The sequence below is a fragment of the Rossellomorea sp. SC111 genome (assembly GCF_024733565.1).
Taxonomy (GTDB): Bacteria; Bacillota; Bacilli; order Bacillales; family Bacillaceae_B; genus Rossellomorea.
This window is the reverse complement of sequence record NZ_JANIOC010000011.1, coordinates 69,005-126,675: the sequence shown is the minus strand read 5'-3', so window position 1 is coordinate 126,675 and position 57,671 is coordinate 69,005. Positions and strand designations below refer to the sequence as shown.

General features: G+C 45.0%; 58 protein-coding genes and 1 riboswitch (2 of these 59 running past the window's edge). Of the genes, 42 read left to right on the top strand and 16 right to left on the bottom strand.

The window, feature by feature from the left end; all coding sequences use genetic code 11:
• The 5 genes from NQ095_RS15535 to NQ095_RS15515 all read left to right on the top strand — a co-directional run.
• Positions 1-106, top strand: partial view of an AraC family transcriptional regulator gene (locus NQ095_RS15535; protein WP_258264368.1) — the 3' portion only. It extends 752 nt beyond the left edge of the window; 106 of the gene's 858 nt are visible here — the last part of the coding sequence; its start codon lies beyond the left edge, outside the window; its stop codon occupies positions 104-106.
• A gap of 234 nt (positions 107-340) precedes the next feature.
• Positions 341-1,207 carry a DMT family transporter gene (locus NQ095_RS15530; RefSeq protein WP_258264440.1) on the top strand — a complete coding sequence of 289 codons (867 nt, stop codon included), beginning with the start codon at positions 341-343 and terminating at the stop codon, positions 1,205-1,207.
• A 111-nt stretch (positions 1,208-1,318) separates the two neighbouring features.
• A complete protein-coding gene (locus NQ095_RS15525; RefSeq protein ID WP_258264367.1) occupies positions 1,319-2,413 on the top strand; it encodes a class A beta-lactamase-related serine hydrolase in 1,095 nt (364 codons plus the stop codon).
• A gap of 41 nt (positions 2,414-2,454) precedes the next feature.
• Entirely contained in the window at positions 2,455-3,033 is a 579-nt protein-coding gene (locus tag NQ095_RS15520; protein WP_258264366.1) for a hypothetical protein, read from the top strand.
• Positions 3,003-3,485 carry a hypothetical protein gene (locus tag NQ095_RS15515; RefSeq protein WP_258264365.1) on the top strand — a complete coding sequence of 161 codons (483 nt, stop codon included), beginning with the start codon at positions 3,003-3,005 and terminating at the stop codon, positions 3,483-3,485. The genes NQ095_RS15520 and NQ095_RS15515 overlap by 31 nt, the downstream gene beginning before the upstream one ends.
• A gap of 23 nt (positions 3,486-3,508) precedes the next feature.
• Here NQ095_RS15515 and NQ095_RS15510 read toward each other — a convergent pair whose 3' ends face one another.
• From NQ095_RS15510 to NQ095_RS15495, 4 genes are all read right to left on the bottom strand, one after another.
• Positions 3,509-4,162: an ABC transporter ATP-binding protein gene (locus NQ095_RS15510; RefSeq protein WP_258264364.1), complete on the bottom strand. Its 654-nt coding sequence runs from the start codon at positions 4,160-4,162 to the stop codon at positions 3,509-3,511.
• Position 4,163: 1 nt separating this feature from the next.
• The gene (locus NQ095_RS15505) at positions 4,164-5,201 is read right to left on the bottom strand and encodes an ABC transporter permease (RefSeq protein ID WP_258264362.1); all 1,038 of its coding nucleotides are present in this window, start codon (positions 5,199-5,201) and stop codon (positions 4,164-4,166) included.
• A gap of 72 nt (positions 5,202-5,273) precedes the next feature.
• On the bottom strand, positions 5,274-6,644 hold the full coding sequence (locus NQ095_RS15500; protein ID WP_258264361.1) for an ATP-binding protein: 1,371 nt from the start codon (positions 6,642-6,644) through the stop codon (positions 5,274-5,276).
• The gene (locus NQ095_RS15495) at positions 6,641-7,315 is read right to left on the bottom strand and encodes a response regulator transcription factor (protein ID WP_258264360.1); all 675 of its coding nucleotides are present in this window, start codon (positions 7,313-7,315) and stop codon (positions 6,641-6,643) included. The genes NQ095_RS15500 and NQ095_RS15495 overlap by 4 nt, the downstream gene beginning before the upstream one ends.
• 187 nt (positions 7,316-7,502) lie before the next feature.
• Here NQ095_RS15495 and NQ095_RS15490 point away from each other — a divergent pair, with 187 nt between their 5' ends.
• The 6 genes from NQ095_RS15490 to NQ095_RS15465 all read left to right on the top strand — a co-directional run bounded on the left by NQ095_RS15490 (position 7,503) and on the right by NQ095_RS15465 (position 12,676).
• A complete protein-coding gene (locus NQ095_RS15490; RefSeq protein WP_258264359.1) occupies positions 7,503-8,177 on the top strand; it encodes a sigma factor-like helix-turn-helix DNA-binding protein in 675 nt (224 codons plus the stop codon).
• A gap of 3 nt (positions 8,178-8,180) precedes the next feature.
• Positions 8,181-8,783: an ATP-dependent Clp endopeptidase proteolytic subunit ClpP gene (gene clpP / locus NQ095_RS15485; protein ID WP_309137651.1), complete on the top strand. Its 603-nt coding sequence runs from the start codon at positions 8,181-8,183 to the stop codon at positions 8,781-8,783.
• Between the two features lie 167 nt (positions 8,784-8,950).
• Complete coding sequence (locus NQ095_RS15480; protein ID WP_258264357.1) at positions 8,951-9,469, top strand: hypothetical protein; 519 nt, start codon at positions 8,951-8,953, stop codon at positions 9,467-9,469.
• Positions 9,470-9,548: 79 nt separating this feature from the next.
• Complete coding sequence (locus NQ095_RS15475) at positions 9,549-10,607, top strand: C45 family autoproteolytic acyltransferase/hydrolase (protein ID WP_258264356.1); 1,059 nt, start codon at positions 9,549-9,551, stop codon at positions 10,605-10,607.
• 214 nt (positions 10,608-10,821) lie between these two features.
• Entirely contained in the window at positions 10,822-11,391 is a 570-nt protein-coding gene (locus NQ095_RS15470) for a helix-turn-helix domain-containing protein (RefSeq protein ID WP_258264353.1), read from the top strand.
• A gap of 37 nt (positions 11,392-11,428) precedes the next feature.
• The gene (locus tag NQ095_RS15465; protein WP_258264352.1) at positions 11,429-12,676 is read left to right on the top strand and encodes an ATP-binding protein; all 1,248 of its coding nucleotides are present in this window, start codon (positions 11,429-11,431) and stop codon (positions 12,674-12,676) included.
• A 46-nt stretch (positions 12,677-12,722) separates the two neighbouring features.
• Here the strand turns inward: NQ095_RS15465 and NQ095_RS15460 are convergent, their stop codons facing one another.
• Positions 12,723-13,397: an NAD(P)H-dependent oxidoreductase gene (locus NQ095_RS15460; RefSeq protein ID WP_258264351.1), complete on the bottom strand. Its 675-nt coding sequence runs from the start codon at positions 13,395-13,397 to the stop codon at positions 12,723-12,725.
• 162 nt (positions 13,398-13,559) lie between these two features.
• Here NQ095_RS15460 and NQ095_RS15455 point away from each other — a divergent pair, with 162 nt between their 5' ends.
• The 8 genes from NQ095_RS15455 (at position 13,560) to NQ095_RS15420 (ending at position 19,111) form a co-directional block, all read left to right on the top strand.
• Positions 13,560-13,850 (top strand): hypothetical protein, encoded by a 291-nt coding sequence (locus NQ095_RS15455; protein ID WP_258264350.1) that lies wholly within the window; start codon positions 13,560-13,562, stop codon positions 13,848-13,850.
• Between the two features lie 37 nt (positions 13,851-13,887).
• Complete coding sequence (locus NQ095_RS15450) at positions 13,888-14,433, top strand: GNAT family N-acetyltransferase (protein ID WP_258264349.1); 546 nt, start codon at positions 13,888-13,890, stop codon at positions 14,431-14,433.
• Positions 14,434-14,656: 223 nt separating this feature from the next.
• Positions 14,657-14,908, top strand: coding sequence for a FeoA family protein (locus NQ095_RS15445; protein ID WP_258264348.1), 252 nt, complete (start codon positions 14,657-14,659; stop codon positions 14,906-14,908).
• A 2-nt stretch (positions 14,909-14,910) separates the two neighbouring features.
• Positions 14,911-15,636 (top strand): FeoB small GTPase domain-containing protein, encoded by a 726-nt coding sequence (locus NQ095_RS15440; RefSeq protein WP_258264347.1) that lies wholly within the window; start codon positions 14,911-14,913, stop codon positions 15,634-15,636.
• Entirely contained in the window at positions 15,623-17,014 is a 1,392-nt protein-coding gene (locus tag NQ095_RS15435; RefSeq protein WP_258264439.1) for a nucleoside recognition domain-containing protein, read from the top strand. Before NQ095_RS15440 ends, NQ095_RS15435 begins: the two co-directional genes overlap by 14 nt.
• Positions 17,015-17,131: 117 nt before the next feature.
• Complete coding sequence (locus NQ095_RS15430) at positions 17,132-17,740, top strand: SAM-dependent methyltransferase (RefSeq protein WP_258264346.1); 609 nt, start codon at positions 17,132-17,134, stop codon at positions 17,738-17,740.
• 75 nt (positions 17,741-17,815) lie between these two features.
• Positions 17,816-18,733: a ketopantoate reductase family protein gene (locus NQ095_RS15425; protein ID WP_258264345.1), complete on the top strand. Its 918-nt coding sequence runs from the start codon at positions 17,816-17,818 to the stop codon at positions 18,731-18,733.
• 216 nt (positions 18,734-18,949) lie between these two features.
• Positions 18,950-19,111, top strand: a complete 162-nt coding sequence (locus NQ095_RS15420; protein WP_258264344.1) for a hypothetical protein — start codon at positions 18,950-18,952, stop codon at positions 19,109-19,111.
• 70 nt (positions 19,112-19,181) lie between these two features.
• Here the strand turns inward: NQ095_RS15420 and NQ095_RS15415 are convergent, their stop codons facing one another.
• The 6 genes from NQ095_RS15415 to NQ095_RS15390 form a co-directional block, all read right to left on the bottom strand.
• The gene (locus tag NQ095_RS15415) at positions 19,182-20,501 is read right to left on the bottom strand and encodes a (Fe-S)-binding protein (protein ID WP_258264343.1); all 1,320 of its coding nucleotides are present in this window, start codon (positions 20,499-20,501) and stop codon (positions 19,182-19,184) included.
• Positions 20,498-21,910, bottom strand: coding sequence for a glycolate oxidase subunit GlcD (glcD, locus tag NQ095_RS15410; RefSeq protein ID WP_258264342.1), 1,413 nt, complete (start codon positions 21,908-21,910; stop codon positions 20,498-20,500). Before glcD ends, NQ095_RS15415 begins: the two co-directional genes overlap by 4 nt.
• Positions 21,911-22,011: 101 nt before the next feature.
• On the bottom strand, positions 22,012-23,178 hold the full coding sequence (gene anmK, locus NQ095_RS15405) for an anhydro-N-acetylmuramic acid kinase AnmK (RefSeq protein ID WP_258264341.1): 1,167 nt from the start codon (positions 23,176-23,178) through the stop codon (positions 22,012-22,014).
• Positions 23,171-24,085 carry a BadF/BadG/BcrA/BcrD ATPase family protein gene (locus tag NQ095_RS15400; RefSeq protein WP_258264340.1) on the bottom strand — a complete coding sequence of 305 codons (915 nt, stop codon included), beginning with the start codon at positions 24,083-24,085 and terminating at the stop codon, positions 23,171-23,173. The genes anmK and NQ095_RS15400 overlap by 8 nt, the downstream gene beginning before the upstream one ends.
• A gap of 3 nt (positions 24,086-24,088) precedes the next feature.
• Entirely contained in the window at positions 24,089-25,186 is a 1,098-nt protein-coding gene (locus NQ095_RS15395) for a DUF871 domain-containing protein (RefSeq protein ID WP_258264438.1), read from the bottom strand.
• A gap of 12 nt (positions 25,187-25,198) precedes the next feature.
• Positions 25,199-25,537, bottom strand: a complete 339-nt coding sequence (locus tag NQ095_RS15390; protein ID WP_258264339.1) for a PTS lactose/cellobiose transporter subunit IIA — start codon at positions 25,535-25,537, stop codon at positions 25,199-25,201.
• A gap of 160 nt (positions 25,538-25,697) precedes the next feature.
• On the opposite strand from NQ095_RS15390, the gene NQ095_RS15385 reads away from it, so the two are divergent.
• The 7 genes from NQ095_RS15385 to NQ095_RS15355 all read left to right on the top strand — a co-directional run bounded on the left by NQ095_RS15385 (position 25,698) and on the right by NQ095_RS15355 (position 31,908).
• Entirely contained in the window at positions 25,698-26,564 is an 867-nt protein-coding gene (locus tag NQ095_RS15385) for a MurR/RpiR family transcriptional regulator (protein ID WP_079531143.1), read from the top strand.
• Between the two features lie 2 nt (positions 26,565-26,566).
• Entirely contained in the window at positions 26,567-26,872 is a 306-nt protein-coding gene (locus tag NQ095_RS15380; RefSeq protein ID WP_258264338.1) for a PTS sugar transporter subunit IIB, read from the top strand.
• A gap of 27 nt (positions 26,873-26,899) precedes the next feature.
• Entirely contained in the window at positions 26,900-28,180 is a 1,281-nt protein-coding gene (locus NQ095_RS15375) for a PTS sugar transporter subunit IIC (RefSeq protein ID WP_258264337.1), read from the top strand.
• A 109-nt stretch (positions 28,181-28,289) separates the two neighbouring features.
• The gene (locus NQ095_RS15370; protein WP_258264336.1) at positions 28,290-28,580 is read left to right on the top strand and encodes a hypothetical protein; all 291 of its coding nucleotides are present in this window, start codon (positions 28,290-28,292) and stop codon (positions 28,578-28,580) included.
• Between the two features lie 15 nt (positions 28,581-28,595).
• Positions 28,596-29,927 (top strand): 6-phospho-beta-glucosidase, encoded by a 1,332-nt coding sequence (locus NQ095_RS15365; RefSeq protein ID WP_258264335.1) that lies wholly within the window; start codon positions 28,596-28,598, stop codon positions 29,925-29,927.
• Between the two features lie 463 nt (positions 29,928-30,390).
• A complete protein-coding gene (locus NQ095_RS15360) occupies positions 30,391-31,338 on the top strand; it encodes a DMT family transporter (RefSeq protein WP_375162849.1) in 948 nt (315 codons plus the stop codon).
• Between the two features lie 18 nt (positions 31,339-31,356).
• On the top strand, positions 31,357-31,908 hold the full coding sequence (locus NQ095_RS15355; RefSeq protein WP_258264334.1) for a cysteine dioxygenase: 552 nt from the start codon (positions 31,357-31,359) through the stop codon (positions 31,906-31,908).
• 43 nt (positions 31,909-31,951) lie between these two features.
• Here NQ095_RS15355 and NQ095_RS15350 read toward each other — a convergent pair whose 3' ends face one another.
• Complete coding sequence (locus NQ095_RS15350) at positions 31,952-33,502, bottom strand: glycoside hydrolase family 10-like protein (protein ID WP_258264333.1); 1,551 nt, start codon at positions 33,500-33,502, stop codon at positions 31,952-31,954.
• Between the two features lie 279 nt (positions 33,503-33,781).
• Between NQ095_RS15350 and mnmH the strand changes: the two genes are divergently transcribed.
• The 7 genes from mnmH (at position 33,782) to NQ095_RS15315 (ending at position 46,863) form a co-directional block, all read left to right on the top strand.
• The gene (mnmH, locus tag NQ095_RS15345) at positions 33,782-34,822 is read left to right on the top strand and encodes a tRNA 2-selenouridine(34) synthase MnmH (protein WP_258264332.1); all 1,041 of its coding nucleotides are present in this window, start codon (positions 33,782-33,784) and stop codon (positions 34,820-34,822) included.
• Positions 34,823-35,268: 446 nt separating this feature from the next.
• Positions 35,269-39,867: a glutamate synthase large subunit gene (gene gltB, locus NQ095_RS15340; protein WP_258264331.1), complete on the top strand. Its 4,599-nt coding sequence runs from the start codon at positions 35,269-35,271 to the stop codon at positions 39,865-39,867.
• Positions 39,868-39,884: 17 nt separating this feature from the next.
• Positions 39,885-41,372 carry a glutamate synthase subunit beta gene (locus NQ095_RS15335; RefSeq protein ID WP_258264436.1) on the top strand — a complete coding sequence of 496 codons (1,488 nt, stop codon included), beginning with the start codon at positions 39,885-39,887 and terminating at the stop codon, positions 41,370-41,372.
• A gap of 222 nt (positions 41,373-41,594) precedes the next feature.
• A complete protein-coding gene (gene nagE / locus NQ095_RS15330) occupies positions 41,595-43,034 on the top strand; it encodes an N-acetylglucosamine-specific PTS transporter subunit IIBC (protein WP_258264330.1) in 1,440 nt (479 codons plus the stop codon).
• Positions 43,035-43,124: 90 nt separating this feature from the next.
• Positions 43,125-43,841 carry a DUF2161 domain-containing phosphodiesterase gene (locus NQ095_RS15325; RefSeq protein WP_258264329.1) on the top strand — a complete coding sequence of 239 codons (717 nt, stop codon included), beginning with the start codon at positions 43,125-43,127 and terminating at the stop codon, positions 43,839-43,841.
• Between the two features lie 107 nt (positions 43,842-43,948).
• Complete coding sequence (locus NQ095_RS15320; RefSeq protein WP_258264328.1) at positions 43,949-45,820, top strand: terpene cyclase/mutase family protein; 1,872 nt, start codon at positions 43,949-43,951, stop codon at positions 45,818-45,820.
• A 332-nt stretch (positions 45,821-46,152) separates the two neighbouring features.
• Positions 46,153-46,863: an arylamine N-acetyltransferase family protein gene (locus NQ095_RS15315; protein WP_375162848.1), complete on the top strand. Its 711-nt coding sequence runs from the start codon at positions 46,153-46,155 to the stop codon at positions 46,861-46,863.
• Between the two features lie 33 nt (positions 46,864-46,896).
• Here NQ095_RS15315 and NQ095_RS15310 read toward each other — a convergent pair whose 3' ends face one another.
• The 3 genes from NQ095_RS15310 to NQ095_RS15300 all read right to left on the bottom strand — a co-directional run bounded on the left by NQ095_RS15310 (position 46,897) and on the right by NQ095_RS15300 (position 49,191).
• Positions 46,897-47,082 (bottom strand): hypothetical protein, encoded by a 186-nt coding sequence (locus tag NQ095_RS15310; RefSeq protein ID WP_258264327.1) that lies wholly within the window; start codon positions 47,080-47,082, stop codon positions 46,897-46,899.
• A gap of 88 nt (positions 47,083-47,170) precedes the next feature.
• A complete protein-coding gene (locus NQ095_RS15305; protein WP_258264326.1) occupies positions 47,171-48,421 on the bottom strand; it encodes a helix-turn-helix domain-containing protein in 1,251 nt (416 codons plus the stop codon).
• Positions 48,422-48,528: 107 nt separating this feature from the next.
• Positions 48,529-49,191, bottom strand: coding sequence for a VC0807 family protein (locus NQ095_RS15300; RefSeq protein WP_258264325.1), 663 nt, complete (start codon positions 49,189-49,191; stop codon positions 48,529-48,531).
• 269 nt (positions 49,192-49,460) lie between these two features.
• Here NQ095_RS15300 and NQ095_RS15295 point away from each other — a divergent pair, with 269 nt between their 5' ends.
• The 4 genes from NQ095_RS15295 to NQ095_RS15280 all read left to right on the top strand — a co-directional run bounded on the left by NQ095_RS15295 (position 49,461) and on the right by NQ095_RS15280 (position 52,055).
• Positions 49,461-49,730, top strand: a complete 270-nt coding sequence (locus tag NQ095_RS15295) for a c-type cytochrome (protein WP_258264324.1) — start codon at positions 49,461-49,463, stop codon at positions 49,728-49,730.
• A 228-nt stretch (positions 49,731-49,958) separates the two neighbouring features.
• On the top strand, positions 49,959-50,792 hold the full coding sequence (locus tag NQ095_RS15290; RefSeq protein ID WP_258264323.1) for an ABC transporter permease subunit: 834 nt from the start codon (positions 49,959-49,961) through the stop codon (positions 50,790-50,792).
• Positions 50,785-51,789, top strand: a complete 1,005-nt coding sequence (locus NQ095_RS15285) for a hypothetical protein (RefSeq protein WP_258264322.1) — start codon at positions 50,785-50,787, stop codon at positions 51,787-51,789. Before NQ095_RS15290 ends, NQ095_RS15285 begins: the two co-directional genes overlap by 8 nt.
• Positions 51,790-51,800: 11 nt before the next feature.
• Positions 51,801-52,055 carry a hypothetical protein gene (locus tag NQ095_RS15280; RefSeq protein ID WP_258264321.1) on the top strand — a complete coding sequence of 85 codons (255 nt, stop codon included), beginning with the start codon at positions 51,801-51,803 and terminating at the stop codon, positions 52,053-52,055.
• 39 nt (positions 52,056-52,094) lie between these two features.
• Here NQ095_RS15280 and NQ095_RS15275 read toward each other — a convergent pair whose 3' ends face one another.
• Complete coding sequence (locus NQ095_RS15275; RefSeq protein WP_258264320.1) at positions 52,095-52,568, bottom strand: acyl-CoA thioesterase; 474 nt, start codon at positions 52,566-52,568, stop codon at positions 52,095-52,097.
• A 155-nt stretch (positions 52,569-52,723) separates the two neighbouring features.
• A riboswitch (cobalamin riboswitch) is annotated at positions 52,724-52,912 on the bottom strand.
• Positions 52,913-53,043: 131 nt separating this feature from the next.
• Here NQ095_RS15275 and NQ095_RS15270 point away from each other — a divergent pair.
• The 5 genes from NQ095_RS15270 to NQ095_RS15250 all read left to right on the top strand — a co-directional run.
• The gene (locus NQ095_RS15270) at positions 53,044-53,976 is read left to right on the top strand and encodes an AraC family transcriptional regulator (RefSeq protein WP_258264319.1); all 933 of its coding nucleotides are present in this window, start codon (positions 53,044-53,046) and stop codon (positions 53,974-53,976) included.
• A gap of 13 nt (positions 53,977-53,989) precedes the next feature.
• A complete protein-coding gene (locus tag NQ095_RS15265) occupies positions 53,990-54,358 on the top strand; it encodes a DUF1761 domain-containing protein (protein WP_258264318.1) in 369 nt (122 codons plus the stop codon).
• Positions 54,359-54,537: 179 nt separating this feature from the next.
• Complete coding sequence (locus NQ095_RS15260) at positions 54,538-56,052, top strand: flotillin family protein (RefSeq protein ID WP_258264317.1); 1,515 nt, start codon at positions 54,538-54,540, stop codon at positions 56,050-56,052.
• Positions 56,053-56,315: 263 nt separating this feature from the next.
• Positions 56,316-56,786, top strand: a complete 471-nt coding sequence (locus tag NQ095_RS15255) for a DinB family protein (RefSeq protein ID WP_258264316.1) — start codon at positions 56,316-56,318, stop codon at positions 56,784-56,786.
• A 148-nt stretch (positions 56,787-56,934) separates the two neighbouring features.
• Positions 56,935-57,671 carry the 5' portion of a DUF4397 domain-containing protein gene (locus NQ095_RS15250; RefSeq protein ID WP_258264315.1) on the top strand. The gene runs 55 nt beyond the window's last position, so the window shows 737 of its 792 coding nt (coding positions 1-737); it begins with the start codon at positions 56,935-56,937; its stop codon lies off the right edge, out of view.

Below are 57,671 nucleotides of genomic sequence, written 5' to 3'. Positions count from 1 at the left end.
AGGATATGAGCATGGAGATGCACCGGAGTTTGAATTGTATCCACCGGGAAATCCGAATGACGAGGATTATAGATGTGAAGTTTGGGTTCCCATCATGAAGAAATAAAAAAGGGTGTAAATCTCAATTGAAAAAAATTAGACTTCTTTAGAAGTGAAAACAGACAATTATTATGTCTTAATTTTGAAAGTTTATTTCCTGGAAAAAAGACGGGGCCTCTGCTTAAGGTAAGCGGTGGCCCCGTCTTTTTTCCAGGCAGGATTGCGAACCGTTCTTTTTCCTTGCCGCCTTTTTTTTGATACACTGATTGAGTTGCAAAATTGTTTATCATTGGAGGAAATGATGTCAAATCGAAATAAAGGAATTTTACTATTATTATTATCAGCGTTTGGTTTCTCCCTGATGGCGGCGTTTGTCAAGTTGTCGGGGGATGTGCCGACGATCCAGAAAACCTTTTTCCGGAATATCGTCTCTGCATTCATTGCATTCGGTTTTGTCCGGTACCATAAGGAACGTCTGTTTGGAAAAAAAGAAAATCAGAAGCTTCTGTTACTGCGTTCTAGTTTAGGGGCTGTCGGTATTGTGCTGTTCTTCTATGCAATCGATCATCTTGTACTGTCAGATGCCGATATGCTGAACAAGCTGAGCCCGTTTTTAACCATCATCTTTTCGGCACTATTCTTGAAAGAACGGACGCGCGTCTTTCAGGTGGTGGCGATCATCATTGCGTTCATCGGGACATTGTTCATCATCAAACCCGCATTTTCCTTTGATGTCATTCCGTATGTTGCTGGCGTACTTTCCGCCATTTTTGCCGCAGGTGCCTACACGGTGCTGCGAGTACTCGGGAGCAGGGAGAAGTTTTATACGATCGTCTTTTACTTCTCCTTCTTTACAACGGTCGTGCTGCTTCCGTTTGTCATCGGATTTTATGAGCCGATGAGCGTGAAACAGTGGGTTTACCTGTTATCTGCAGGTGTATTTGCGACAGTCGGTCAGTTCGGTATTACGATCGCGTACAAGTTTGCACCGGCAAGGGAGATATCGATCTTCTTCTACTCGACTGTTGTATATTCCGCTCTCATCAGCATCTTCCTGTTCGGACAGATTCCTGACGTATACAGCATCATTGGGTACATTGTGATTTTTGGGGCGTCATTGTACATGTTCCTCAAGAATAATGAAGCAGGTAAAAAACAAGCAGCATGAATGAAACCTATCCATCACATGATGGATAGGTTTTTTACGTTGGAAAAATGAAACATTTCCCATTTTTCAACCGTATATATACTAACCGTACTAAAGACAGGAGCGAGGAAAATGAAGGTGGCTTTACTCATTATTGGAGTTGGTTTGGTTATCGCTTTGATCATCATTGTGGTAGGCATTAGGCAGAACGCGGGGAAAAAGGATCCCAACTATCTGTTAAACTATTTAAAACATCACGAGAATTGGAGTTTAACGGTGATTCGGAATGGGGAAACGCTCGTGTCCGTCAGGGAAGATGAGATGTTCCCGTTAGCAAGCGCGATGAAGACAATCGTGGCCATTGAATATGCGAGGCAATGCGGCGAACAGAAATTGGACCCTTCCCTGAACGTTTCCCTGGAAGACCTTGATCGATACTATATCCCTGATACGGATGGGGGAGCACATGAAGAATGGATTACGTATTCCAAAGAAAAGGGACTACTGCTTGGAAACACGACTAACCTTGAAAACGTAGTGAAAGGGATGATCTTATTCAGCTCCAACGCCAACACTGACTATTTGATGGAGCTTCTTGGAAGTGAGGAAATCAACAGATCAATGGACGAATTGGGGATTGAAAAACATGAGGCGCTCTACCCTATCTCCGGATCCATGCTGATTCCAACATATTTTAAAATGAAAAATCCGTCTTTTACGGATGACTATATCGAGTCGAAGATTATGACGATGTCAAAAGAAGAATACATACAAACAGCTCAAACCGTTACACACTCATTAAAAAATGGAGGAAAAGATACGTACATAGAAAATTGGCACAGTAGTGAGCCCCAGCAGAAGATATGGTCCGACAGACTGACCAGCAGTACTACTTTTGAATACGCATCACTCATGGGGAAGCTAAATTCTAAGCGTTATTTTAATAAAGAAACACAGAAGTGGTTGGATTCAGTCATGGAAGGTCTTATGGAGAATCCTATCAATCAAGAGTGGTTGAAGCATGCCGGACAAAAAGGGGGATCGACAGAGTTCCTTGTCACCAATGCTGCGTATGCCACAGACAAAGAAGGTAATTCAACGGAGATTGCCATCTTTTCAAACGAGTTGGAACCTGGGGAATTAGAAAAGATCTCAGGAAGTTTGAATTCATTCATGCTCAATATTTTAAGAGAAGAAGATTTCCGAAAAAAGCTGTTAGAGTTATAATGTAAGTAAATGGAATTTCAGTGAAGGAGAGGTGGTTTCTAATGGTCCTCCGTGACACGAAATGGGCATCATGGGCACTTGCCCTGTTATCAATCGTCATCCTGTGCAATGTATTATTGTATCAGCCTGCCGTGCAGCAGTTCCTGGCCATTGAACTTGAAAGTAGTGCAGTACTTGGATCCTTAGTGGATTTAGTCATCATTTCACCTGCACTTGCCTATGCAGCTTTTAAAGTATCAAAGAAGCAGGCGGTCGGATTCGTCGTATTAGGATTGGTCATAGCAAGAGTTATCATCCCTGAAGAATTCTTTGCACCCTATACAATCCTTCTGTACTCCGGGATAAGCTTCGAAGCCTTGTTCTTTCTGACAGAACTTGGTCTGATCTTCCTTCTCCTCAAGAGAATTCCAGTCATCCGGGCTGAAATGAGATCATCGGGAACAGGACCGATCTTCTCATTCCTTCCTGCCGTGGAAAGAAAGGTAAGCAGACTTCCTCTTATCCGAATCGTGGCCTCTGAGATTCTGATGGTGTATTACGCCTTCTTCAGCTGGAGAAAAAAAGTCCCACTCATGACGGGGTGGTTACGATGCATCATAAGACCAGTGCCATCGCCATGAATATCATGCTCATTCATGCCGTTGCCATTGAAACAATAGGTCTTCACTGGTGGTTGCACTCCAAAATTCCCGTCCTGTCATTCATTTTGCTCGTTCTAAACGTGTACAGCATTCTTCTCGTACTGGCCGAAATCCAAATTACACGATTGCATCCTGTGGAAGTGAAAAATGCCGAGATGCACATTGCTCAAGGACTGAGGCAACGATTGATTTTGTCCTTATCAAACATTGACCGAATAGAATGGGGAGAGAAGAAACCAAATAAAGACACTATGGTCTTTATGCAGAAAGACTTTGAAGAGATTCATCCTCAATTGATCCTGTTCTTGAAGGAGCCTGTCGAAGCGACCCAGTTCATGGGTAGAAAGGAAGAGGTGTTTAAAGTGGCTATGAGAGTCGATGATCCAGAGAAATTGAAGGGGCTGTTAAACCAAAATGAAGAAAGTGCCTGACTGTTTCAGGCACTTCCCATCTCTTACCTCATTCGATGAACCCAGTCACATTCCCCGATCATCGACTCATCATGAGTGACCATGATGGTGGCGATATTTCTTTCTTTCGTTTCTTTCACTAATAATTCCACAACGGATTTCCCCCGTTCCCTGTCGAGGCTCGCAGTAGGTTCATCGGCAAGGATCAGCTTCGGTTCATTCATGAGGGCTCTTGCGATGGCGACCCGCTGCTGTTCGCCGCCTGAGAGCTGTTCAGGGTAATGGGAGCGCCGTTCATCAAGTCCAAGATGAGATAATAATTCTACTGCCCGTGCCTGAAGGCGGTCCTTCTGTCTTGTGAGCTTCCCGACGAGCAATAATTGTTCTTCAACCGTCAAGAAGGGAACAAGATTGGATTGTTGAAAGATAAAGCCGATTTCCTTTAGGCGAAGGGATGTTTGCTCTTTGTTGCTCATGTCGTGAACATTACGTCCGTTTATGATCACTTCGCCACTTGAAGGGCTGGTCAACGCCCCGATGATGGAGAGGAGTGTGCTTTTTCCAGAACCGGAAGGCCCCAGGATCGCACCGAACTCCCCGCTGTAGACCATCATTGAAACATGATCCAGTACTGTGAGCCGTTCTTGTCCCTGTCTGTATGTCTTCGTAACCCCGTTTAATTCCAAAATCGATGTCATCTTATTTCACTCCTCCGATTGCTTCTAAGGGATCTACATTCATAATGCTCCTAAAGGATAGGAGAGAACCGATCCAAGCCATGGCTAGAATCAAACCATTGTTTAACAAGATCATTCCGGAAGATATTTCAAACGGGACATCTCCTGGAATTAGTTGTGTCAAACCATACGTAAGGGTATTTCCTGCTAGGATTCCGAAGGTCGAAAGAATGGAAATCTGGACAAAAAGGGCACGGAGCAGAATGCCTGTTTTTGCCCCGATTGCTTTCAGCACACCGTATTGATGGAGCTTTTGCAGTGTCATGACATAGAAGAACGTAGCCAGGACAATTGCAGAAATGATGAGCAAAAAGATCACCATCATCTTTAAAGACCCCTGTTCAGCTGAAAAACCCGGTACGTTTGAAAGAATGTCATCCTTGGATGCCTTGTCCAGATTGGAAGGGATATCTTCCCCTTCATGGTCTTTGAAGAGAAGTGCCTGGTATCTAAGGTCATCACCAAGCAGATCCTTCCACGTCTCAATCGACGTGAACATGACCGGCGTATGCCCATAACTAAAGCGTTCTTCCGTAAATCCCCTGATGATCCATGTTTTCTCCCCGTAGGTGAAGGTGTCCCCTGGTTTATACCCTTCTTTTTTGAGAGCAGGGTCTGCAAGGAGCTCATAAGGAGCAAGTTTCACGCTTTCTTCTCCGTCAGGCATGAATGGGCTCTCAGAATCTAAGGCGAAGAGGCTGATATTCACGGTTTCCCCGTCATGGATCATTTCCACCATCTTTAATCCCAGGGGAGAGCCTCCTTTTACAGCGTCGATATCGTCAGGGGTCATCATAGAGCGTTCAAGCTGATGTTGATCGCTTTCTTCGACTACGTATATGTCAGCGGTCATGTTCTTTATGGCAGAGGCGTTATCCACGGACAAACCATTGGCCAATCCGGATATGGATAACACCAGGCTGGTTATCAATGTGATGATGCCTGTAATCAATAAGAACTTCATTTTGGCATAGCGAATTTCTTTCCATGCAAGAAACAAAAAAATCACCTTCCCTTTCATTACTTCCCCTTCATCATAAAAGGGAAGTATGAACGGAAGATGAACATCAGATTAAGGAAGCGTCACTGTAAAGGTGGTCCCACCGTCAGGAATGCTCTCAACATGAATGTCTCCGTGATGGAGGGAGATGATTTTCTTCACGATGGAGAGACCCAGTCCGCTGCTGTTTCGTTCCTGACTGCGTGCTTCGTCCACTTTGTAGAAACGGTCAAAGATCTTCCCCGTATGTTCTGGAGGAATGCCGATTCCGGTATCCTCTATCCTAAACATGATGCCTTTTTGTTCCTGTTGAAGGGAGAGACGGATTTCACCTTCAGGTGGAGTATATTTTATGCTATTAGATAAGAGGTTCTCGAATGCCTGGTAAAGCAGGTCTTCGTTTCCTGAATAGATCACCTCATCCGCCTCCAGTGAGAGGGCAAGGTCTTTTTCTTCCCACAGCCACCTCGTTTGGCTTATGAGAGTGTGAAGCATTCCAGTCAAGTTAACAGATTCACGCTTGATGGCTCCATGATCCTTATCAAGAGAGGCAAGGGTCAAAAGCTGTTTGCTTACCTTGGACAACCGGGTGCTTTCAGATTCAATCACCTTGGTGTAGGCATCATGTTCCTCTTTGGAAAGGGAAGGGGAACGCAGCAGATTCGCATATCCTTTCATGGATGAGAGGGGTGTCTGAATTTCATGGGACACATTTGAAACGAATTCCTGACGCATTTGTTCTACCTGCATCAGCTGCCGGCTCATGAACATAAATGACCGGGCAAGTGTCCCGATCTCATCCTGTCGGTTCTCCTTCAGCTCTATGGAGTAATCCCCATCGGCAATCTTCTTTGTAGCGACGGTGAGCTCCCTGATCGGTTTCACTAAATACCTTGTACTGAAGAAGACAATCAGCATACTTAGTGCAATCGTCAGGAGGAGCAGTACAGCCAGGAGAATGTGGATCTCATTGAACTGCTGCTTGATGTCCGGTCTCATGAACATGGCATATGGTTTCCCGTCGATTTGAATCGGGACACCGATCGAGTTTGACAACTCGTTTGAGAAAAATCCTGTTACAAATGTGGTAGCGGGATATTCAGCCATGCCATGGTATGTATTGCCGTTCACTACATTCTTTATCACTTTGGACGACAAGGTTCGATTCCGAAACTCCTCTCCATAAAATGTTCCGTCTCCCTCTCCATCGGTTACATAAAATTGATAGCTGAGTTTTGCCGTCTTTTCAAAAAAGGTGGACTCGTCCATGGAGGCTGCTTCGAATAGGTCCACCACGTCATGGGCGATTTCTGCGTTTTTTTTATCATTGGAAGGTTTTAAGATCTTCTGGTAGTAAAGATTCGAGCCAATAAAGGCGATCACGCTGCTTATCATCATAATGAAAAGGGTGACTACAACGATCCGGATATAAAGGCTCTTCATTTGTGCACCTCCAATTTGTATCCGACTCCCCGTACGGTTGTGATTGTAAAGGAATGGGAAGAATCCCGGAACCGTCCACGCAGTCTTTTAATATGGACGTCGACGGTTCGGTCGTCCCCTTCAAAGTCCATTCCCCATACATGCTGGATCAGCTCATCCCTTGTAAAGGTCCGGTATGGAAAACTGGCAAGATAATATAGTAGTTCGAATTCCTTGAGGGGGAGAATCATGGTTCTCCTCCCGGCCTTTACCTCATAAGATCGTTTATCCAGGGTCATGTCTCCGAGGCGGACGGTTTGAGAACCAGCGCGTTCGAATCGTCTCAAGATTGCCTGGACCCGGAAGAGGAGCTCTTCCTTCTCAAAGGGTTTCACCATATAATCATCGGTCCCTGCCTGGAATCCTTTTGCCTTATCCTTGATACTGCCCCTGGCCGTCAACATAATGATCGGGATATCATAGTCTGACCTTATTTCTTCTGCCAGCTGAAATCCGTCTTTATTCGGCATCATCAGGTCGACAATGGCAAGATCGACGGTTTGATCGAGTAGAGTGACGGAAGCCGCTTCGCCGTCTGGTGCCTCTGTCACCATGTATCCATTTTGCTCCAAATACACACGAACGAGCTTTCGGAGATGTGGATCATCATCAACTACAAGGATCGATATCATAACGGCACCTCATTTCTGTAAACGATTTTTTATGATTTCACTTTAGCACAAGTGAAGGAGAGGAAACCAATTTATGACGAAACTCCCTCCCTTTGGATATAATAATAAGAAAAATCATCCTTTTACCCATATCTTTTTCCCATACTTATCCGTTATAAGCATGAGAGGATGCAAAGGAGTGAAGACAATGCAAATGAGGTCGGTGTACAACAGGGACGCTGAGGCGATGGAGGAAATGGTTCCAAAACTGTTACGATACTGTTATTTTCTGACGAAGGATAAATGGGACGGGGAAGATCTTGCCCAGGAGTCTGTTTATAAAGCACTCAGCCGATACCCTGATTCTCAGGATTGGAGTTCTGCGTTACTGAAGAAAATGGCGTATCATCTTTGGATTGATAAAGGACGGAAGGAAAGCAGGGAAACCATCGGTCCAGTTCCCGAGTCGACTGTCGAACATCTTTCAAAAGAGTGGGTCAGTCCCGATATGATTGAAATGATGTCCCATAAGCTGACTCCAAAGCAGCTGATTTCCTTCGTATTAAAGGAAGCCTTTCAGTACAAGATTTCTGAAGTGGCGGATCTATTAAATTTGACGGAAACCGCTGTAAAGGCCTTGTTGAACCGTTCCAGATCCAAACTGAAAAAGATTTCAGGTGATGATGAATGGGGAGAAAGTGAATCATATGGTGAGGTTCCTCTTCAAAAAGAGTTAAACGCCATTTTATATCGGAGCCTGAAAGCACAGGATCCCAGTCTCCTTATCGCCTACATCCCGACGCTGATCGCCAATGGTACAACAGTCCACATGATGGCACCGGCATCTTCATCGTCTTCAAACGTCCTCTCAATGGCGGCATAACGAATGAGGGAGGAAAAAATCATGAATACAATACCTTATGTGATTGAACAATCAGGTAAAGGAGAGCGCTCCTACGATATTTACTCACGATTATTAAAGGACCGGATCATCATGGTGAGTGACGAAGTAAATGATCAGATGGCCAATAGTATCGTGGCTCAATTGCTATTTCTCGCTGCGGATGATCCCGAAAAGGATATCTCTTTATATATCAACAGTCCGGGGGGCTCGACTTCCGCAGGATTCGCGATCTTTGATACGATGGAGTATATCAGCCCGGATGTACGGACGATTTGCACGGGAATGGCGGCTTCATTCGGGGCGATGCTGCTTCTTGCAGGTGCGAAAGGGAAACGATTTGCCCTGCCGAACAGTGAAATCATGATTCATCAGCCATTAGGCGGGGCAAGGGGGCAGGCGACTGACCTTGAAATTTCTGCAAAGCGCATCCTGAAATTAAGGGAACATATCAATGAAATCATCGCTGAGAAAACGGGGCAATCCGTAGAGAAAGTTGCCTTTGATACTGATCGTGATTATTTTATGAGTGCATATGAAGCCAGAGAATATGGGATTATTGATGAAATTATAGAGAAGAGTAAATGATGGTGGGAGGAACGGTCGATGTGGCCGTTCTTTTTGTTTTGTTCGGCTTTAACGACTGGACATGTACCTGGTATATATCACTGGATGTGTACCAGGTACAGCCGTGGCACAATTATTAAGAAAAATATGGTAAAATCGACTGTGGATGAGAAGGAGGGTATAGAATTATGACGCTGATGATTTTATTGGGATTTATATGTGTGTTGTTTTTTATGAGAAAGTCCGGAGGGAAAACATATAGAATGAAATGGGTTGTTTCGCTCAATAAGCACAATTGGTTTCAAAACCCTTGGTTGATTGGTGCTTTTCTATTTGGAGTGAACCTCCTATTATTTGGGGCAACGGGGTTGATATTATATGGTATCACCTTCATGATGATTCCATACGTTCACCTTGTGATCATGGTGGGGGCAGTTGTTTCCAGTATCATCGTGTGGCAATCGATTGTTTATGCGAGAGACTGGGGGAAAGGTGAGAGGTTGAAAGCGGGGTTGGTGGGAAGCGGTTTTTATTTGTTTCTGTTCTTGTTTATCCTCTATAAATGGATGACATATGTCCCTCAGTATCCAGGTGAAGACGAATTCATGAGTACAATCGGTTTTTTCATTGGGGAATTGGTAACGGGTATGGCGTTCATCATTTGCTTTGTGATAATGGTTTTTCTTCCAGTTGATAAGCGTGTTTAGGAGAATGGAGATTTCTTTCTTTTTCTGATCCATTCTATTATCCTTGTAGAATAGATACTGATGAAAATGAGGTTTTAGCATGAAAACAATACATAGCGATGTGATTCAATTTCGTGGATCTCATTACGATTTTGGTTATTTGCAGGGAGAAAGAATAAAGGATTCGATTACGGTCAGGAATCGGGAAAATCAATGGAAAGTACGTAAGCCTCGCTTTTCCATCAGCATTGAGGAAGCAAAGGGAGCAATCAAGCGATTTGCCCCAGGGATCTGGGATGAACTCTTTGGCTTACAGGAAGCACTCCAGTGGCCGATGGAGCGGGTGCTGAAGGAGTTTGGCGGCTACCGGGTGGATTATGTGAAGTCCGGGTGCTCGATCATGACGGGGAACGATTATCTGATCAGAAATTATGATTACCATCCCAAAACCTATGAGGGACGCTATACGTTCTTTCAACCGACGGATACAGGATACGCGATCATTGGTCCAAGTCAACGTGTGACCGGCAGGATGGACGGCATGAACGAAAATGGCCTGGCATTGGGGTATAACTTCATGCACCGGAAAAATCTCGGTGATGGTTTCATCTGCTGCATGATTGGACGATTGATCCTCGAATCGTGTAAAGATGTTATCGAAGCCATTGACATGTTGAAGGAGATCCCTCATCGGCACTCATTCAGCTATGTTGTGAATGACAGGAGGGGGGAAACGTTTATCGTGGAAACCTCACCGCGTGGGGTAGAGGTAAGGCAAGAAAATGCGTGTACCAATCATTTTGAAATCATGACCCACGAAAACAGAAATCACCTGGTCGACTCGAAGCGAAGATTGAGCATCCTTAAGGAAACGGGTGAACACGACGCCCATAGTGCCTTCCGATTAATGAATGACAGTGATAAAGGGGTATTCTCTGATCTTTACGGTAGCTGGGCCGGCACGATACATACATCGGCATATTTTCCGAAAGAAATGAAAGCATGGTTTGCCCTTGGCGGGGATCGGGAGCCTGTTATCTTTGATTTTGACGAATGGCTAAAGGGTAAGAATGTTGAACAGGAGAAAATGACAGGTAAAGTGGATACTGATATTCCGTTTGTTCATATGGATGAGGGAGCGGATTGGTTCGGGAATTAAATGTAGGACTTCAGGTTTACTCCTGGAGTTCTTTTTTTGTGTATGGATAGAGACGAAAATTCCATTTTACTAGAAGAATTTTTCTGTTTTTTCCTTAAATGTAGGGCTTTTAGTCGGTTTTACGTTATTTTGCAATAGTGACAAAATAGTCACATAGTTTTTGTATATTGAATCAGTATAATAGAACTAGAAAGGTTTTGTAGGAGGGATGAGAATGAGTTATCAAAAGAGAAATTGGCTTGAACGATTGAGAAAGATGAAGGGGTATAGCCAAGAAGAAATTGCCTATTTAGTTCATATCGACAGGTCCTACTATTCAAAAATTGAAAGTGGAGTTAGAGTACCAAGCAGGAGACTGGCAGAGAATTTGGCAGACTTGCTGAATTTTCACGTTTCCGTATTCGAGTTAGAGGAAAGTCCCTTTCATTTCGCCCTGCAAGATTCCCCGATGGTGATTGCCCATTTTGATTTAGAGTTAAGATATACATGGATTTTTAACCCACCTCCGGACTTCGATCCTGTTTTAGTAATTGGTAAGCGGGACGTGGAATTAGAAGATAATGATGGTACCAGGGAATTAATGAGATTAAAGCAAGAGGTCATTAACGTTCGTACATCCATTAGAAGGAAAATCTCTTTCCCATTATCCGATCAAACATATGAATATGATGTTACCTGCCATCCTTTATTTAATCATAAAGGTAAACTGATTGGAGGAAGCTCTGCCTCCACTCAGCTGATTAAAGAAGATGTAAAGGCAACGGATTATGAAATTCCCTCCTGATAAGATTGTCCAATTGAAGTGAGAGAGGGGTATACACATGCATGATTCTGTCTTAACGAACTTATTATTGAATTTTTTATTTATTGTAGTGGGACTCTTGCTATTCGCCCTCTATTACGATGTGACAAAGAAGCAGCCTTCTAAAGGAATCGTCATCATGCTTTCTACGATTACGATCCTGTTATGTGTGATGTTCAGTCATAAGCTTACAAATGGAGTTTATGTCGATTTAAGAAGGATACCCTTTTTTCTGGCCAGCTTATATTTTGGACCGGCCGTATCATTTGTTTTGATGATCATCATCATAGCGTTACGCTACTTGATCATTGGGAGCGGTCTTATCCATTTAGTGATCTTGAACTATTTTATCACTTTTTTAATTTTGGCAGCCTTTTCAAAAGGTTTCCTACGGGCCAAGAAAAAAGTGAAAATGTTCTTTACCGTTGCCATCTGTTTTAGCATGACGATCTTTAACCTCTTGTTTGGCTATATCAATTCAGCCGAAATTTCAGTGGATGAGTATCTTTATCTTGTGATCATTCCTTTGGCTGCCACCATGATTTCTGTGATGATAGCGGAAATGATACGGAAAGTAATGATGCTGAGAAAAACATTTTCTCAACATGAAAAGCTGAAAGTCGTGAGTCAACTGGCTGCAAGTATTTCCCATGAGATACGAAATCCCCTAACTTCCTCCAAAGGATTCCTGCAGCTTGTACAAGAAGAAAGAAACGAGAAAACACAGAGGGAATTTATTGAGCTGTCTTTAAAAGGGATTGATCAAGCCACACATGTCATAGAGGAATATCTGACGTTCACGAACTCAACTCCTGATAAATTGGAGAGTATCAATGTAAAGCACTCCATCCTTGAACTGATCGAAACCCTAAAGAGTGAGGTTGGACAAGTTTCATTCCACAATCAGCTTATCGATGATGTGTATGTGAACGGTCAACGCAATAGCTTTAGGAAATGCATTGGAAATATACTATTAAATGCCATAGAGTCCATGCCTCATGGTGGGGAAGTGTCCATTACCATGGTTGAAAAAGAAAACCTTTTGATTTCCATTTCTGATTCTGGGCAGGGGATGACGAAGGAACAAATTCAACGATTTGGAGAACCCTTCTTTACGACAAAAGATGAAGGAACGGGACTTGGGCTGATGGCAGCCACAATCATTGTTCATTCCATGAAGGGGAAAATCGGGGTCGAAAGTGAACTCAATAAGGGTACAACGGTTACCATTGAATTGGATAAGTCCCTGAAGACAGAGGCAGGGTGAGTATAAAAAAGGAATCCCGGTAGATATGGGATTCCTTTTTACTTTGTTAAACAAACTTCACGATATCATCATAAGGACGGCGTGATTTAGGTGCAGGTTCATTGACACGGTAACCGAATGCAACCATGACAGAAATGCTGAAACTGCCGTCTTCAAGTAAGCCTTCCTCATCCAGGAGCTTATTCATTTTCTCAATGTCAAAGCCTTCGATCGGGCAGGAATCAACCCCGATCTGGGCAGCTGCAGTCATCATATTTCCAAGGGCTAAATAGGTCTGCTTTCCAGCCCAGTCGTATAGAGGACGATCGCCTTCTAGTAAATCGAAATCAACCTTCTGGAACTGTTCGATCCGCTCTAAGTACTTTGCCAAATGATCTTCAGGCATATTCTTTTTATTTTTAAAATGATCCTGTAAATAGTCTGAATCGTACTTGGTATCTTTCTTAGTCCTTGCAAGGATGACGACGAAATGACTGGCTTCCGGCAGTTTTCCGTACGCTCCCCAGGCCGTGTTCTTGATCTTCTCTCTCAGTTCAGGTTTTTGGATGACCACAAATCTCCATGGCTCGAACCCGAATGAGCTTGGTGACAGTCTTCCTGTTTCCATAATGAACCTGAAATCGTCATCGGACACCTTTTTATTCGGATCAAATTCCTTGGTTGCATGTCTGAAATGATAAGCATCTAAAATGTCTTGCTTGATTTGATCTTTTGTAGACATCAAACATTCACTCCTTCTCCATTAATTCCAACATGCTTAACTTACCACAAGACCTGAAGGATAATCATGTGATGTGTTTGGAAGAACTTTTTTTCGGTAAGGTGAAACGAATGGTTCATTGTATCCGTAAATATGGAAAAGAAGATAAAGGAGATGAACTGGATGGAATTTATATGGCTGATACTTGCCGGGCTCGGGGCACTTTTTCTATTCAATTGGCTGATGGGCTACAGAAAGGAACATATTCAAATCGATTTTGAAAATCGTTATGTTAAAGAAAAAGAATATATAGACGCCATCAAACGAGAGCTGGGAAAACAGGGGAGAGACGTAGAATATATGGGGAACAGGAAATTCGTGATTGACGGTCGGCCATATTTGTTTATTGAACGGAATGTTTCAATGGGAGGAGTACCTTTGCAACGGACGATATTAAAGCCTGTGAAGAGATAGGTTTGTGGATTATATATGGAGTTGGGAGGAACTAATATTGGGTATTATTGAAATAAACAGAGTCTCGGAGTTTGATATAAACAAAGACATTCATCAACCCTTACAGCAGTTATTATGTGAGTGCTTCGGAAAGGATTATCCGGAGGACAGGATCTATTTCAAACAGAAGCCACACTTAAGATTTCTGGCATATGTAGAGGAGCGTTTGGTTGGGCATATTGCATGTGATTATCGGGTAATGAATCTGAATGGACGCAGAATCAATGTCCTGAGTCTCATCGACGTGTGTGTCTCTGCAGCCAACCGTTCCCGGGGCATCGCCTCACAACTACTGAAGGAAGCAGAGGGATTCTGCCGCAATCGGGACATCGACTATATCTTATTATTTGCTGATCATCCAAATGTATATGAAAGAAATGGTTATAAAAAAGTTCAAAACCGATGCAAATGGTTAAAGATCGATGACGAAACTCAAACCTCTGCCGGCATTGGGTATGAAGTAATCAATGAGCTGATGGTGAAAGCGGTCAGTGAGAAAGGCTGGGAAGAGGGCGAGCTTGATCTATTAGGGTATCTTGGTTAGAAGAAGAGTTTCATATCATTCATTAAGAAAGAGGTATCTGGCTTCCAGATGCCTCTTTTCTTGTTAATGGATAAACCTATTTGGGGATATCCAATCGAAAATTCCACAAAAATATGAAACTTTGATTGACATTTTGGGGGTGAAGGGAATAAGATGAACATATAATTTGCATTAGGGAAACTTTTTAATACAAAGACAATATAATTTACCGGAGGAATGAAACATGTCCGAAGTCAAATCGATGCTTCTTTCAGAATGTAAGCCAGGAGATCGAGTTCTTATAACATCATTATCATTAGAAGGTACGATGAGAAGAAGATTATTGGATTTAGGATTTGTGAAGGGATCCGAAGTTGCGGTCATTCAAAAAAGTCCACTGGGGGATCCCATGGCGTTTCGGGTGAGCGACACTACGATTGCCCTGAGAAAAGAAGAAAGTTCGAGGATTCATGTTAAGAAATTAGGAGGTGCGTAACAATGGGATCATACAGAATTGCCCTTGCAGGAAATCCAAATACGGGGAAAAGTACCTTATTCAATCTGTTGACGGGTTTACGACAGCATACTGGGAACTGGCCGGGTAAAACAGTGATTCATGCAGAAGGTGAGTTTAAACATAATGGGACCGATTTCACCATTGTTGATCTGCCCGGGACCTATTCCCTCTACTCCAATTCAACAGATGAAGAGGTGGCGAGGGATTACATTATCTTTGATAAACCGGATGTGACGCTTGTTGTACTTGATGCCACGTCCCTTGAACGAAATATGAATCTTGCTCTTCAAGTGATGGAAATGACGGATCGGGTCATCGTAGCCTTGAATTTAATGGATGAAGCGAAGAAAAAGGGAATTGAAGTAGATAGTGAAGCACTCCGCGAAAAGCTTGGTGTTCCAATAGTGAAAATATCGGCTAGAAATAATACGGGAATAAAAGAGTTATTAGATACTGTCCATGAAATGGCAAGTGGAAATGTACCGACCACTCCATATCGGATGACGTACTCAAGTGATATTGAAAAAAAGATTGAAGAGCTGGCTCCGAAGGTACGGCAGATGATCGGGGAAGAGTTTCCGATTCGATGGATTTCCCTGCGTTTATTGGATGGAGATGAAAGTATACTCAACTCGTTGAACGATTACTTCCGGAGGGAACGTAAGGGAGGAGGAATGACAAATGTCTCAATCAATGCAACCACATGAAGGAGATCAGGGCCTCGCGTATTTATTCAATCATGCCAAAGGGATGTCGAGTGACAACCTGCGGGATGAGATTGTAGAAAACATTTATTCGACGAGCAGAGGGATCTGTAAGGAAGTCGTTAAGTACAAAAATAAAGACAGAATCCATTCAGAAAAGCTTGATAAAGTGCTGACTTCTCCGATTTGGGGATTTCCCATCATGCTTGCCATGCTCGGTGCGGTCTTCTATCTGACAATCGCGGGGGCGAACGTCCCTTCAAGCATGCTTGCAGAAGGGTTCGCCTGGATGGAAGGTCAGCTGACCCTGCTATTCAGTGCCATGAACGCACCTGAGTGGCTGCATGGTGTGCTCGTTCTCGGTTTCTTCAGGGGTACCGGCTGGGTAATCAGCGTCATGCTTCCCCCTATGGCGATTTTCTTCCCGGCTTTTGCGCTGCTTGAGAACTATGGATATTTACCTCGTGTTGCATTTAATATGGATCGCCTCTTTAAGAAAGCAGGAGGACATGGAAAGCAATCCTTGACGATGGCAATGGGATTCGGCTGTAATGCAGCCGCCATCATGTCGACCAGGATCATTGAATCTCCAAGAGAACGGATGCTTGCCATTTTGACGAATAACTTTGTTCCTTGTAATGGACGTTGGCCGACATTGATCCTGCTCGCTTCCTTATTCATGGCAGCAGGATATGCAGGGGGAATGGCTTCCCTTGTGACCGCCGGAATGGTCATGACCATGGTGTTGATCGGAATTGTCGTGACGATTTCCGTGTCGTGGATACTGTCCAAAACGGCACTTAAAGGAGTTCCAACGCATTATACACTTGAGTTACCCCCATACCGTCGTCCGAAAATCTGGAGTACGGTTTTGCGCTCGAGTAAAGATAAATCCTGGTATGTGTTAAAAAGAGCTGTGATCGTGGCAGCACCCGCTTCAATCATCACGTGGATCATTGCCAATATCAATATCGGCGACACGAGCATTCTTATGCATTTCGTCAATTTCCTTGATCCATTCGGTCAGGCTCTCGGCATGGATGGGTTCATCCTGGCAGCCTTTATCATCGGCCTGCCGGCAAATGAAATTGTCGTACCGATCCTGATCATGGCCTATCTTTCTCAAGGGGCGATGCTTGAGCTTGATGATCTGACCGAATTAAAAGCGGTTTTCGTCAGTCACGGTTGGACTTGGTTAACGGCACTGAATATGATGCTCTTTTCCCTGCTCCATTTCCCTTGCGGAACGACCCTTGTGAATATTTACAAGGAAACGAAAAGCAAGAAATGGACGTTCATGTCCTTTGCGATCCCGACAGCGATTGCGATCGGGGTCACATTCCTGGTGGCGACCATTGTCAGGGCATTGGGCTGGGTATAAAACAACTGGAGAAGCAAATCCTTTTTTATAGGGATTTGCTCTTTTTTGTTTCTGAAAGGTCTGAGCAAAAGTGTTACGATTGAAGAGTGCATACGGCAGGATTACAAGGAGATCACGATGAAAGAACAAGAGTATGACAAATTACTGAATATAAAAACGGGTGATCGCCAAATAGGCTTCCACAGATCCTTTCACTATCATCGTTATGAACCTACTCCCTATGCGGCACTTGAGGAGTTATTTCAGCATTATGAACTGAAACGAAGGGATCGGGTCGTGGATTTCGGATGTGGGAAAGGACGATTGAACTTCTTTATTCACCACCTTTTTCAAACGACGGTCGTCGGTATGGAAATGAACGACGAGTTTTACGGGGATTGTATGAAGAATCTTTCGACCTACCGTGAAAAAACAAAAATCAGGAATGATTCGATTTCCTTTTGTCATTGCCTGGCTGAGGACTATGACATTCACCCGGAAGACAATCGCTTTTACTTTTTCAATCCGTTTTCTGTACAAATATTTATGAAAGTAATCAATAATATTCTCTCTTCTGTGGAAGCCTTCCCCCGTGACATCGAAATTCTTCTATACTACAGCTCGGATGACTATGTTCATTATCTGGAGGAACATCCGTTATTTCAACTGCGTAAAGAGGTATCATTAACGGGGCAATTTGAGCAGAATGCATACGAACGATTCTTGGTATATGGATTGATGTACTAATCAGAATTTTTGATTTATCCGCTTTCATATCGGAGAATGAAAGGGAAGACAGAAACAGAGTGGAGGCGGATTTGAGTGAGAATATTAGTTGTAGGTGCAGGTGCAGTCGGTGGTTACTTCGGAGGTAGATTGGCAGAGAAGGGCGAGGACGTCACGTTTCTCGTGCGGGATAAAAGGGAACATCAGCTGAAAGAACATGGACTTCACATCGAGAGCGTTCATGGTGATTTTCGCTTTCAGCCGAAAACCATTAAAGCTGAGGAAAAAGCAGAGCCATTTGATGTCATCATTTTGTCGACCAAGGCTTATCATTTAAAAGGGGCAATCGATGGTCTGACCCCTTTTGTAGGGGAAGACACGATGATCCTTCCATTATTGAACGGAATGTCACACGTCGACGACCTGATTGAAGCCTTCGGGGAAGAAAAGGTGTTAGGGGGCTTATGCTTTGTCGAGTCAACATTGGACGAGACCGGTAAAGTCATTCAGACCAGCCCTATCCATGACATGGTGTTTGGAGAGAGGAATGGAGAACGGACTTCAAGAATCGCCAGGCTGGAAGAAGCTTTCTCTGGGACGAAAGCGAACTTTCGTTTATCCGATGCCATCGAGCAGGAAATGTGGCATAAATATCTCTTTATCACCACTCTTTCAGGTGTGACGTCCCTGTATCGTGCCCCGATCGGTCCGATCCGGGAGACCGGTGAAGGAGAACGGCGGATCAAGGCGGTCCTTTCACAGGCAGCGAGGGTCATGAGAAAGTTGGACGCTCCTCTTGCAGAAAACATTGAAGACGCTCTTTACGATAAAATCAGCGGAATGGGCTACAGCATGAAGTCTTCCCTGCAGCGGGATATGGAGAAGAATCTGTCCGTGGAGGCCGATCATTTATACGGTTATTTACTGGAGGCTTCAGAAGAACAGGGTGTAGAGGCACCGGGTTTACGGTTGATTTATGGGAATTTGAAGATTTATGAGATTGCGAGTCAATGAGAATAGGGGACATCGGATGCCTTTTGGGGGTGTCCGGTGTTTTTTTGATGGGTGGGTTCAGCAGGTGAAAAAGCGGAAGAATTCAGCAGCTGAAAACTCTTGGAAAGTCAGCAGCTGAATCAAAAGCGGAAAATCAAATGAACAAAAAAGAAACCTTCCTTCATCCCAACCGTATATACTTATAGAACCTACTCTAATCATAAAGGAGGCCCGCTCATGAACAGACTCATCACAATAAGCGCCGTACTCGTCTCAATCGCCGCCATCACCATCTGGCTAACTACCAATGGCACCAATGCCCTCTCACTGCTTGCAGCCTATGGAATTATCCTCTCATTCCTCGTCTACTTTTCATTCATTAAATTTAAAAAAAGATAAAAATCGAGGGACGGACCTCCAATCATCTCTTTTGCGGAAGCAAAAGGATGGTTGGGGAGGTCCGTCCCTCTCAGTCGACTGCTTCTAATAGGAAGTCGACAATGTGGATGGCACGCACGTTGTCCGATAGTCCTTCCCGTTCGATGCCGAGTTTCATTTGGAGGAGGCAGCCCGGATTGGATGTGATGATGGTGGTGGCCCGGGTGTCTTCGACGTTTTCCATTTTGTGATCGAGGATCTTCATGGACATGTCGGATTCGACGATGTTGTAAATTCCGGCAGATCCGCAGCAGTGGTCGGCTTGTTTCATTTCAGTGTAATCGGCGCCTTCCACGGATTGGAGAAGTACCCTTGGTTCCAAGAATGTTCTCTGTACGTTTCGTAAGTGACAGGAATCTTGATAGGTGATTCGTTGTGGGGCAACATTCAATGCCTTTTTATGAAACTCCAATTCTATTAGAATCGATGAAATGTCCTTAATCTTATTTTTAAAACGGACAGCACGGTTTTGCCACTCGGGGTCTTCTTTCAGTAAGTGATCGTAATCGACAAGAAAAGCTCCGCAGCCACCGGCATTCGTGATGATGTAATCAACCCCGGAAGCTTCAAAGGCTTCAATATTCCGTTTGGCCAATTCCTTAGCTGCATTCTTTTCACCGCTGTGACCATGCAAGGCCCCACAGCAGGTTTGCGTCTTCGGAATTACGATGTCACAGCCTGCCAGTTGGAGGAGTCTCGTCGTTGCCTTATTCGTTTCCAGGAACATCGTATCCATCAAACAGCCGGAAAAGAAAGCGACTTTTTTCCGGACCTCACCAATCGCAGAAAGGGAAGTCGGGCGTTCCTTCATCTCTTTCAGCTTTGGAACTTGAGGGAGGACTCGTTCCATCGTTGCCATGCTTTCCGGGAACCATTTCATCACGCCCGTCGTGTGTACGGCCTTTTGCAAACCGGAACGCTGATAGATTCCGAGAAGACTCGTGACCATCCTCATTCTGTCCGGATGAGGGAATAAACCTTCGAATACGGTCTTCCTGACAACCCTTACAGGAAGGGAATGCTTTTTATTTTGATTGATGATATCCCTTGCCTCTTCTAATAAGTGACCATAGTTCACACCGGATGGGCAGACCGGTTCACAGGCCCTGCATCCAAGACAAAGATCCAGTGTGCGCTCAACTTCTTCATCCGGCTCGATCACGCCGTCGACAACTGCCTTCATAAGGGCGATGCGCCCCCGTGGGGAGTGTGATTCCTTGAAGCCGGATTCGATATACGTGGGACAGGAAGGAAGACAGAATCCACATCTCATACAATTCAATAATTCATCTTCATCCATGCGGTCTTTGAATGCCTGTTGTATCTTTTGTTTTTCCCGGACGGTCGTCATCTTGAAATCACCACGCGCTTTCTCGATTCTTTCGCAAATACTTTATTCGGATTCATGATGTTATTGGGATCGAAGGATTGCTTGATCATCTTCATGGCACCGATTCCTTCTGGCCCGAGTTTCCATTCAAGATAAGGAGCCTTCATCATCCCGACGCCGTGTTCTCCCGTGATCGTACCGCCCAATTCGATGGCGTGGGCGAAGATCTCTTCAAAGGCCGCTTCGACCCGCTCCATTTCATCATGGTCCCTGGCGTCCGTGGCAACGGTCGGATGAAGGTTTCCGTCACCTGCATGTCCAAAGGTGCAAATCTTCACCCCATGACGTTCGGCTATATCATTGATCGCTTTCACCATCCTGGCAATTTCGGAACGGGGTACCGTCGCATCTTCCAAGATTGTCGTCGGCTTTAGTCTGGCAAGAGCCGAGAGGGCAGAACGGCGGGCGGTGCGAAGAGCGTCTGCTTCGATTTCGGTTTTCGCCAGTTGGACCGAAACGGCGTCATTTTGTAAACATACTTCCTCCATACGCTTCATATCACGCGCGACCACTTCAGGAGGACCATCCTGTTCAATCAGCAGGACTGCTTTTACATCGGTAGGCAGTCCGATTTTGGCAAAATCCTCGACCACTTCCAATGTGGGCTGATCCAGAAATTCCAGGGTTGTCGGAATGATCCGATTCGAGATGATGCTGGACACACTTTTTGCAGCTGCTTCTATATCCTGATAAAGAGCAAGCATCGTCTGTTTCGTCTCCGGCATGGGAACGAGCTTTAATGTTGCTTCAGTGATTACGCACAGGGTTCCTTCCGATCCGACAAACAGGCGGGTCAAGTCATACCCGGCTACATCTTTTGCGAGTTTCCCGCCGGTCCGGATGATATCACCATTCGGAAGGACTGCTTCAAGGGCAAGTACATAATCCCGGGTGACGCCATACTTCAACCCTCTCAAGCCACCGGAATTTTCATTAATATTCCCTCCGATGGTGGAGATCTTCATGGAGCTCGGGTCTGGAGGATAGAAGAGTCCCTTGGCTTCAACGGCGTGAATCAAATCAAGTGTTACAACCCCGGGCTGGACGGTGATCGTTAAATTCTCTTCATCCAATTCAAGGATGTTGTTCATATGAGTGAAGAGAAGGACAAGACCGCCTTCAGTTGGGCACGTACCGGCACAAAGATTCGTGCCGGATCCCCGCGGGACAATGGGAATGCCGTGTTCATTGCAGATCTTCACGATTGCCGCTACTTCCCCCGTAGACCGGGGAACGATGATGGCATCGGGCATGGATTGATAGTTAGGTGTTGCATCATAGGAGTAGACAAGTTTTTCAGCAGGGGTATCACGGTAATTATCTTCACCGACGATGCTGACGAACCGACTCTTGATATCAGGGGTGATCATAGTGGTTTCCACCTTTATTAGCGATTTTTTTCAAAGTTGTTCATAAAATGACTAGAGAGACGGTACCCGACTGGGGTAAAGGTCCGTCCCTCCAGATAAATTTATTTTGTGATGATTGGGCTTGGTGTGATCGACCCGAGGATGACGGGTTTTTTCGCTGCGGTTGCCCCAGGGACGTTGCCTGGATTGCCGTGTAGCGTTTCGTTGGCTAATAGTGCAAAGGCAATCGCTTCCTTGGCGTCGGAGGAGTATCCGATATCTTCCTGAATGAGGATTTTCACTTCAGGGAGAAGTTCCCTCATCATTTGGAGAAGCGTCCGGTTATAGCTTCCCCCGCCACCGATGATGACCTCATTGATCGGATGCAGAGGGAAGACGAATGTCTTATAAGCGTCCGAAATGGAGAGGGCGGTAAAGTAGGTTGCCGTCGCAATCAGATCTTCTTTCACAAGATTCCTATATTCATCCAGGATCCGGTTAACGAACACCTCACCAAACAGTTCCCGGCCGGTGGACTTAGGAGGCGCCTTCTGAAAGAAATCCTTTTCCCACTCCATCCATTTCCGTGCTGCTTCAGGGTGAACCGTTCCCCTGGCGGCAATCGATCCATCCTCGTCAAAAGACAAACCGAATAACTTCTCGCACAGTCCATCGATCACCATATTACCGGGACCTGTGTCAAAAGCAAACACCTCTTCAAGGGAGCAGTCTTTCGGAAGGACGGTTACATTCCCGATTCCCCCGATGTTCTGGAGAAGCCTGCCCCCATCCTTTGTCCGGTAGAGAAGGAACTCTGTATAAGGGACAAGGGGAGCGCCTTCTCCTCCTGCAGCCATATCCATGGAACGGAAATTGGATACCACCTGTGTGCCGGTCCGATAGGCAATAACGCTCGGTTCGCCGATTTGAAGAGTGGAAGGAACCGAATCTTCCGTATGAAAGGGCTGGTGAAAGACGGTCTGACCATGAGACCCGATAAAGGTAAGCTCATCAACAGAGATGCCTGCCTCAGTACATACTTTCTCTACGGCATGGGCATACACGTCTCCAAGTTCAAAATGCAGGCTGGATAAAAGGGGGGTGGACGAGTTGGAAGGACTCATCACATCAAAGATTTTCTTTTTCACCTGGGGAGGGAAGGGGGCCGACGAATAGTGTACAAGTTCCACCACTGTATCCGTCCCGGCTCCTTCAATGGAAACCAGTGCGGCATCCACTCCGTCCACGGAGGTGCCGGACATCAGTCCGACTGCTAATCGTTTACTCATATGACAACCTTCCTTTCCGGATTGCTTCAACTATGTCCACTGCGCCTGTAGCGGGGGACGTAGAATCAACGATGAAAATTGGATCGATAAACACTGTTGAAATCGTTTCTTTAAAAGTGGATTGAACCACGGGATTGTGTTCGAGGACGCTGCCTTTCATAGCTATCACCGGATTTGTTTCAATCTGTAACGTCTCGATCAAAGCGATGGTCTGTGCGGCAAGCTGTTTGCCGGCGGTTTTCAATAAGGTAAGGGCTGGTTCATCCCCTGCCTCGGCTTCCTTATGGATCACTTTCGCAAGCCGGGCGATTTCCCCTTTTGAAGAAGAATAGATAAATCCCTTCAACCCTTTGGCATCAGTGGTGCCTATTTCCTTCATCAGGCTTAAGGATAGCGGGGAGAACGGTATGCCGAAATCGATTTCCCCGGCGATCTTTTTACACGCTTCGATGGCTAGGTGATACGCACTGCCTTCATCTCCAAGAAGATGCCCCCAGCCACCGGTCGTTCCTTCCTGTGTCCCGTTCCTTCCATAACAAATCGATCCCGTCCCCGCAATCGTCATCACACCATTCCGGTTACCGATCAAACTGAAAAAGGCGAGTGTCGCATCGTTTATCAGAATGATAGGAAGGGAAGTCATCCTGCTCAATTCTGATTGAATTCGGTGTGAAAGGTTTCCCGATCCTCCTCCTGCCATCCCGATTACAACATGGGTGGCACCAACTGAAGCAGTATGGTCCAGGCATTGTTGAACGACAGAGGAGAGATTCTGCAATGCTTCCTCATACGAGACTGACGGGTTCCCGTGTCCGGATAAACTTTGGAAAAGGATATTCTTTTCCATATCCATGACGAGTCCCTGAATTTTCGTTCCACCTGCATCGATCCCTATTACTCTAGTCATCTCTTAAACCTTCTTACTTGGCTGAAAGGCAAACTTGCCCCAAGGTTTCAAGTAATCAAGAAGGAAGACTTCTTCTTCACGGATCCTGCCCACGACATTCGTTTTACCGGAGTTCTCCATATCCTTGAGGGCAATCTGAAGTTCTCCCGCATATTGGGCATACAGGTCGTTTTCGATGATAATGTCTCCACGCTTGATATCGACGTTGTTATGCGGCGCAAATTCTCTTCCTCTGTATTTAACGCGGCTTTGAGTGGAACGGATCATATAATCCGATACATCACCACGGTAAAAATGGGGTTCTTCAAAGATGATCGTTTTCTCTAGATCCGTGGTCGTCTCATGGGTTTCAACTGTGAATGTCAGCTTGGATGTATTGAGTTCACTAAGTATCTGCATTTCACGTTCAGATGCATACGCATTGCTGATGATGACGTCGTCAATCAACCCAGTGGCAAAGAGATGCTTCGCCTGTACATCAATAGGAAGGGAACGGTGCATTTCCAGTGTAGGTAACCCTTCTGTAACCGGCCATGGACCGAATGTGGCATCTGCGGAAGACACAAAGGCTGCCGTTCTCATACCGAGGTCTTTGAATTTCTGGCTGCATTCGATAAAGAAAGGATAAGATAAGCCGGAGTAGCGGTGCGGATAGAAATTATGGCACCCTAATAATTGATCCTTATTGGGCTGATACGTCATGATGTTATCGATGTATTTCGTGGCATTGCTCATGTTCAGTTCGATTTTTAAATCATAAGGGTTGTACGACATCATCGATTCTTCGTGACCGGTATATCCCAGATCCAGTCTGATTCCGTGGGCCCCGAGGTCGGCAAAAAAGGAAAGATCATCATAGGAGATATCCAGCTCTTTAAAAATGCGGGGACTGATATCGGCTATGACTTCCATGTTCTTCCCACGGGCAAACTTGATCGTTTCCTTGAAGTTTGCGATGATTCCTTCCTTGTCCCCATCGACAGATAATAGGCAGGTAAAAACACGTGTGAATCCGAAAGAAGCGGCCAATGCCAAATATTCCTTATCTTTTTCTGTGGTAGAATGGTTTGGATAGATTGAAACGCCAAGTTTTTTACTCATCATGATGCCTCCTTAATTTGATTTACTTTCAAGAGTATGGATTCTCTTTAACATTGGAATCATTTGTTCAATTAATGAGATTTCACTGATCGAGGTCATTAAGTGGTCCTGAGCATGGATCATGAGAAGGGATTTTTCAAATTCTTCTCCATTGATTTCGGCCTGGATCAAGCTTGTTTGTGTTTTGTGGGCTTTATTCAGTTCTTCATGTGCCGTTTTCAACATTTCCTCTGCTTCAGCAAACTTCCCTTCATGTGCTTTTGCAAGGGCCTCATAAGCCGTGCTTTTCGCATTCCCGCCGTTCGAGATGATTTCAAAAATTTCCATTTCTACGTTGCGTACTTCAGCCATTTTGTATTCCTCCCTGAACCTTTTTAGAACTCTTTTCTACATAAATAGTAAAATAAAAGTTTAAATATTTTAAAATAATATTGAAATTTAATTTCATTATCGCATATAATCATATTAAACTGAAAGCCTTTTCAAGACAATCATTTTTTTGGAGGTGACCATGACAGAATTCCAGGTTTTAAAACACATCAAAAGTCAGATGGAGAGCTTTACACCGTCTGAAATAGCGGTTGCTCAATACGTGCTCGAATTTCCGGAGAAAGTGATGGAGATGACCACAAAGCAACTATCACAATCATGCGGCAGCAGTGAAGCCGCCATCATCCGGTTCTGCAAACGGATCGGGATCAACAGTTTCAGCGGCCTGAAGATCGAGCTTGCGAAAAGTACGAACATCGAAGAAACGAAGAGTCATGATATCAATACACTCCTTTCCTTTGAAGACAATCTTGAGACTGTCTTCAATAAAGTATTGGTCAATACCTATCAAGCCATCAAGAATACGGAAAAGCTTTTTTCCATTGATGAACTCGGTAGAGCGGTGAATGCGTTTCATGAAGCCGAAAGAGTATATCTGTATGGAGTTGGCGGTTCCGCTGTGGTGGCGGAAGATTTCACCCAGAAGCTGTTGAGATTGAACTACCTGGCATTTCAGGCAAGTGATATCCATGTGCAGATGATGATGGCAGCAAACTTAACTGAGAGAGACGTTTTGTTCGTCGTATCGACTTCCGGGCAGACAAAAGAAATTTTGAAGCTGATGAATGTCGCACAGGAAAAGGGAGCCACCATCGTACTCCTGACACAGCACGGAAAATCACCGGCAAGAAAGCTCGCCGATATCGTCCTGACGATTTCCGAGGAGGAACATAATATCCGAATCGGTACCATGACGGCAAGAATTGCTCAACTCGTCGTGATCGACGCTTTATTCGTGGCATTATGCATGAAAAAAGGACATGGCGTTTATGAGCAAATTATTCATACACATGAAGTGGTTCAGCGAATGAAAGAGGAGGAGGAATAGTAATGAAAGTATTATTCGTATGCTCTGGAGGAATGTCCAGTGCGATCGTCGTCAATGCCCTGAAGAAAGAAGGAACAAAAGAGGGGATCGAAATGGAAGTCCATGCAATCGGAACAGGGGAAGTATCCGAGGAAATCTCTAAGGGATGGGATGTATGTATGGTAGCACCTCAGATCAGACACCGTTTTGATCAAGTGAAGAAAGCGGCTGATGAGGCCAAGGTTCCTTGCGGGCCGATTCCGCCGCAGGCCTATACGCCACTTGGCGGGCCGACTTTACTGAAAACAGTAAAGGAATTAACAAACTAATTTAATAGGAAACAAGGGGGTAGTAACATGCAAAAGTTTGTAAACTTTCTGGAGAACAATTTGTCAGGTCCGATGGCCAGGCTCTCAGAACAAAGGCATTTGCAAGCAATCCGGGATGGGGTTATTTCAGCACTGCCATTTATTATCGTCGGTTCATTCTTTCTGATCTTAGCGTTCCCGCCACTGCCTGATGCATGGATATTCGGTGACATCAAACAGTGGGCTGCTGACAACATTGTCGATATCCTGATTCCGTACCGTCTGACCATGTTCATCATGTCGCTCTATGTCGCCTTCGGGATAGGATACAATCTCTCGAAAAGCTATAAATTGGATCCTTTATCCGGAGCACAGATCTCAGTGGCGGCACTTCTATTGACCATCACACCGAAAGTAATGGACGGAGAAGGCTGGGTCCTTCCAATGACCAACCTCGGTGGGCAGGGATTATTCGTTTCCATGGTCGTCTCGATTCTGGCGGTTGAAATCCTGCGTTTCTGTAAAACGAAGAACATCACGATCAAGATGCCAGAGCAAGTACCGGCATCCGTTTCACGAAGTTTTGAAGCACTTATACCTGTAGCGATTGTTATTTTATTGATTTCATCCGTGACTGTCTTAGCAGGTGTGGATCTGCATAAGTTGGTTGGTGTTGCGGTCGCTCCATTGGTCACTGCCGGTGACAGCATATTCGGAGTATTGGTTCCGGTATTCCTGATCGATTTCTTCTGGTCCTTCGGGATCCACGGCGTATCCGTTGTCGGTACCGTAGCGCGTCCACTATGGGAAGTATTCCTGGTGAACAACGCTGATGCGGTTGCAAGCGGGCAAGCAATCCCGCATATCGCGCCGGAAACGTTCTACCAATGGTTCATCTGGATCGGTGGATCAGGAGCAACGCTTGGATTGGTCCTTGCGATGGTGTTCTTCTCCCGTTCAAAATATTTAAAAGCATTGGGGAAAACATGTCTTGTACCTGGTCTTTTCAATATCAATGAGCCTGTCATATTCGGTGCTCCAATCGTATTGAACCCGATTTTGATCATCCCATTCATCACTGTACCTTTGATTACAGCGACTCTTTCATATGTGGCAACCACTGTCGGTCTGGTATCACCGACGTACATCATGCCGCCATGGACACTTCCTGCACCAATCGGAGCGTACCTTGCAACGGGTGGTGACTGGAGAGCGATCGTCATGGTTCTGATCAACATCGGAATCTCGTTTTCTATCTACTTCCCATTCTTGAAAATGTATGATAAGAAAATGATGAAGATGGAAGAGAGCGAGCAACAAGCGGCATAGAAAAGCGGAGGCGGCTTGCTCAGGCCCGACAAGCATAAGATTACTATATGAAAAAAGAAGTGGGGGTCCTAGGATTCCCACTTCTTTACTAGCATAAGGAGTGATTGACATGACAGAAACCGTTGTGCCAAAGAGAATCGGTTTTAAGAGTGTGTTTGTATTATTAATCTCAGTATCTATTGGTCTTTTACTTCTTTCTAAACCATTGATGAGCACGGGACTGGCAAAAGAATGGAGTATGTTTTTGGCTACGGGCGTTTCAGCTTCTATCGGGCTTTCGTACATTTTATTGAAAATTGAAGGACCGGTCGAAGATGCTTCCGTTAAAAAGAAGCGAGTCGTATTAGCCGTTGTGGTCAGTTTCGTCATAAGTTTTATTCTGGCTTTTGTGGCCAGGTAACTGGAGGCTTTTATAATGAAAAAAGGAATCAAGATCGTCACTATCGGCGGGGGATCGAGCTATACTCCCGAGTTTATTGAAGGATTGATCAAGCGTTATGATGAGCTCCCGGTGAGTGAGCTGTGGCTTGTGGATATAGAAGAGGGAAAAGAGAAATTGAATATCGTCGGGAACTTAGCGAAGAGAATGGTGGAGAAGGCAAGAGTCCCGATGGAAATCCATTTTACACTGGACAGGAGAGAGGCGTTGAGTGGAGCTGACTTTGTCACGACCCAGATGCGGGTCGGACAGCTCAAAGCCCGGATTCAGGACGAGCGCCTGCCGATCAAGTACGGGATGATCGGTCAGGAGACGAATGGTGCGGGGGGACTCTTTAAGGGTATGAGGACAATCCCTGTTCTTTTGGAGATTTCAAAAGAAATGCAGGAGCTTTGTCCTGATGCCTGGCTGATCAATTTTACGAATCCAGCCGGCATGGTGACAGAAGCGATGCTGCGTTATGGATCGCATCCGAAGGTTGTCGGTGTTTGCAATCTTCCCATCAATACGAGAATGACGCTGGCAAGACTCCTTGGGGTCGAGGTGGAACGTCTGCATATCGACTTTGCCGGACTCAATCATATGGTATATGGATTGGACGTGCGCGTGGACGGAGAATCGGTATTAGGAGAAGTACTCGATATCATGAGCGATCCCGAAAGGCAGGTCAGCATGAGGAATATCGCTCCCCTGCCGTGGGAGCCTGAATTCATCAGGAGCCTGGGAGTAGTCCCTTGTCCGTATCACCGCTATTTTTATAAAACAAGTGATATTTTGGAAAAACAGTTAGAAGAATTCAAGACAGGGACGACTCGTGCGGAAGTCGTCCAGCAGTTGGAGAATGAGCTGTTTCATTTGTATAAGGACGAAGGCTTGGCGGTAAAGCCTCCGCAGCTTGAAGAGCGGGGAGGAGCTTATTACAGTGATGCAGCATGCAACCTCATAGCGTCCATCTATAATGATCGCGGAGATATCCAGACTTTGAATGTGCGCAATGATGGAGCAATCAGTGATTTGCCAAGGGAGTCTGCAGTGGAAGTGAACTGCGTCGTGACGAAAGCGGGACCTCGCCCGATTGCTGTCGGGGAACTGCCCGTTTCTGTGAATGGGCTTGTGCAGCAAATCAAATCCTTTGAGCGTGTGGCTGCAGAAGCCTCTGTAACCGGCTCGTACAAGAAAGCATTACTTGCCATGACGATCAATCCGTTGGTGACGAGTGATGTGAAGGCGAAACAGCTGTTGAATGAAATGCTTGAGGTTCATAAAGAGTATTTGCCGATGTTTGGTGCAAGAGTGACCCAAAATTAAGGTAAGAAGCGTCCACAGTCGTGATCTTTTTTAGAAAATATGTCCGAAATGAAAGTTGTAGTAATATCAATATTGGTATATGAAACAGTAGAACTCGCCGAAGTGATGAATTTGGCGAGTTTCTTAATTTGGAATAGAAGATGTGATACGGTTCATTATTTCCCATTATAGAAGAACCAGCGAAAAGTAGAATAAGCGGAGTTTTTCCGGTTACATTCAGAGTGGAACTTGTTTTGAGGATAAATAAGGGGAGGTTTTACGCTTATACACACAAAAATAACTCATTTTTTTATTTGTTGAGTCAATAGGCGGAATTTTTCCGCCTATTTATCTGCTCTGGTGCTTAACCTGATCTCCCAACCGATCAGTACGACCCCTCTTGAAACTACTAGATTCGGTAATCAACACCCCAAACACCTGCACATCTTTCCCTTGGACGAGCATACCATGATAAAAAGAGACCATGTCCAGAAAGGATGCACCGTCCATGATTCCGATGAAAACAAAGGCTGCCGCGTCTCTATATGCCACAATGTCCATCAGCTTCTGGGGGATTTCCTTCGTGTCGACGAAAGCGGTGCTGGGTACACTTGATCCCTATACGCTCCTCGTCCTCCGCTTTGGGATCGGAGCTCTGTTTCTGCTCGTGCTTCTATTACTAAAAGGATACAGGCTCCCCATTCCTCTGAAGTATGTCCCTCACTTGATCATCCTGGGGGTCCTTGGGGTCTTCATACATCAAGTCATCCAGGCGACGGCCCTCCTGACAATTGATGCATCGTCGGCAGGATGGATGATTTCCTTTTCTCCGGTGTTCACCGTCATCCTTTCCATGATGTTCCTTCATGAAAAAATGACTCTCCCCAAAGCTCTGGGGATGATGATCGCGATTACAGGTGTGCTGATGGTGACGACAGCGAGGAGTGGGCAATCGATCGGATTTGCGACCAACATCGGATATATACTGATGATTCTCAGTACATTGAACTGGGCTGTATACTCCGTGCTTTTGAAAAAGCTTCGTATTGAGCTGCCATCCCTCGTGATCACCTTTTATATGTGCCTGCTGGGATTCAGTTTGACCATCCCGTTTCTCATCCGCAACCGTGGCTGGGAAGACATTTCCCAACTATCACATGTGGAGTGGGCACACTTGATTTTCCTCGGTGTATTCGTTTCAGGGATTGCATATTGGTACTGGGCGAAGGCATTGGAAGTATTGGATGCGTCCAAGGTGTCGATGTTTCTCTACTTGGAGCCTGTCACTACTCTCATTGCGGCCATTCTCCTCCTGCACGAGAAAATTTTCCTCATAAGCATCCTGGGTGGAGTCATAATAATAATAGGAGTTGTCATTGTCAATGGTCAGGTGATTTCTTACCTCCATCGGTTTCTATGGGGGAAACGATAATATCAGGGGGGATCCGCAGTGACCTTAAAGAAGCGGATAAAGAATCGATTGGATGAATTGTTTCATCCTTCAACGAAAGAACTTAAAGAAGTCTTGCAGTCTCTCAATATACGCCTTGAGGATTTACAGCCCTACCTGCAGTCTCCGGAAGGAAAACCATATTATCGAAAACTCCTTTATCAAAATGAAGCAGTGGAGCTCCTCGTCATGAATTGGTCCGATGTGGAATGTGCCCCGCACGATCACGGGAATTCGAAGGGATGGATCCAGGTGATGAATGGGACTTCCGTCAACACGATCTTTGAAGTGACGGATAACAATCTTCCTCGGGAGTTATTTGATCGGGAACATAGAGAAGGATCTTTCTTTTTTGCCCCGAAGAAAGGGGTTCACAAAATGAAAAAGGGGAGTGCAGGGGATCTTGTGACCCTCCACCTGTATTCACCGCCCATCCAAGGGATGATCGTGTACGATTTGGAGAAATGTGCTGCCTGTGTGGTATCGGATGAATGTGGGGCATGGTGGCCGGATCATATGAGGCATAAGGTAAAGGAAATAAAGTTAAAATAAGAAGAAGCGTTTCCCCGCCACGGAGAAACGCTTCTTTCTATGATTATCGTACTCTTACTGTTTTCGCGTCCTTACTTTCAACACCTGTAGGAGATACGGATGTCACACCATATGTGTACATTCCACCTTCTACAGCTGATGTGTCTTTATACGTCGTAACCTTTTCTTGAGAATACACGACATCCACGATATTCGCAGAATTCTTGTAATCTCCTTCTTTCACGCCGTCAAAGCGGTAGATGACATACTTTCTGGCATCTGAATGTTTTTTGTCGTCGATGGTAATGGTAATACCGTCTTTCTGTTTCTTTGCTTTTACGGTGTTCGGTTTCTTCGGAAGGTCATCATTGTTCCAAGGAGTGGCAGGCGTCAATGCCACTTCCGTATATACTTCATTACGTAATATATCAGCGTAACCAAGTGGGTTTTCGAAAATTTGTCTTAAGGAGAAATGCATTTGGCCAAGTGCGGTACCGTTAGCTCGGTTATCCATGATTTGCCCCGGCAGTTCATTAGGATTGAACCATTCCTGGTCAAAATTGTCCCCGACCTTATAATCTGCCATCCCGATGTACAAATTGACCGGATGCTCATAGGAATACTCATTCACTTCCCGGCTCCACCAGTCGAGTAGGACGGAGTAGTTGGCGACAGCGAGTTTCCTGGACCAATAGATTTGCGGGGTGATGTAGTCGATGCTTCCGTCCTTGATCCACTGGCGGGTGTCGGCATATAGGTCATCGAAATTCGTTTGTCCCGCTTCTGTCTCGCTTCCCGTCGGATCATCGGCGATGTTTCTCCATACGCCAAAAGGGGAAATCCCGAATTGGACATAGTCTTTGATTTCTTTGATTTCAGTGTTGATATCAGCCACCAGTTCATCGACGTTGTTCCGTCTCCAATCATCGATATTCTCGAATGTGCTGCCATATTTCTCGTATGTATCTTGATCTGGGAAGCTTTCTCCTGCGATTTTATAAGGATAGAAGTAATCATCCATATGAATGGCTTCAATGTCGTAATGGTTGACTAATTCTTTTACTGTATCAATCAAGTAATCTTGCACTTCAGGTATTCCTGGGTTGAGGTAGTATTGCTTTCCATATTTCAGTACCCATTCCGGATGAAGCTTGGCAACGTTGTCATCTGCAAGAGACTCGATCGTTTGATTCGGCATTGTGATCCGGTAAGGGTTCACCCATGCATGGACCTCGATCCCTCGTTTATGTGATTCATCTAACATGATGGCAAGTGGATCATAGCCTGGATCGGTGCCCTGCTCATCCCCCGTAATATACTGGGACCATGGGGCAAGTTCGGAAGGATATAAGGCATCGGCAGTCGGCTTGACTTGATAAATCACCGTATTAAAGTTCAATTCTTTCAATTCATCCAGGGTGCTCACCACCCAATCCGTAAATTCCTGCTTGTCCATTCCAGGCTGCATGTCAATATTCGTCACTGTCGCAATCCACGCAGCCCGCATCTCATGCTTCGGTTCAGACGTACCGGATGCCTTCGCTTTCCCGGTAGAAAAGGGAAGAGCCAGTGAGAACAACATCACGGCCATAATCATGTACTTTACTGCTTTCATTTCTTTACTCCTCTCTTTCGGTTGAAAAGAAACCGCTTTCATTTTTATTGAAATAATACTTCATAAAATTTAGAGAAAACATGAAATATTATTTCTATTTTCATTATAAGGGGTTCCATTACTTTGGTATATAGTACCAATGAGGTGAAAAAACTGAATATTCAATGAATAAACAGGAGGAATGGACCAGGCGAATCGTTCTAAAAAGAATAAAAAGGGAAAGAATGAATACGGAAGTGGTGTAAAATAGTAGGGAAATGTAAAAAGGGAGAGGATGACGTGTTCAAAGATCTACCGATCGATCAATGCGATTTAGAAAAGTATACGTTCGTGGACGTAAGGTCTCCTTCTGAATATAGGGAAATGACGATCCCTGGCAGTCTGAATATACCGGTTTTCGATGATGAAGAAAGAGCAGAAGTCGGGACATTATATAAGCAAGTGAGTAAGGAAGTGGCGACAGACCGGGGACTGGAGATTTTTTCAGGTAAGCTTCCCAGGTTCATTAACGAGTTCAAGAAACTTGAGGGTGAAATCGTCGTGTTTTGCTGGAGGGGTGGTATGCGAAGCAAGGCGGCCGCTACTTTCCTTGACCTGATGGGGATCGGGACTTCCCGGATTATGGGAGGAGTCAAGGCTTATCGCCACTGGGTGCTGAAGGGGCTTGAAAATATTGAAATGAAGCCTGCTTCCTTCGTATTAAACGGCGGGACAGGCACTGGGAAGACAGCGATTTTGAAAAGACTTCATAGAGAAGGATATCCTGTTCTGGATATTGAAGGCCTCGCAAACCATAGAGGATCCATATTTGGGGAAATCGGACTTTCCGCCAACAACCAGAAAACATTCGATTCCCTCCTCCTTCGGGAACTGATGAAGAAGAAGGAATCTTCTTTTCTTTTATTCGAAGCGGAAAGTAAAAGGATAGGAAAGGTGCTTTTGCCTGATTTTCTTATTCATGAGAAGGAAGAGGCATTTCATATCTTCATCGAAATGCCCATTAAAGAAAGGGTCAACCATATTTTAGAAGAGTACCGCCTCCACGAACACCATGATGAATTTGTGAAAGCGTTCAGGACCATAAAGCGGCGGATTCACAGTCCGATTGCCAATGAAATCGAGGGTGAGCTGAAAGTGGGAAACTATGAACGGATATTGGAACTGCTCATCGAATACTATTATGATCCTAGGTACCTACATATGTGGAATCAATATCCCGAGGATCGAAAGACCACGGTTAAGGTGAACTCAATCGAAGAAGGATACCAAGAGATCAAGAAGCTCCTTCCTGAGAAAAGCCCCTTGGTTTCTAATCACTGAGACCTTTGCCCATGAGGATGGGTATGGTCTTTGTCTAAGGTAAGGAAGAGGGACGGACCTTCGAATTTTCGAAGGTCCGTCCCTCATGATCAAAGCCAGGTTTGAGGACAAATTATTGTTGTTAAAAAATTTTTTTTAGTGAAATTTTTGCATGAACATACATATGTGATTTTGTTGAAATGTGCTTAGGAACACGAATTATTGTAAGCGATTTCTTTATGTTTGTATCAAGCTTTTAAAGATTCTGAATATTAAGTTAAAAGTAATGTGAATAAATCAACGTTCTCCTCCTCTGTTCCATATATACTTGGAAAATATACAGAATTTTCATTAACATAATTTTTCGTTTTTTCTAAATTTCATGATATACTAACGAAAATTAAGAAAATTTAATTAACCGGTTAATTATTCAAAAAATATACAAGTTTAGTAGAGGAGGACATTGGATGAAAACGAATCTTCCTGTAGCGCAAGGCATGTATGATCCTGCGCAAGAACATGAAGCATGTGGAATTGGTATGATTGCAAATATCGATGGGACGAAAAGTCATAACATCGTTCAGAATGCCATTAATATTTTATGTAACCTGGAACATCGCGGAGGACAATCAGCCGATACGAGTACTGGTGACGGTGCAGGTATCCTCACTCAAATCCCCCATCATTTCTTCAAAAAGCAATGTGAGAAAGAAGACATCATCCTTCCCCGCAAAGGAGAATATGGAATCGGGATGGTGTTCCTTCCTGAAAATTATGAGAAACGCATGAAGAGTAAAGATATCTTCGAACGCATCATTGAAGAAGAGGGCCAGAAGACACTTGGCTGGAGACCTGTTCCACTCAATGATTCTTTTGTAGGGAAAGTAGCATCGAAGTCCAAACCATTCATCCGCCAAGTCTTCATTGGTGTATCGGAAGACTTAGAGTCCCGGATGGATTTCGAGCGGAAGCTGTATGTGATCAGGAAAAGGATTGAACAAGAAGTAGCGACTGTTGAAGGGCTAGAGGATGTCTACCTTTGCAGTTTGTCTTCCACGACCATCGTGTACAAAGGGATGCTCATCCCGGAACAGCTTGATTCCTTTTATATTGACCTCAACCACCCTGAGTTCCGGTCAGCTTTAGCTCTTGTACATTCCCGATTTAGTACAAACACTTTCCCGAGCTGGCAACGATCTCACCCGAACCGATATACGATTCATAATGGAGAATTCAATACATTGCGAGGCAACGTGAACTGGATGCGCGCACGTGAGAAACTGTGCCAATCGAGTGCTTTCAAGGAAGAAGATCTGAAGAAAATCCTTCCCGTCATCGATGAGACAGGCAGTGATTCTTCCATGTTTGATAATTGCTTTGAATTCCTTCATTTATCAGGCAGATCCCTTGCCCATACGGCTATGATGATGGTGCCTGAGCCATGGGAAAACGACGATACGATTCATCCTAAAAAGAAGGATTTTTACGAATACCACAGCTGTCTGATGGAGCCGTGGGATGGACCTGCAGCCCTTGTGTTCACCGATGGTAAGCAGATCGGGGCCTGCCTCGACAGAAATGGACTGCGACCTGCCCGTTACTATGTGACAAAAGGCGGCATGATCGTTCTTGGATCCGAAGTGGGGGCCCTTGATATCTTTGCCGATGATATTGTGTATAAAGATCGCCTCCAGCCTGGAAAGATGCTTCTAGTCGATCTGGAAAAAGGGCGGATCATCCCGGATGAAGAGATCAAGCTCCGTGTCGCGTCCGAGCACCCTTACAGACATTGGCTGGATAATAATAAACTCGAACTTGAGGACCTTCCGGAAACGACCCAGGAATTGGAACAAATGGATTCAGATGAAGTGCTCCTTCAGCAGCAGGCATTCGGATATACGACGGAGGAATTGAATAAAATCATCAAGCCGATGGTGACCGATGGTAAGGATCCGGTCGGTTCCATGGGATATGATTCACCGCTTGCCGTTTTATCAAAGAAGCCTCAGCTTCTATACAACTATTTCAAACAATTATTTGCCCAAGTGACAAATCCACCGATCGATGCGATCAGGGAGCAGATCATTACGTCTGTCGGCACAACGATCGGAGCTGAAGGAAACCTTGTGAACCCTGGTCCTGAAAGCTGCAGGCATATTCATTTAAAGACACCGATCATTACAGGGGAAGAGCTTGAAAAGCTTCGTCATCAGAAAGAAAAAGGCTTCAAGGCAGTCACATTATCGATATTATTTAATGTGACCGAAGAAGAAGACCAGCTTGATCGGACCCTGGATGATCTTTTCGAAAAAGCTGACCAGGCCGTTGCAGACGGTGCGACACTCCTCATTTTATCCGACCGCGGGGTGGTGAAGGAGAAGGCTGCGATTCCGTCACTCCTTGCTGTTTCCGGGCTGCATCATCATTTAATTCGTCAAGGGACGCGTACAACCGTCAGTATTCTTCTCGAATCAGGGGAACCCCGGGAAGTGCATCACTTTGCAACCCTGCTTGGATATGGTGCAGAAGCCATCAATCCGTATCTTGCCTTTGAAACGCTACAAGATTTGATTGAAAAGGGTGAGGTCCAAGATACCACTTATGAAAAAGCGGTGCAGCGTTTTGTTAAATCAGGAACAGATGGGGTCATCAAGGTCCTATCGAAAATGGGGATTTCAACGATCCAGAGTTATCGTGGGGCCCAAATCTTTGAAGCTGTCGGCATTCATAAGGATGTCATCGATAAGTATTTCACCCGAACCGCTTCAAGACTCGGTGGAATCGGAATGGATATCATCGAAAAAGAAGTACTCTTAAGACACCGGAAAGCATTCAATGATCGAAAAGATCATCACCGTACATTGGAATCCGGGGACGAATTCCAATATCGTAAAAATGGAGAGGATCATGCGTACAATCCAAGTACGATCCACACTCTTCAGCATGCATGCCGCACGAATAATTATGAACTATTCAAGAAATACTCCAATATGCTGACAGATGAAAAGCAGAATCTGCAATCCCTGCGAGGCCTTCTTTCGTTTAAAGAAACGAAGGCTATCCCGATTGAAGAGGTGGAATCAGTCGAAGAGATCTGCCGCCGCTTCAAGACTGGTGCCATGTCATTCGGTTCAATCAGTCAGGAAGCCCACGAAGCATTGGCGATCGCGATGAATAAAATCGGAGGACGGAGCAATTCAGGAGAAGGCGGGGAACACCCCAGCCGTTTCATTCCAGATGAGAATGGAGATTCAAGGCGCAGTTCGATCAAACAAGTAGCATCTGGCCGTTTCGGCGTAACGAGTCACTACCTTGTGAATGCCGATGAGATTCAAATCAAGGTCGCTCAAGGGGCCAAACCTGGCGAAGGGGGACATCTCCCTGGTAAAAAGGTCTATCCTTGGGTTGCTGAAGTAAGGGGATCGACCCCTGGGGTAGAGTTGATATCGCCTCCACCTCATCATGATATCTATTCGATTGAAGATCTGGCCGAGCTTATTTATAACTTGAAAAATGCGAACCCTCAGGCCCGCATCAGTGTCAAGCTCGTATCCGCCGTAGGTGTCGGAACGATTGCTGCAGGTGTGGCTAAAGGCAGAGCCGACGTTGTGTTGATCAGTGGATATGACGGAGGGACCGGTGCCGCACCGAGAACCAGTCTGAAACATACAGGACTGCCTTGGGAAATCGGTCTTGCCGAAGCCCATCAGACTTTACTGTTAAATCGACTTCGTGACAGGATTGTCGTTGAGACGGACGGCAAAATGATGACGGGCAGGGATGTTGTCGTCGCATCCCTTCTTGGAGCAGAAGAATACGGATTCTCGACTGCACCACTTGTTGTCCTTGGCTGTGTCATGATGCGTGTCTGTCATATGAATACATGCCCTGTCGGAATTGCAACACAAGACCCTGAGCTTCGCAAAAAATACACAGGGGACCCGGAACACGTGGCAAATTTCATGCGTTTCGTTGCCCAGGAAACAAGGGAGCTCATGGCTCAACTTGGCTTCAGAACGATCAATGAAATGATTGGACGAACCGATATCCTTGAAGCAAACGAGGCGATTGATCATTGGAAAGGAAAGGGGATCGACCTGTCAGCCCTTCTCTATCAACCGGATGTACCTGAGAAGGTCGGCAGATATGCTACCCGTAAGCAGGATCACGAACTTGAGAAGACTTTGGACTTCCAAGAACTGATTCCCCGCTGTCGCAATGCGATTGAAACAGGGGAGCCGGTTGAATGGACGACGGCGATCCGGAATATTCACCGGGTGACCGGGACGATGCTCGGCAGTGAAATCACAAAACGGTATGGAGCAGAAGGATTACCCGAAGACACGATCCGTCTGACCTTCAAAGGCTCTGCAGGTCAAAGCTTCGGTGCATATATTCCTAAAGGATTGACCTTGAGACTCGTCGGGGATTCCAACGATTTCGTTGGAAAAGGATTATCTGGCGGGAAAATCATCGTCCATCCTGATCCGACGGCTACGTTCATTCCTGAGCGGAACACGATCATCGGGAATGTTTCTTTCTACGGGGCGTCAGGTGGAGAAGCTTATATATACGGAGTGGCAGGCGAGCGTTTCTGTGTCCGTAATAGTGGAGCACAGGTAGTCGTTGAGAGCGTCGGTGATCACGGATGTGAATACATGACTGGAGGAAAGGTCGTCGTCCTTGGTTTGACGGGGCGGAACTTCGCTGCCGGCATGTCGGGTGGAGTCGCTTATGTCCTGGACGAAGATGAAACCTTCCGTTCAAGATGTAATCAGGAACTTGTCCTCGTACAGCCACTGTTTGATCCGGAAGAAATGCAAGACGTCTACAACATGATCGAGGAATACGTTCAGTATACGAATAGCAATAATGGTAAGAAAATATTGGCCAACTGGGATTCTTACGTGTCCAAATTTGTGCGTGTGATTCCGAAATCCTACCTCAAGATGAGAGAGCGGATCAGTGAGCTTGAAAATAGTGGCTTAGAAAAATTCGATGCAGAGATGGCAGCATTTGAAGAAGGTACAAAAGAAGAGAAAAAAGTATTGGAACCCGCGAAATAAAGAGGGAGGGGGATATGATGGGAAAACCAACCGGATTCATGGAATATACGAGACAAACAACAGCTGAGAGGCATCCAACTGAACGAACGAAAGATTGGAACGATTACACCACTCCTCTTTCAGAAGAAGAAATCAAGAAACAAGGGGCACGCTGCATGGACTGCGGCGTACCGACGTGTCAATCGGGAATGGAGATCAACGGGGCAACCTCGGGGTGCCCCGTGTATCACCTGATACCGGAATGGAATGACCTTGTGTATCAGGGGCAGTGGAAGGAAGCCCTGAAACGTGAGCATCAGATGAATAACTTTCCTGAATTCACCGGCTTCGCATGTCCGGCGCCATGTGAAGGGGCCTGTGTGCTCGGAATCAATGAACCGCCCGTTGCGATCAGAACCGTGGAACGCTCGATTATTGAAAAAGGATTTGAAGAAGGCTGGGTGATTCCGGAACCGCCAGAGCACCGCACAGGCAAACGCGTGGCAGTCGTGGGATCAGGTCCGGCTGGATTGGCTACCGCTGCTCAATTGAATAAAGCAGGGCACCTTGTCACGGTTTTTGAAAAAAATGATCGAGTAGGCGGACTATTGACGTATGGCATTCCTGAAATGAAGCTTCCATACTCAGTCGTGAAGCGCCGTGTCGATATTTTAGAAGAAGAGGGCATTGAATTTGTTACCAATACGGAGGTTGGGAAAGACTACACGGTCGAGAACCTCCGGGAAAACTTTGACGCCGTCATCCTATGCGGTGGTGCAGCCGTTCATCGTGACATCCAAGTCGATGGACGTGATTTGAAAGGCGTTCATTATGCAATGGAATTCCTTCATTCGAACACGAAAAGCTTATTGGACTCAAACTTAGAAGATGGCAATTATATTTCTGCTGAAGGAAAAAACGTCATCGTCATCGGTGGAGGTGACACGGGTACGGACTGCCTGGCTACGTCCGTGAGGCATAACTGTAAAAGCCTGACTCAATTCGATATCTACGATAAAAAGGGTGCCATGCGTGATGAAGTCGGCAATCCATGGCCACAGTACCCGGTCATTCATCGGGTGGAGTACGGACAAAAGGAAGCGGCCGAGGTATTTGGAGATGATCCGCGGGCGTACGCTGTCATGACGAAGAAGTTTGTCGGTGATGAACATGGCCATATCAAGGAAGTTCACACGGTTAACGTGAAACTCCGCTATGACGAAAATGGAAACAAGGTCCGTGATGAAATTCCGGGAACTGAAAAAATATGGCCGGCGGACCTTGTCCTTCTTGCCATCGGGTTCAGCGGTCCGGAACAAGAGCTGATCAAGGAGCTTGAAGTTGAAACAAACAGCAACTCCACAGTGAAAGCAGAGTACGGCAATTACATGACAAACGTCGAAGGTGTCTTCGCTGCAGGAGACATGCGCCGGGGCCAGAGCCTTATCGTCTGGGCCATCAATGAAGGCCGTGAAGCAGCCCGCGAATGCGACCGCTACCTCATGGGCACAACTGAATTACCTTAATTTTAGAGGGACGGACCTCCGTCGGGCTTGATGCCTGATGGGGGTTTTTGTTGTTCTGAGGGACTATCTTCAATTATATAAAATAATCCAATCAATCTACCTGAATACACACCGGCATCCGCTTCTAAATAATTGAATACCGGAATATTTTTTAAAGAAGGGCTTTGTCCTCATTAAAGAGACAAGGCATCTTTAAAATCAGACTGATAGGGGGAACACAAAATGATGAAATACTTGCAGCGCATTGGTCGTTCGTTGATGCTTCCTGTTGCAGTGTTACCGGCAGCGGCGATTTTGATGGGGATCGGGTATTGGATCGACCCTTCCGGCTGGGGGGCGGATAGTCCGATTGCCGCATTCTTGATCAAGGCAGGGGCATCGATCATTGATAATATGGCAATCCTGTTTGCGGTCGGTGTCGCACTCGGAATGGCGAAAGCGAAGGATGGGTCTGCCGCACTGAGCGGATTGGTCGCGTATCTCGTCATTACCACATTGCTGTCGACGGATTCCGTTGCTTTGTTGCAAGCTATCGATAAAGAGGCTGTGAATCCTGCTTTTGAGAAGATCGGAAATCAATTTGTCGGTATTCTGTCGGGGGTCGTGGCGGCAAGCATGTACAACCGCTTTAGTTCTGTGAAGCTGCCTGATGCCCTTGCCTTTTTCAGCGGTAAACGATTGGTGCCGATTATGTCGGCCATGGCCATGCTCGTTGTTTCAGGATTGATGCTGTTTGTCTGGCCGGTCATATACACAGCGCTTGTTTCTTTCGGGAAGGAAATCAGCGGGCTTGGGTTTACTGGCGCAGGTTTATACGGCTTCTTTAATCGATTATTGATTCCGACCGGATTGCATCATGCGTTGAATTCTGTGTTCTGGTTCGATGTTGCAGGAATCAATGATATCGGGAACTTCTGGTCGGGTACAGGGGAAAAAGGTGTAACCGGGATGTATCAAGCGGGGTTCTTCCCTGTGATGATGTTTGGTCTACCGGCCGCTGGTCTTGCCATTTATCATGCAGCAAAACCTGGTAAGAAAAAGCAGGTTGCTTCCCTGATGCTTGCGGCAGGTTTTGCTTCCTTTTTTACAGGAGTGACGGAGCCTCTTGAATTTGCCTTTATGTTCGTGGCACCAGCTTTATATGTAGCTCATGCAGTGCTGACAGGGCTATCTCTTGCGATTGCATCTTTCTTCCACTGGACGGCAGGCTTCGGCTTCAGTGCCGGCTTCGTTGATTTTGTTCTGAGCTCAAGGCTTCCACTGGCCAATCTGCCGTATATGCTCCTGATTCAAGGTGTGGTATTTGCTTTCCTTTATTATTTCTTATTCCGTTTTATGATTGCGAAGTTCAATCTTATGACACCGGGGCGTGAAGAAGAAGGAGAAGTCGAGAACTCTCCTACACTCACAGGAGAAGACAAGTTCGCTGTCATGGCGGCAGAGATCTATGCCGGACTCGGTGGAGATGAAAATGTCACCTCAGTTGAGAATTGCATCACCAGATTGAGAGTGGAAGTGAAGGATATGGAGGCAGTGGATAAGGAACGGATCAAAGCGACAGGGGTTCCGGGCATCCATGTGGTAGGGGAGAATAGTGTTCATGTGATTGTCGGGACGTCGGTTCAGTTTGTGGCAGATGAGATCGAGAGGATCAGGGGGTAGCCGCAATCTCTTTTTCTCCCAAACTGCAAAAATCTCTCCAATGGTCTATACTTTATCTTATAGAATTTTTCCCGGAAAGGTTTTTTATCCATGACGAAACTGAAAGAATCGGATCTTTATCAACCGATCCAGAAGCATTTTCATAAACAGGGATATCAGGTGAACGGTGAAGTGAAAGACTGTGATCTGACAGCGATGAAAGAGGGAGAGCTTGTGATCGTCGAATTGAAGCTTTCCTTGAATGTAGAGCTTCTCATCCAGGCAACGAAGCGCCAGAGGCTGACGGACTTTGTTTACATTGCGATCCCGAAACCGAAGCGCACCCGGTCGAAAAGGTGGAATGATATACGCCATTTGATCAAGCGGCTTGAGCTTGGATTAATCACCGTTTCATTCACGACAAAGACCCCCAAGCTTGATTTTGTTCTTCATCCGGGAGCATTTGACCGGAAGAAGGTCATGACGAACAGTAAAAAGAAGCGGGCGTCCCTGATCAAAGAGATCGAAGGGCGCAGTGCGGATTATAATGTGGGTGGAAGCAATAAAACGAAGATCATGACCGCCTATAAGGAGAGCTGCATACACATCGCCTGCTGCCTTGAGAAAAAAGGGCCCATGTCTCCGAAAAACCTGGCAAAGCTTGGAACCGGTGACAAGACCCCGTCCATCCTTCAGAAGAATTACTACCGTTGGTTCGAGAGGATAAAAAGGGGTGTGTATCAAATCACGGAAACAGGCAGGAAGGAAATGCAGGATTATCCCGAGCTTGTGAGTTATTATTCACGGAAAATAGAAGAGAACCAGTAAGAGCCTGCCTGCCGGGAAACCGGGGGCAGGCTCTTCTTTGCTTCACACTACTAGCACCTGCGTTCTTCTCATATACATAACAACAGAGATGATATCCGGGAGGACACATGATGAAAAAAAAGATAGAGGGCACGATCCATCGTTTCATTCACGATTTGAAGACGATGCAAAGGGGAGATGGAAGCTGGCACTTTTGTTTTGAAAACAGCGTGATGACCGATGCGTATATGATCATCCTTCTACGTTCGCTGGAAACAGGGGAGGATGAACTCATCGGAATGCTGGTTGAACGACTTTGGACGTTGCAGTCAGGTGAAGGGACGTGGAAGCTCTTTGAAGATGAGAGAGAAGGGAACTTGTCATCAACCATCGAAGCAACCTTTGCCTTGAAGTTCAGTGGCATGGTTGATCCGGGGGATGAAAGACTTCGCAAAGCCGAACGGTTCATCGAGGGAAACGGCGGATTTCATAAGGCGCATTCCATTACAAAGTTCATGTTGGCGGTACATGGTCAATACGACTGGAAGCATCTTATGCCGATCCCCATTGAGTTCTTGTTGCTTCCAAAAACCTTCCCGGTGAGCTTTTGGGATTTAAGCAGTTATGCACGAGGGCATCTTGCACCATTGTTGTTGCTGAAAGATCGACGGTTTATTTTGAAAACAAACGTCACCCCGCATATGCTGGATTCTTCCCGTTCTTTAAGCGATGCGGGATATAACCACCGTGAGTTGAGACTATTGTCGAAAATCACAGAAGGCATACAGGCGATTGCAAGCATTCCCGCCCATCTTCATCAGCAAGCCAGGCAGTTTGCCATGGAATACATGCTCCAGAGGATTGAGCGGGACGGAACGTATCTCAGTTATTTCAGTTCGACTTTCTATATGATTTATGCCCTCTTGGCCATAGGGTATAAAAAGAGTGACCCCGTCATTGTAAAAGCGTTACAGGGCTTAAAAGGGATGGCATGTGAAACGAAGAATGGCACCCACGTCCAGAATTCCCCCTCTACTGTTTGGGATACAGCTTTGATCAGCTATGCACTGCAGGAAGCAGGAGTGGGTGCAGGGGAAAATTCTATAAAGAAATCAGTGGATTATCTTCTCAAGAAGCAGCATTTCAAGTATGGGGACTGGGCATACGAAAGCGTGGTGAAGCCTGGTGGATGGGGATTCTCAGAAAGCAACAGTATCCATCCTGATGTAGACGATACGACAGCGGCTCTCAGGGCCATCACATATTCCGCTGCAGAGAACCCTTCGATTCGGGCATCATGGGATCGGGGAATGGAATGGGTACTTGGATTGCAAAACCGGGATGGAGGCTGGCCGGCTTTTGAAAAGAATAAGACAAAAACAATTCTCACTTCTTTTCCGATGGACGGAGCAGAAGCAGCTGCCATCGACCCTTCCACGCCAGATTTAACAGGGAGAGCCATGGAATTCCTGGGAGGAAGGGCGGGAATGACAAAGGAGCATCCAAGGGTAAAAAAGGGAATCCAGTGGCTGAAGCTCATGCAACAGGACGAAGGTTCCTGGTATGGTCGATGGGGAGTTTGCTATATCTATGGGACGTGGGCTGCCGTCACAGGAATGAAAGCAGTAGGGGTATCTTCATCTGATCCACATCTCCAAAAGGCCAAAATTTGGTTGGAAAGCATCCAACAAACAAACGGGGGGTGGGGTGAGTCGTGTTACAGTGACCAAAAAAAGGCGTTCGTGCCCCTTCCTTTCAGTACTCCATCCCAAACGGCATGGGCACTGGAGGCACTCATCTGTCTCGAAGACAAACCGACACCTGCCATCGATCTTGGTATGATGGCACTTCTTGACTTAATGAATGGAGTGACTGATGGCGTTGCCAACACATATCCTACAGGTGTCGGGCTCCCGGGGAATTTCTACGTCCATTACCATAGCTACGGGTGGATATGGCCACTGATCACACTCAGCCGTTACAAGGAGAAATACGGTTGAGGTCCGTCCCTCCTAAAGGGTGTATGGTAAAAGTGGATTCGCTTCCTTACCGGTGTTCGAATAAGTCGGTCCCTTTGGATGAGTCGGGCTGTATAGAGATTACGTCTTCTTATCCATAAGGGAATTAAGCTGAAGCGGAATCTGTTGAGGCACCATCAGGATCGGGGGAATTGGGATTCACGCCTTTTCTGTCACCTTGAATATGTCAGGTGAAGCAGATAAACTTAAAAGAATAACCACCGAGAGAGGAAGTGCCCGTCATCAACAATCTTGACAAACGATTCCGCGACAGAATTCATTTTTCAACCTCGAGTCCCCTGACCTTTAACGACTTGGACAGCATTTTAGAAAAAATGGCCCATACTATACCATTCGAGAATGTATGCATTATTGAAAAACGAACAAAGGAAATGACCAAGGAGAACCTCATAGATAAAATGCTCGTCAGGAAAGAGGGAGGTCTGTGTTACGAATTAAATTCACTTCTTTACTTATTCCTCAAAAAGAACCAATTCGAAGCTTCCCTTATTCAGGGGATTGTCTATGATGCTGCGACAGGAGAATTCGGTAACATGGGAAGGACACATGTCGCCATTCTCGTCCAACATGAGAATCAACTTTATATCGTGGATGGAGGCTTCGGAGGGAATATTCCATTGAAACCTGTACCATTATCAGGAGAAACGGTCTCTTCCTCCAATGGAGAATTCAGGATCAGAGAGTGTCACACCGCACATGGCCATTATCAATTAGAACTAAAGTTGAAGCATAAGGACACCGATTGGAGAATCGGATATGCATTTGATACTGGGGAGACCATAAGTGATGTAAGCAGATTGGAGAGCGTACGCGTCACGGTAGAAGAGCATTCTGACTCCCCTTTCAATAAACATCCTCTACTGACAAAGCGGATAAATGACGGAAGCGTCACCTTGACGGACAAATCCTTTACCCGGTGGGAAGCTGGAAAAGTGACAAAAGAGAAAATAGACGGGGAAAGGTACAATGAGCTCTTGGATATCTGGTTTCCTTCATCCAATTAAAAAAGACCCGAAATCACTCCGGGTCTCTCAAACTCACTTACCTAGCACGGCCATAACCCCTTTAAATATGAGGAACAGCGAGAACACGAGAATAGCTAAAATACCGATGATGTCTGTTACAGGGGAAACGCTTTCTAAAAATGTGCCGTCAAGTGGAACCTTTAACAATGCGAAACCGGAAAGAATACCAGCTACTAACAAAAGAATAAATCGATCCATGGTGTGATGCCTCCTCTCATCGATAGTATATGAAGGAGGGAACGGGAAGTTGAATCCAATATTTTTTAACTTACTTATTTTAGGGGTATCATTCCAATTCATAATAGCTGATTTCATTTGTCATCTTTTCGGATGCCAGTTGGAATCCTTTTTCCGTTTGGCCGGATTTGACATAATACAGAAAGAGTTGTCTTTCATAATGCTGATACATTAACTGATTTCCTGTACTCTTGAAGTGAGGAAGGGCGGACTTTTCGATATATGTATAAAGGTCTTCCTCATTTTCTTTCAGGGTGAGGAGGTAAATTTCAAAGAATGCATAGGTGGGATCCTGATTCTCTTCAGCCATTTTCAGTCCTTTGCGTGCCAATTGAATGAGCTCTGATTTAGGAAGCAGGCACCCTTTCATACAGGAAAGGATGTAGCCGCTGAGGGTGACTAAATAAGAAGAAGCTGGGGTTTTCCCGTTCGTCAGTGCCAGTGCTTTTTCATACGATTCCTTCGATTCCTCATATCGTTTTCTGCGGAAATATTCGAATCCCAGGTTATTATGGATTTTATGTGCCCTTTCCATCGAGTTGACAGATTCACAGACTCTTAGGAGCTTATCATATTGTTGTTTGGTCTGTTCCATATCGAAAGGTTCTTTCGCGTTCAATTGAATTAATATGAGAATTTCAGAATCAATGACTCTGAGGATGTTTAATGATTTTTGAAAAAACTGCAGTGCCCTTTGGCCGTAATAATAGGCGAACGTATTTGAATGAATGGAATGATAGGCTGTTGCCAGATGAAAATAATATTCAGCATTCGGGTATTCGTCATCTATCTGCTTCAAGGCTTGGATGCAGCAGTCGAATTTTCTCGTTGAATAATAGTAGATTCCTCTCACATGCTGTAATAAGTTGTGCTCATAGGGGGAAAGGGAGTCCTGTTTATTCTTAAATATGTTCAAGATCTCCTTTGCTTTTGAAGGGTTATCCAAGAACAGATGATATCGTGCTAATAATAAATGGTATTGAACAAAGAAATCGGATAAAAACCGCAAAGGCTCTTGTTCTATTTCTGATTTGAGCTGATGGATTTCATGGGCCCGGATCATAATGATCGCATCATTCCAGACGGTTAATGTATGCCGGAGGGATTCATATCGCGAACGCTCCGCTACCATATCTACTCCGAGCCTTTTAGCAAGTAAATCGGTGATTTCACTTGAGTACTCTGTGATACCCCTTTCGATTTTACTTAGATGCGTGGTGGAACAGATCCCCTGTGCAAGCTGCTCCTGGGTCAATCCTGATTCTTCCCGATGAAATTTAATCAATTTACCTTCAATCATAGTACACCTCGGAGTAAACATTTTATTATCCATTATAGGAAAAATATTCACAATGTTCTATAGGATTGGAACAAGACAGAGGTCTGAAGGCAGAAACATCCAGTCGGCTATACGGCATCCGTGTTTTCTTCATGAAGTTCATCCTGCACTTCTTTAACCAAATGAGGCGAGTCCTTTATGATTTTCCCGATATAGAAAAATCCGGCCACGGTGACTCCGGTCATGATCCAGCTGAATGCCTGGCGCAGAATAATCCCTTTATCAAACGCCTCTACGCCATACTCCATAATGAGCCATGTCTTCACGATGGCGAGGATTCCGCTCCTCAAGGCGAAGCAGAGCGTGATCAGTTGGAACAAGATATATAAAGGCTTCTTGTGATAGAGTCGCTTACTAAAAGCACGGTCATAGCCTTGAAGCTCTGCGAAATCGAGACCGAAATATAAGGTGATGGGTCTTCCGATGATCATCGTCACCAAGAAAAACAAACTAATTCCAGCAGCGTAATAGACATTATTCCAAAGAAGCTGAATGGATGAACCAGCGAGAACGTCAATCAGCGTACCGACAATTAATGTAAAAAGAATGAACAGGCCGAATGTATTCAATTTCTTCATCTCGATGAATCGGTAGATGGTATAAATGATTCCTGGAACTGAAGAAAGGAGCATTGCGTAATAATCTCCGGTGTAATCCCTCATGATATTCCACACAAATAGAGGGAGCGCCACATAAATCATCAGATCCAATAGTACAATATTTTTCTTCACTACTATCACTCTTCCTATGTTTTGTATAGTAAGAATACGATTCTCGAAATAATAAAGTTTCAAATAAATGGGTTTTGGTTTGAGGAAAGTGAAATCGATTTCTTTTTTTAAATTATTATTGAGATTCATTCTCAATTACACTATAATGATAAACAGTAATGAGAATCATTCTCGAATGGTTCGTGAACGTTGAGAGTGGCTACATAGAATGAATAGACCATGGAAAGTATTATCCGCATCCGTTTTGGCATCTTCACTCCTACTAGGGTGTGACCGACTATCTACATGATATCGGGACATCCAACCAGTATGACGTGTCAACTAAAGGTGACGCGAGGGCGGACTTCACGAATCCACGTGATGGAAAAAGCTTTGACACACCAGGTATTGTAGGGGTGTGGGCGACTGGTCCATATCTGCATGATGGAAGTGCCAAGACAATTGAAGAGTCGATTGAGCGTCATCAATATGATGGGAAATCGGAACTCAGTCAGATCGAACTGTCAAAGATAGCCGATTATGTAAGGTCCCTTGATTAATGCTTGTAAGAAATCAGGTTATTGATAAAAACTTGAGGAGATTTCCTCAAGTTTTTTATTATGGTTGATTCTGATGCGAACCATTCATTTTCAGAATTGTGTTTACAATTATATTGCAGTATTGTAACATAATTATAGTAAAATTGTATCAATTTGGAAATGGATTGGAGTGATTTTATGAAAAGGGCCCTGGAGACTCCCTTTCATTTTCTGGTAGTTGTGTTGGGGTTGTACTTACTAAGCGGGATTGGTTCGCTGCTTGCATATGATACAGAGCTCCTGGTAAATCTGGCCGCCTATCGTGACCGCCTGCAGCAAACATGGATTGAAATCATGCATCCATCGTCCATCTATATCTATTGGGGAGATGGGAATAAGCAATATAGCATCACCGAGGTCTTTTCTAATACGTATTCATACTCCTTTATCATTCTTTTTAGTTCATTTTTCTTAGCGATCTGCCTGGCAGTGCTCTTTAGTTATGCCCTCATGTTATTGCCCCGGAAAGCGTATCGATTCTCGACCAAGATCGTCAATATCCTTGATGCGTTGCCGGATGTGTTCATTGTGGTATTATTTCAGCTTTTCATCATCTGGTTATTCAAAAAGACGAACCTGCTCGTGTTCGATATTTATGCCCTGGGTGAAGATCGGATTTACTTTTTGCCGATTCTTTGCTTATCTGTACTGCCTGTTGTCTTTTTGTTAAAGCAGTTTTTGTTTCAACTTAAGGAAGAAGAAAGCAAACCGTATGTGGAATTTTCTTATTCGAAAGGATTCAGAAAGGCCTATACGGTTTGGCATCATCTGTTCCGGAATGTCTGGGTTCACTTCTTCTTTCATTTGAAGCCGATTTTTTTACTGATGCTTTCCAATCTATTGATCATTGAACTTCTATTTAACATCAATGGATTTATGCAGACATTATTGCGGACAGCGTCGAGTTCTCCTGCTGCATTCTTCCTGGGGATGTTACTCATATTTGTTCCGTTCTTTATCGTGTTTACGATTGGATCAGTGATTCTATCAAAATGGCAGAAAGGAGGGGCGCAGAATGAATAGATGGATGGTCAAACGATTGGCATTTCCCATCCTTTTGCTGATTGCCTTCACTGTTGTCAGTTTCCTGGTTCCTGTAATGAACCCCGATTATGATGAAGTGGTGGACTATCTCTCGGATGAAAATGGAAGAGTGATAGCGGCCCCGCCGTTCACGCCTGGCGAAATGCCTCCTCTCGGGAGTGATAAACTCGGGAGAAACTTTCTGCTGCTATTAGTAGTCGGAGCGAAATATACTATCTTTGCTGCGCTCGCCATTGCGTTATTGCGAATGGTACTGGGCTTTTTCTTTTCAGTAATGTACACATTCCTACCTGCGTTTGTTGGTAGATTCATTAAAGGGCTGGGGGAGTCATTTCAATATATCCCCCTGGTCATCATCGTATTTGCGCTTCTGGTTCCACTAGAAGGTGCATTTCATTCAGAGATCCTCCCTTCCAACCGGTACTTCTTCATTCAAGTGATTGCGATTGCGGCAGTGACAGTCCCGTCTCTCGGAATCTACTTAGGAGAAGAGATGAAGCTTTTTATGGGAAATGACTTCATCCAAGTGTCACGGACGATTGGTGCAGGTAGATTACACCTGTTCAAACAGCATCTGCTGCCTCAGTTCAGAAGGCACTCGATCGTATTATTTTCAGAACAGGTTTCTCAGACGCTTGCCCTGCTCATTCAACTCGGCATTCTCCATATGTGTCTTGGAGGTTTGAAAATCGCCAACTTCGGCATCATGGAACCCATTCCGGTTTATTTCTCTGAAACGAATGAATGGGCGGCAACGATCGCCATCAATATTCAGCAGATCTTCTTGCGTCCGATGCTTGTGGTCGTCCCACTGACTTTATTCGCCATATTGATCCTGTGTGTGAACTCGATCAGTGCCACTTTACGGAGATCCTTGATTGAAGGGGAGGGTGCCAAGGTTAAGAAGAAGTCGGGGGAACAAGCTTTTGAGGAGAAGGTCTCTGTCTCAGCGGACTTATTTACTTTGAAACAATAGGAGGAAGATGGATGAAGGAGAAGCAAGGCGGGAAGGTATTTCTGATAGTATCCATACTTTTATTCCTTTTATGGGGAGTCGTTACCGTATACACTGGGTTTCAACCATCCTCGGATCACTCCATATGGTTTCCGCTAATACTTCTCGGTACCAACGTAATATATGTATTCATCAACATAAAAGAGGGCCGTCGCTATTATACAATAGGCTTCAGCGTGATGGCCGTCTCGGTTCTGATATACATCCTTATTCCATACTTGTTATAGAAAACACTCAGAAATCATCATGATTTCTGAGTGTTTTTTTTATAAAATCAATGCCCGGTTCTTTCTATGTTCTTTTCGCAGAGGTGCGGTCTTAAACAATCTCTTCTCTTCTTCTGATTTTGGAATGACCTTTGGCACCGGTTTAGGCTTTCCATCATCATCCACGGCGACCATGGTCAGAAATGATTCTGTCGTCAGCGTTTTGACATTCGTCAGCAGGTTGGTCGAGTACACCTTCACGTACAATTCCATGGAAGTTCTCCCGGTAGATGTAACATACGCTTCGAGGCTTAAGGCATCTCCTACCGTTGCAGAAGATAAAAAATCCACCGAGTCGATCGAAGCTGTCACGACGACAGAGTTGGAGTGCTTCATGGCAGATAGTGCTGCGATTTCATCAATATAAGAGAGAACTTTCCCTCCAAAGATGGTTTGCATATGATTGGTATCCGGCGGCAGTACCAATCTGGTTTGTACGGTTCGTGAACGCTCAACAGAATAGGCTTGTTCCATTCTTAGCATCTCCCTGATTGTATAATGGTGAAACAAAAAAGCATCTTCCTTTGTGAAAAGAAGATGCGGCTACTCCAAACGAGCGTCCAGGATCCATTGATTCCCTGTATGACGTTTCATGTGCGCAACACCCTCCTATCTCCCGTAGGAACTTTCGTGTTCTTCTCAGCTTGGCAGGTCTCCTGGCTCGGCTTCTCCAATTTCATACTCCTTCCCATTCCGACATGAAATAGTGGATACATATGAAATCTCAGCCTTACAGTGGCGGGACCGCGTTGGATTTTCACCAACTTCCCTTTTAAGAAAATGAAGATATCATTTCCACCAATGAGCAATGATTAAATTGTGAACGGTTTTATTTTATCATAGACTTTCATTGGATGAGCATTAATTATGATAAAATGGGAGTTCCAACCATTCTATTCATCATAAAGGAATGGAAGTGCTTTTTTATAAAGATAAGTGAGGAATTGACATGACCTACAGTGACCAGAAAAAACTGATTAATAGAGTAATTGATTACATAGATCAACATCTAACAGAGGATTTATCCTTAGAACAGCTTGCCAAAGTATCTACCTATTCACCCTATCATTTCCAACGATTGTTTAAAGGGTTCATCGGTGAAACCCCTGCCGGGTATGTGAAACGGATCCGACTTGAGAATGCGGCACATACCCTGATTTATGAGCCTGAAATCCCTGTTACAGAAGTTGCCTTGATAAATGGATTTACTTCTTTATCTTATTTCACCTATTCGTTCAATGCGTATTTCAACAGTAATCCGAAAAATTGGAGGGAAGGTGCCTATTTAGAACGATTTCCACGTGAATATGTAAATAGCAAGAAATCTAAAACATTCAGCACAAATCCGAAAGCTATCCAAAGCAGAGAATCCTATAATGAATTTAAATGGCTGGATCTTTCTGAAGTGAAGGTTGCCGAATTACCTGAGTGTACCACCATCAACAGATATCATACAGGGTCTTATACAGAGGGAATCCCTGAAACGTGGCGAGATCTCTATCATTGGGGAAATGCAAGAAATCTGATGGAGGGGAGTCCCCTGCTATTTGGAGTCCCGAAGAGTAATCCCTACATTACCCCTGCAGATAAAAACAGGTACGAATGCCGCCTGGCAGTTAAGGAACAAAGATTATCAGGCGAAGACCTCAATCATTATTCGGGAGGCAAGCATGTAATATATGAGTTTTCAGACCCTGTCGACTATGAGGACAGGGGTATGCTGATTGAATGTTACTCGGAGCTTTATAGCTACTGGCTGCCACAAAGCGGCTTTAGGTATCTGGGGAACCCGGTGGAACTTGTTGAGGTAAAGGGTATACGAGGATCGCTTGATATAAGTTGCAGCATTAAGGCGATCGCTCTGGCCATTGAACCGAATTAATGGAGGAATAGCGATGACAGTTGATCTGAATTTGTCCGCGTTTTTGGCGGGTGCCGTATTGTATATGATATACGGCGGGATTTATTATTCACTTTTACTCGGAAAGAAAGATCAGGATGAAGCAGGACCGATGAAATATGTAGTGGCTGTCTTGGTAGCGTTCATCAGTTCAGCCCTGGTTGGAGTCCTCGTTCAAGGGACGCAATCTGATAGTTTGGGTTCAGGGGCGCTGGTTGGTGGTCTTGTTGGATTTCTTATTTCCATCGTGTATTTTAAAAATACACTATTTGGACTCATGACTAAACGGATGTTTCTAATTGCTGTCGGTGATCATCTCATCGTTTTTACTTTGGTTGGTGCATTGCACGGTTTGTTTCTATAGTATGAAAGCTTGAACTTTTACAGGTTCAGGCTTTTTTATATAAAATTAGGGGATTCGCCTAATTTATTGAAACTTTTTAAGAGTGAGCTCCGTATATAGTAGTGTAGCTAGCACTTTTATTTAAAAATTAAATCAGACAGCATGCTGGTTTAAACAAATTATTGAGAGGGGTTGTCAGAATGCTAGGATCATTGAGTGTGATTGGATTTTTCGTTTTCCTGATTCCTGTTCTGGTCATTGCAGCAATTGTAGGGATCGCATATTATTTCTGGATGAGGTTCCGCTATCGTACAGCGAAATCCAACCAGGCACTGATTATTACCGGACCGAAACTGGGGGATCCTGAGAAGGAATCGAATATTTTCACCGATCAGGAAGGCCGTTCCATGAAAATCATCCGTGGCGGGGGATACAGATTAAGACGTTTCCAAACGTCTACACCTGTTAATCTTACATCCTTCCAATTAAAACTATCGACACCTAGAGTGTACACTAATGGAGGAGTACCGATCGTCGCTGATGCAGTGGCTATGGTAAAGGTTGCCGACACATTGAACGGGATCGCCAACTATGCCGAGCAGTTCCTTGGTAAGGATCAAAAAGAAATTGAAGATGAAATCATAGAGGTCCTGGGAAGTAACCTCCGTGCAATTCTTTCAAAAATGACCGTTGAAGACATTAACAGCAATCGTGAAAAATTCAATGCCGACGTGTCGGAAATTGCCCAGAAACAGCTTGATCTCATGGGCTTTAAAATTACATCACTCGGATTGACGGATATCCGGGATGCTGACGAACAAAATGGATACTTAGAAAACCTTGGTCGACCTCGTATCGCAGAGGTCCGTAAGCAAGCTGAAATTGCGGAAGCGAACACAGAACGTGAAACACGTATTCACCGTGCCCAGACTGACCAGGAAGCGAAAGAAGAAGAATACAAACGCCAAATTACGATTGCAGAATCGAAAAAGGAAAAAGACATCAAAGATGCTGCCTTCAAAGAAGAAACCGAACGCGCAAGAGCAAAGTCCGAACAGTCCTATGAGCTTGAAAAAGCGAAACTTGCCAAGGAAGTAAAAGAAGAAGAATTAACCCTTCAATTCCTTGAACGTGAGCGCGCGGTTAAGCTTGAGGCGGAAGAATCGAAAGTCCGTAAAACGAAAGCTGATGCAGATTATTACGAAACGACTCGTAAGGCGGAAGCGGAAGCCCGAAAATCTGAAATCGACGGGGAAGCAAAAGCGAAGATCCGCAGGGAAGAAGGATCTGCAGAAGCCGATGTCATCCGTGAACGCGGTAAAGCCGAAGCTGAATCCCGTAAACTCCTTGCTGAAGCCATGGAAAAACACGGAGATGTTATCATCACCGAGAAACTCATCGAAATGCTGCCGGTCTTCGCAGAGAAAATCGCACAGCCTCTTAACAATATTGATTCGGTTAAGATCATCGATTCCGGTAATGGCCAAGGGGTTCCTTCCTTTGGTAAAAGCATCACAAGAACGATGCTTGATATGCAGGAGCCGCTCCGTGAAATGACAGGCATTGATGTGGGTGAATTACTGAAGTCGTATGCAAATAGGACTCAACCGACGCATTATCAGCCTGCTATTTCCGAATCAGGAGACAAGGAAGCCGCAGCTTCAAACGAAGTGGAAGAAAAAGAGTTTGAAGAAGTGGGAAAGGGAAGTAAATAAGAAATGAGAGGGGAGATGTTTCCGGGAGGGAGCATCTCTTTTTGATGGAAGAAGTGGCAGGCACGGAATTGACACTCTGCGCCTGCCACCTTTTAGTGTCAACTGTCAAACTATCAATCAAGTTCAACAGGCAAAATTCTATCCGAATTCAACAGGTAAAAAAACCACTGAAATTAACAAGCAAATTTCTTATGCATCGAATGGAATGTATGAATGGATTTCTCCTTGTATAATAAGAGTAAACGATCATTAGGAGAATGAATATGAATGTATACTGTCAAAGCACGCTGCATCAAATCGAAGTGGCTGTCGAGTCCATCATAGAAATAATGGGCCAGCTTAAAGAGGAAGACCTGACAAAACGGCCCACTTCTTCCAAACATTCCATTGGGGAGCTGCTTTCGCATATTTCTCTCATATGCAAGGCGGATGATCTTATCGCCGGGGGAGCGGGTCAAGAAGAAATGGCTTCCTTTTATTCTAGTAAATCTATGCGTACCCTCGCTGTGATGAGAAATGAACTACGGCAGAATTTTCATTATCTGAAAGAGCGGGTGTCTGCATTGACTGAAGAAAGGCTGATAGAAGAGACCACGTCCTATTGGGGAGTGACGTATACAAGATTTGAGTGGCTTGTGGAGGTCACAGCTCATCTTTATCACCACCGGGGTCAGCTCCATGCGATGCTTGTCCACTGTTATGACATAGATCCACAAGTACCGATGTTTGAATGAGGACCCTTCCTTTTGTGTACTAAAAAACAGTAGGGAGTTGAATGTGCTGAGAGTGGCAGTTCAAAGTTGAAATCTCTTTCTACTAATTATACATTATATGTACAAGTTAAAGACAAAACTTGTACAAAACACAAAAGGAGTGGAAGGAATGAAAAAGATTTTTTCGATTTTTGTAACAGCTGTGCTTATGTTATCACTGGCAGGGGGCGCATTGGCAGCAGAAAATGATGCAATGGTCCGTATTGTACATGCTTCTCCGGATGCCCCAGCTGTCGATGTATATGTTGACGGAAATGCCGTGGTGGAAGGTGCAGAGTTTAAAGCAGCAACGGATTATATGAATCTTCCTGCCGGTGACCATAAGGTGGAAATTTATGCTGCCGGGACAATGGGAAGCGAAGATCCTGTCATTTCTCAAGATTTATCGGTTGAAGCAGGGATGGCTTATACTGTAGCGGCGGCTAACACCTTGGAAAATCTTGAACTAGTCGTTGCACAAGACTCGATGGATGTGACAGAAGGGATGACGAAGGTACGCGTTGGACATCTTTCTCCTGATGCCCCGACCGTTGATGTAGGTCCTGTAGGTGGGGATTCACTGTTCAGTGGGGCTGAATTCAAAGCGATCACAGAATATAAGGAATTAGATCCGGGAAGCTATGATTTAGAGATCAGAACACCTGAAGGAGATCAAGTGTTGGACCTGTCCGGTACCATGCTTGAAGAAAACACGGTCTATAGCGTATTTGCCATTAACACGGCTGATCAATTAGAAGTACTTGTTTTGAAGGATTATACAATGATGCCTGGAAGCATGCCTGAAACTGGAATGGGTGGAGCGGCGACTGAACAATCTGCCAATCTTCCAATTGTACTTGCAACAGT

Coding starts and splice junctions, on each gene's coding strand:
- NQ095_RS15420 (WP_258264344.1), top strand. CDS start 18,950: ATGAACAGACTCATCACAATAAGCGCCGTACTCGTCTCAATCGCCGCC.
- NQ095_RS15350 (WP_258264333.1), bottom strand. CDS start 33,502: ATGAAAGCAGTAAAGTACATGATTATGGCCGTGATGTTGTTCTCACTG.
- NQ095_RS15465 (WP_258264352.1), top strand. CDS start 11,429: ATGCATGATTCTGTCTTAACGAACTTATTATTGAATTTTTTATTTATT.
- NQ095_RS15380 (WP_258264338.1), top strand. CDS start 26,567: ATGAAAGTATTATTCGTATGCTCTGGAGGAATGTCCAGTGCGATCGTC.
- NQ095_RS15365 (WP_258264335.1), top strand. CDS start 28,596: ATGAAAAAAGGAATCAAGATCGTCACTATCGGCGGGGGATCGAGCTAT.
- NQ095_RS15435 (WP_258264439.1), top strand. CDS start 15,623: ATGCAACCACATGAAGGAGATCAGGGCCTCGCGTATTTATTCAATCAT.
- nagE (WP_258264330.1), top strand. CDS start 41,595: ATGATGAAATACTTGCAGCGCATTGGTCGTTCGTTGATGCTTCCTGTT.
- NQ095_RS15395 (WP_258264438.1), bottom strand. CDS start 25,186: ATGAGTAAAAAACTTGGCGTTTCAATCTATCCAAACCATTCTACCACA.
- NQ095_RS15440 (WP_258264347.1), top strand. CDS start 14,911: ATGGGATCATACAGAATTGCCCTTGCAGGAAATCCAAATACGGGGAAA.
- NQ095_RS15520 (WP_258264366.1), top strand. CDS start 2,455: ATGGTCCTCCGTGACACGAAATGGGCATCATGGGCACTTGCCCTGTTA.
- NQ095_RS15265 (WP_258264318.1), top strand. CDS start 53,990: ATGACAGTTGATCTGAATTTGTCCGCGTTTTTGGCGGGTGCCGTATTG.
- NQ095_RS15430 (WP_258264346.1), top strand. CDS start 17,132: ATGAAAGAACAAGAGTATGACAAATTACTGAATATAAAAACGGGTGAT.
- NQ095_RS15305 (WP_258264326.1), bottom strand. CDS start 48,421: ATGATTGAAGGTAAATTGATTAAATTTCATCGGGAAGAATCAGGATTG.
- clpP (WP_309137651.1), top strand. CDS start 8,181: ATGAGGGAGGAAAAAATCATGAATACAATACCTTATGTGATTGAACAA.
- NQ095_RS15455 (WP_258264350.1), top strand. CDS start 13,560: ATGGAATTTATATGGCTGATACTTGCCGGGCTCGGGGCACTTTTTCTA.
- NQ095_RS15510 (WP_258264364.1), bottom strand. CDS start 4,162: ATGACATCGATTTTGGAATTAAACGGGGTTACGAAGACATACAGACAG.
- NQ095_RS15270 (WP_258264319.1), top strand. CDS start 53,044: ATGACCTACAGTGACCAGAAAAAACTGATTAATAGAGTAATTGATTAC.
- NQ095_RS15470 (WP_258264353.1), top strand. CDS start 10,822: ATGAGTTATCAAAAGAGAAATTGGCTTGAACGATTGAGAAAGATGAAG.
- NQ095_RS15500 (WP_258264361.1), bottom strand. CDS start 6,644: ATGAAGAGCCTTTATATCCGGATCGTTGTAGTCACCCTTTTCATTATG.
- NQ095_RS15385 (WP_079531143.1), top strand. CDS start 25,698: ATGACAGAATTCCAGGTTTTAAAACACATCAAAAGTCAGATGGAGAGC.
- NQ095_RS15475 (WP_258264356.1), top strand. CDS start 9,549: ATGAAAACAATACATAGCGATGTGATTCAATTTCGTGGATCTCATTAC.
- NQ095_RS15415 (WP_258264343.1), bottom strand. CDS start 20,501: ATGACGACCGTCCGGGAAAAACAAAAGATACAACAGGCATTCAAAGAC.
- NQ095_RS15255 (WP_258264316.1), top strand. CDS start 56,316: ATGAATGTATACTGTCAAAGCACGCTGCATCAAATCGAAGTGGCTGTC.
- NQ095_RS15530 (WP_258264440.1), top strand. CDS start 341: ATGTCAAATCGAAATAAAGGAATTTTACTATTATTATTATCAGCGTTT.
- NQ095_RS15370 (WP_258264336.1), top strand. CDS start 28,290: ATGACAGAAACCGTTGTGCCAAAGAGAATCGGTTTTAAGAGTGTGTTT.
- NQ095_RS15310 (WP_258264327.1), bottom strand. CDS start 47,082: ATGGATCGATTTATTCTTTTGTTAGTAGCTGGTATTCTTTCCGGTTTC.
- anmK (WP_258264341.1), bottom strand. CDS start 23,178: ATGAGTAAACGATTAGCAGTCGGACTGATGTCCGGCACCTCCGTGGAC.
- NQ095_RS15490 (WP_258264359.1), top strand. CDS start 7,503: ATGCAAATGAGGTCGGTGTACAACAGGGACGCTGAGGCGATGGAGGAA.
- NQ095_RS15445 (WP_258264348.1), top strand. CDS start 14,657: ATGTCCGAAGTCAAATCGATGCTTCTTTCAGAATGTAAGCCAGGAGAT.
- NQ095_RS15260 (WP_258264317.1), top strand. CDS start 54,538: ATGCTAGGATCATTGAGTGTGATTGGATTTTTCGTTTTCCTGATTCCT.
- NQ095_RS15525 (WP_258264367.1), top strand. CDS start 1,319: ATGAAGGTGGCTTTACTCATTATTGGAGTTGGTTTGGTTATCGCTTTG.
- glcD (WP_258264342.1), bottom strand. CDS start 21,910: ATGATCACCCCTGATATCAAGAGTCGGTTCGTCAGCATCGTCGGTGAA.
- NQ095_RS15335 (WP_258264436.1), top strand. CDS start 39,885: ATGGGAAAACCAACCGGATTCATGGAATATACGAGACAAACAACAGCT.
- NQ095_RS15325 (WP_258264329.1), top strand. CDS start 43,125: ATGACGAAACTGAAAGAATCGGATCTTTATCAACCGATCCAGAAGCAT.
- NQ095_RS15400 (WP_258264340.1), bottom strand. CDS start 24,085: ATGACTAGAGTAATAGGGATCGATGCAGGTGGAACGAAAATTCAGGGA.
- NQ095_RS15515 (WP_258264365.1), top strand. CDS start 3,003: ATGCATCATAAGACCAGTGCCATCGCCATGAATATCATGCTCATTCAT.
- NQ095_RS15275 (WP_258264320.1), bottom strand. CDS start 52,568: ATGGAACAAGCCTATTCTGTTGAGCGTTCACGAACCGTACAAACCAGA.
- NQ095_RS15360 (WP_375162849.1), top strand. CDS start 30,391: ATGTCCAGAAAGGATGCACCGTCCATGATTCCGATGAAAACAAAGGCT.
- NQ095_RS15390 (WP_258264339.1), bottom strand. CDS start 25,537: ATGGCTGAAGTACGCAACGTAGAAATGGAAATTTTTGAAATCATCTCG.
- NQ095_RS15285 (WP_258264322.1), top strand. CDS start 50,785: ATGAATAGATGGATGGTCAAACGATTGGCATTTCCCATCCTTTTGCTG.
- NQ095_RS15480 (WP_258264357.1), top strand. CDS start 8,951: ATGACGCTGATGATTTTATTGGGATTTATATGTGTGTTGTTTTTTATG.
- NQ095_RS15495 (WP_258264360.1), bottom strand. CDS start 7,315: ATGATATCGATCCTTGTAGTTGATGATGATCCACATCTCCGAAAGCTC.
- NQ095_RS15320 (WP_258264328.1), top strand. CDS start 43,949: ATGATGAAAAAAAAGATAGAGGGCACGATCCATCGTTTCATTCACGAT.
- NQ095_RS15280 (WP_258264321.1), top strand. CDS start 51,801: ATGAAGGAGAAGCAAGGCGGGAAGGTATTTCTGATAGTATCCATACTT.
- gltB (WP_258264331.1), top strand. CDS start 35,269: ATGAAAACGAATCTTCCTGTAGCGCAAGGCATGTATGATCCTGCGCAA.
- NQ095_RS15375 (WP_258264337.1), top strand. CDS start 26,900: ATGCAAAAGTTTGTAAACTTTCTGGAGAACAATTTGTCAGGTCCGATG.
- NQ095_RS15460 (WP_258264351.1), bottom strand. CDS start 13,397: ATGTCTACAAAAGATCAAATCAAGCAAGACATTTTAGATGCTTATCAT.